The organism is Brevundimonas sp. P7753 (assembly GCF_013386595.1).
GTDB classification, from domain to species: domain Bacteria; phylum Pseudomonadota; class Alphaproteobacteria; order Caulobacterales; family Caulobacteraceae; genus Brevundimonas; species Brevundimonas bullata.
This window is the reverse complement of record NZ_JACARP010000015.1, coordinates 1-55791: the sequence shown is the minus strand read 5'-3', so window position 1 is coordinate 55791 and position 55791 is coordinate 1. Positions and strand designations below refer to the sequence as shown.

Annotated in this window: 56 protein-coding genes, 1 pseudogene and 5 other annotated features; of the genes and pseudogenes, 15 read left to right on the top strand and 42 right to left on the bottom strand. The window is 65.1% G+C overall.

The features are described 5' to 3' along the window. Positions 1 to 360 precede the first annotated feature (360 nt). Positions 361 to 1992 carry an alpha-D-glucose phosphate-specific phosphoglucomutase gene (locus HX774_RS03750; protein WP_178824360.1) on the top strand — a complete coding sequence of 544 codons (1632 nt, stop codon included), beginning with the start codon at positions 361 to 363 and terminating at the stop codon, positions 1990 to 1992. Between the two features lie 142 nt (positions 1993 to 2134). Here the strand turns inward: HX774_RS03750 and HX774_RS03745 are convergent, their stop codons facing one another. From HX774_RS03745 to HX774_RS03695, 11 genes are all read right to left on the bottom strand, one after another. After that, complete coding sequence (locus tag HX774_RS03745; RefSeq protein WP_178824359.1) at positions 2135 to 2350, bottom strand: hypothetical protein; 216 nt, start codon at positions 2348 to 2350, stop codon at positions 2135 to 2137. A 130-nt stretch (positions 2351 to 2480) separates the two neighbouring features. Beyond that, positions 2481 to 3110 (bottom strand): hypothetical protein, encoded by a 630-nt coding sequence (locus HX774_RS03740; RefSeq protein ID WP_178824357.1) that lies wholly within the window; start codon positions 3108 to 3110, stop codon positions 2481 to 2483. Between the two features lie 368 nt (positions 3111 to 3478). After that, positions 3479 to 3532 (bottom strand) — a sequence feature (sul1 is cis-regulatory element that is thought to sense ions involved in sulfur or methionine metabolism; They are found in Alphaproteobacteria). A gap of 186 nt (positions 3533 to 3718) precedes the next feature. Further along, on the bottom strand, positions 3719 to 5194 hold the full coding sequence (locus tag HX774_RS03735) for a SulP family inorganic anion transporter (protein WP_313574078.1): 1476 nt from the start codon (positions 5192 to 5194) through the stop codon (positions 3719 to 3721). Between the two features lie 43 nt (positions 5195 to 5237). Next, positions 5238 to 5295 (bottom strand) — a sequence feature (sul1 is cis-regulatory element that is thought to sense ions involved in sulfur or methionine metabolism; They are found in Alphaproteobacteria). Between the two features lie 166 nt (positions 5296 to 5461). After that, the gene (locus tag HX774_RS03730) at positions 5462 to 5950 is read right to left on the bottom strand and encodes a hypothetical protein (protein WP_178824352.1); all 489 of its coding nucleotides are present in this window, start codon (positions 5948 to 5950) and stop codon (positions 5462 to 5464) included. 26 nt (positions 5951 to 5976) lie between these two features. Further along, positions 5977 to 6324: a glycosyltransferase gene (locus tag HX774_RS03725; protein ID WP_178824350.1), complete on the bottom strand. Its 348-nt coding sequence runs from the start codon at positions 6322 to 6324 to the stop codon at positions 5977 to 5979. Next, a complete protein-coding gene (locus tag HX774_RS03720) occupies positions 6324 to 6716 on the bottom strand; it encodes a hypothetical protein (RefSeq protein ID WP_178824348.1) in 393 nt (130 codons plus the stop codon). The genes HX774_RS03725 and HX774_RS03720 overlap by 1 nt, the downstream gene beginning before the upstream one ends. Positions 6717 to 7067: 351 nt before the next feature. Further along, positions 7068 to 7121, bottom strand: a sequence feature (sul1 is cis-regulatory element that is thought to sense ions involved in sulfur or methionine metabolism; They are found in Alphaproteobacteria). A gap of 204 nt (positions 7122 to 7325) precedes the next feature. Beyond that, positions 7326 to 8015, bottom strand: a complete 690-nt coding sequence (locus HX774_RS03715) for a spermidine synthase (protein WP_178824346.1) — start codon at positions 8013 to 8015, stop codon at positions 7326 to 7328. After that, the gene (locus HX774_RS03710; protein WP_200168127.1) at positions 8012 to 8380 is read right to left on the bottom strand and encodes a TraR/DksA C4-type zinc finger protein; all 369 of its coding nucleotides are present in this window, start codon (positions 8378 to 8380) and stop codon (positions 8012 to 8014) included. Before HX774_RS03710 ends, HX774_RS03715 begins: the two co-directional genes overlap by 4 nt. Further along, positions 8377 to 8931, bottom strand: a complete 555-nt coding sequence (locus HX774_RS03705) for a hypothetical protein (protein WP_178824344.1) — start codon at positions 8929 to 8931, stop codon at positions 8377 to 8379. The genes HX774_RS03710 and HX774_RS03705 overlap by 4 nt, the downstream gene beginning before the upstream one ends. An 88-nt stretch (positions 8932 to 9019) precedes the next feature. After that, a complete protein-coding gene (locus tag HX774_RS03700; RefSeq protein WP_218650255.1) occupies positions 9020 to 9874 on the bottom strand; it encodes a universal stress protein in 855 nt (284 codons plus the stop codon). Between the two features lie 5 nt (positions 9875 to 9879). Then, entirely contained in the window at positions 9880 to 11361 is a 1482-nt protein-coding gene (locus HX774_RS03695; protein ID WP_178824342.1) for a SulP family inorganic anion transporter, read from the bottom strand. Between the two features lie 231 nt (positions 11362 to 11592). Here HX774_RS03695 and HX774_RS03690 point away from each other — a divergent pair, with 231 nt between their 5' ends. Further along, positions 11593 to 11799 carry a cold-shock protein gene (locus HX774_RS03690; RefSeq protein WP_178824341.1) on the top strand — a complete coding sequence of 69 codons (207 nt, stop codon included), beginning with the start codon at positions 11593 to 11595 and terminating at the stop codon, positions 11797 to 11799. Positions 11800 to 11947: 148 nt separating this feature from the next. Next, positions 11948 to 11997, bottom strand: a sequence feature (sul1 is cis-regulatory element that is thought to sense ions involved in sulfur or methionine metabolism; They are found in Alphaproteobacteria). Between the two features lie 264 nt (positions 11998 to 12261). On the opposite strand, the gene HX774_RS03685 is transcribed toward HX774_RS03690, so the two are convergent. Continuing rightward, positions 12262 to 13521 carry a D-alanyl-D-alanine carboxypeptidase gene (locus tag HX774_RS03685; RefSeq protein ID WP_178824339.1) on the bottom strand — a complete coding sequence of 420 codons (1260 nt, stop codon included), beginning with the start codon at positions 13519 to 13521 and terminating at the stop codon, positions 12262 to 12264. 486 nt (positions 13522 to 14007) lie between these two features. After that, positions 14008 to 14057, bottom strand: a sequence feature (sul1 is cis-regulatory element that is thought to sense ions involved in sulfur or methionine metabolism; They are found in Alphaproteobacteria). A gap of 310 nt (positions 14058 to 14367) precedes the next feature. Here HX774_RS03685 and HX774_RS03680 point away from each other — a divergent pair. After that, complete coding sequence (locus tag HX774_RS03680; protein WP_178824337.1) at positions 14368 to 15510, top strand: endo-1,4-beta-xylanase; 1143 nt, start codon at positions 14368 to 14370, stop codon at positions 15508 to 15510. 46 nt (positions 15511 to 15556) lie between these two features. Here the strand turns inward: HX774_RS03680 and HX774_RS03675 are convergent, their stop codons facing one another. The 7 genes from HX774_RS03675 to HX774_RS03650 form a co-directional block, all read right to left on the bottom strand. After that, entirely contained in the window at positions 15557 to 16465 is a 909-nt protein-coding gene (locus HX774_RS03675) for an endonuclease/exonuclease/phosphatase family protein (protein WP_234288790.1), read from the bottom strand. Positions 16466 to 16861: 396 nt separating this feature from the next. Further along, positions 16862 to 17242, bottom strand: a complete 381-nt coding sequence (locus HX774_RS19720; RefSeq protein ID WP_200168129.1) for a DUF6768 family protein — start codon at positions 17240 to 17242, stop codon at positions 16862 to 16864. Further along, the gene (locus tag HX774_RS03665) at positions 17235 to 17783 is read right to left on the bottom strand and encodes an RNA polymerase sigma factor (protein WP_234288791.1); all 549 of its coding nucleotides are present in this window, start codon (positions 17781 to 17783) and stop codon (positions 17235 to 17237) included. The genes HX774_RS19720 and HX774_RS03665 overlap by 8 nt, the downstream gene beginning before the upstream one ends. A 1113-nt stretch (positions 17784 to 18896) precedes the next feature. Beyond that, positions 18897 to 20162 carry a mechanosensitive ion channel family protein gene (locus HX774_RS03660; protein ID WP_178824333.1) on the bottom strand — a complete coding sequence of 422 codons (1266 nt, stop codon included), beginning with the start codon at positions 20160 to 20162 and terminating at the stop codon, positions 18897 to 18899. A gap of 53 nt (positions 20163 to 20215) precedes the next feature. Further along, complete coding sequence (locus HX774_RS19715) at positions 20216 to 20347, bottom strand: putative transporter small subunit (RefSeq protein WP_218650254.1); 132 nt, start codon at positions 20345 to 20347, stop codon at positions 20216 to 20218. 9 nt (positions 20348 to 20356) lie between these two features. Next, positions 20357 to 22072 carry a sodium:solute symporter family protein gene (locus HX774_RS03655; RefSeq protein ID WP_255499990.1) on the bottom strand — a complete coding sequence of 572 codons (1716 nt, stop codon included), beginning with the start codon at positions 22070 to 22072 and terminating at the stop codon, positions 20357 to 20359. A 429-nt stretch (positions 22073 to 22501) separates the two neighbouring features. Then, positions 22502 to 22987 (bottom strand): MarR family winged helix-turn-helix transcriptional regulator, encoded by a 486-nt coding sequence (locus tag HX774_RS03650; RefSeq protein WP_178824331.1) that lies wholly within the window; start codon positions 22985 to 22987, stop codon positions 22502 to 22504. 65 nt (positions 22988 to 23052) lie between these two features. Between HX774_RS03650 and HX774_RS03645 the strand changes: the two genes are divergently transcribed. The 3 genes from HX774_RS03645 to HX774_RS03635 are packed head-to-tail and all read left to right on the top strand — an operon-like array spanning position 23053 to position 27716. Beyond that, positions 23053 to 24828, top strand: coding sequence for an N-acetylglutaminylglutamine amidotransferase (locus tag HX774_RS03645; RefSeq protein ID WP_178824329.1), 1776 nt, complete (start codon positions 23053 to 23055; stop codon positions 24826 to 24828). Beyond that, positions 24818 to 26581: an N-acetylglutaminylglutamine synthetase gene (ngg, locus tag HX774_RS03640; RefSeq protein ID WP_178824326.1), complete on the top strand. Its 1764-nt coding sequence runs from the start codon at positions 24818 to 24820 to the stop codon at positions 26579 to 26581. Before HX774_RS03645 ends, ngg begins: the two co-directional genes overlap by 11 nt. Before the next feature lie 22 nt (positions 26582 to 26603). Continuing rightward, positions 26604 to 27716, top strand: a complete 1113-nt coding sequence (locus tag HX774_RS03635) for an osmoprotectant NAGGN system M42 family peptidase (RefSeq protein ID WP_255499987.1) — start codon at positions 26604 to 26606, stop codon at positions 27714 to 27716. 131 nt (positions 27717 to 27847) lie between these two features. On the opposite strand, the gene HX774_RS03630 is transcribed toward HX774_RS03635, so the two are convergent. From HX774_RS03630 to HX774_RS03605, 6 genes are all read right to left on the bottom strand, one after another. Further along, a complete protein-coding gene (locus HX774_RS03630; protein WP_178824322.1) occupies positions 27848 to 29116 on the bottom strand; it encodes a DUF2254 domain-containing protein in 1269 nt (422 codons plus the stop codon). A gap of 12 nt (positions 29117 to 29128) precedes the next feature. Continuing rightward, complete coding sequence (locus tag HX774_RS03625; RefSeq protein ID WP_178824320.1) at positions 29129 to 30166, bottom strand: mechanosensitive ion channel family protein; 1038 nt, start codon at positions 30164 to 30166, stop codon at positions 29129 to 29131. A 126-nt stretch (positions 30167 to 30292) separates the two neighbouring features. Further along, a complete protein-coding gene (locus tag HX774_RS03620) occupies positions 30293 to 30469 on the bottom strand; it encodes a hypothetical protein (protein ID WP_178824318.1) in 177 nt (58 codons plus the stop codon). A gap of 778 nt (positions 30470 to 31247) precedes the next feature. Then, positions 31248 to 32843 (bottom strand): sensor histidine kinase, encoded by a 1596-nt coding sequence (locus tag HX774_RS03615; RefSeq protein WP_370523334.1) that lies wholly within the window; start codon positions 32841 to 32843, stop codon positions 31248 to 31250. Further along, entirely contained in the window at positions 32840 to 33550 is a 711-nt protein-coding gene (locus HX774_RS03610; RefSeq protein ID WP_178824316.1) for a response regulator transcription factor, read from the bottom strand. The genes HX774_RS03615 and HX774_RS03610 overlap by 4 nt, the downstream gene beginning before the upstream one ends. 2 nt (positions 33551 to 33552) lie before the next feature. After that, positions 33553 to 35040, bottom strand: coding sequence for a DUF4153 domain-containing protein (locus HX774_RS03605; protein ID WP_218650253.1), 1488 nt, complete (start codon positions 35038 to 35040; stop codon positions 33553 to 33555). Between the two features lie 458 nt (positions 35041 to 35498). Here HX774_RS03605 and HX774_RS19710 point away from each other — a divergent pair, with 458 nt between their 5' ends. After that, complete coding sequence (locus HX774_RS19710; RefSeq protein WP_218650252.1) at positions 35499 to 35915, top strand: LysR substrate-binding domain-containing protein; 417 nt, start codon at positions 35499 to 35501, stop codon at positions 35913 to 35915. Positions 35916 to 36163: 248 nt separating this feature from the next. Here HX774_RS19710 and HX774_RS03595 read toward each other — a convergent pair whose 3' ends face one another. Beyond that, positions 36164 to 36796: a HEAT repeat domain-containing protein gene (locus tag HX774_RS03595; protein ID WP_178824311.1), complete on the bottom strand. Its 633-nt coding sequence runs from the start codon at positions 36794 to 36796 to the stop codon at positions 36164 to 36166. A gap of 251 nt (positions 36797 to 37047) precedes the next feature. Between HX774_RS03595 and HX774_RS03590 the strand changes: the two genes are divergently transcribed. The 3 genes and pseudogenes from HX774_RS03590 (at position 37048) to HX774_RS03585 (ending at position 38472) form a co-directional block, all read left to right on the top strand. After that, the gene (locus HX774_RS03590; RefSeq protein ID WP_178824309.1) at positions 37048 to 37500 is read left to right on the top strand and encodes a GNAT family N-acetyltransferase; all 453 of its coding nucleotides are present in this window, start codon (positions 37048 to 37050) and stop codon (positions 37498 to 37500) included. A 58-nt stretch (positions 37501 to 37558) separates the two neighbouring features. Next, positions 37559 to 37648 (top strand): annotated as a pseudogene (locus HX774_RS20355) (IS5/IS1182 family transposase); the annotation flags it as partial. Between the two features lie 389 nt (positions 37649 to 38037). Next, the gene (locus tag HX774_RS03585; protein ID WP_178824307.1) at positions 38038 to 38472 is read left to right on the top strand and encodes a hypothetical protein; all 435 of its coding nucleotides are present in this window, start codon (positions 38038 to 38040) and stop codon (positions 38470 to 38472) included. 66 nt (positions 38473 to 38538) lie between these two features. On the opposite strand, the gene HX774_RS03580 is transcribed toward HX774_RS03585, so the two are convergent. From HX774_RS03580 to HX774_RS19705, 3 genes are all read right to left on the bottom strand, one after another. Then, positions 38539 to 38970, bottom strand: coding sequence for an SMI1/KNR4 family protein (locus tag HX774_RS03580; RefSeq protein ID WP_178824305.1), 432 nt, complete (start codon positions 38968 to 38970; stop codon positions 38539 to 38541). A gap of 52 nt (positions 38971 to 39022) precedes the next feature. Beyond that, on the bottom strand, positions 39023 to 39454 hold the full coding sequence (locus HX774_RS03575) for a hypothetical protein (protein ID WP_178824303.1): 432 nt from the start codon (positions 39452 to 39454) through the stop codon (positions 39023 to 39025). Positions 39455 to 39768: 314 nt separating this feature from the next. After that, positions 39769 to 39942 (bottom strand): hypothetical protein, encoded by a 174-nt coding sequence (locus tag HX774_RS19705; protein ID WP_218650251.1) that lies wholly within the window; start codon positions 39940 to 39942, stop codon positions 39769 to 39771. Between HX774_RS19705 and HX774_RS20350 the strand changes: the two genes are divergently transcribed. Together HX774_RS20350 and HX774_RS03570 are read left to right on the top strand one after the other, a co-directional pair. Next, positions 39918 to 40199, top strand: a complete 282-nt coding sequence (locus HX774_RS20350) for a DUF2256 domain-containing protein (RefSeq protein WP_370523333.1) — start codon at positions 39918 to 39920, stop codon at positions 40197 to 40199. The genes HX774_RS19705 and HX774_RS20350 overlap by 25 nt on opposite strands. Continuing rightward, entirely contained in the window at positions 40088 to 41785 is a 1698-nt protein-coding gene (locus HX774_RS03570) for a cryptochrome/photolyase family protein (protein WP_178824301.1), read from the top strand. The genes HX774_RS20350 and HX774_RS03570 overlap by 112 nt, the downstream gene beginning before the upstream one ends. Here the strand turns inward: HX774_RS03570 and HX774_RS03565 are convergent. The 9 genes from HX774_RS03565 to HX774_RS03525 form a co-directional block, all read right to left on the bottom strand. Next, positions 41776 to 43809 carry an ATP-binding protein gene (locus tag HX774_RS03565; protein ID WP_178824299.1) on the bottom strand — a complete coding sequence of 678 codons (2034 nt, stop codon included), beginning with the start codon at positions 43807 to 43809 and terminating at the stop codon, positions 41776 to 41778. The genes HX774_RS03570 and HX774_RS03565 overlap by 10 nt on opposite strands. Positions 43810 to 43932: 123 nt before the next feature. Continuing rightward, positions 43933 to 44355: a DUF3429 domain-containing protein gene (locus HX774_RS03560; RefSeq protein ID WP_178824297.1), complete on the bottom strand. Its 423-nt coding sequence runs from the start codon at positions 44353 to 44355 to the stop codon at positions 43933 to 43935. Beyond that, entirely contained in the window at positions 44355 to 44759 is a 405-nt protein-coding gene (locus HX774_RS03555) for a thiol-disulfide oxidoreductase DCC family protein (protein ID WP_370523332.1), read from the bottom strand. The genes HX774_RS03560 and HX774_RS03555 overlap by 1 nt, the downstream gene beginning before the upstream one ends. Positions 44760 to 44862: 103 nt before the next feature. Then, positions 44863 to 45366 (bottom strand): heme-binding protein, encoded by a 504-nt coding sequence (locus HX774_RS03550; RefSeq protein WP_178824295.1) that lies wholly within the window; start codon positions 45364 to 45366, stop codon positions 44863 to 44865. A gap of 80 nt (positions 45367 to 45446) precedes the next feature. Further along, on the bottom strand, positions 45447 to 46136 hold the full coding sequence (locus HX774_RS03545; protein WP_178824293.1) for an ABC transporter ATP-binding protein: 690 nt from the start codon (positions 46134 to 46136) through the stop codon (positions 45447 to 45449). After that, a complete protein-coding gene (locus HX774_RS03540) occupies positions 46133 to 47338 on the bottom strand; it encodes an ABC transporter permease (protein ID WP_178824291.1) in 1206 nt (401 codons plus the stop codon). The genes HX774_RS03545 and HX774_RS03540 overlap by 4 nt, the downstream gene beginning before the upstream one ends. 4 nt (positions 47339 to 47342) lie before the next feature. After that, positions 47343 to 48416 carry an efflux RND transporter periplasmic adaptor subunit gene (locus HX774_RS03535; RefSeq protein ID WP_178824289.1) on the bottom strand — a complete coding sequence of 358 codons (1074 nt, stop codon included), beginning with the start codon at positions 48414 to 48416 and terminating at the stop codon, positions 47343 to 47345. 145 nt (positions 48417 to 48561) lie between these two features. Continuing rightward, a complete protein-coding gene (locus HX774_RS03530) occupies positions 48562 to 49344 on the bottom strand; it encodes a hypothetical protein (RefSeq protein WP_178824287.1) in 783 nt (260 codons plus the stop codon). Positions 49345 to 49563: 219 nt separating this feature from the next. Next, positions 49564 to 50946 carry a PAS domain-containing methyl-accepting chemotaxis protein gene (locus tag HX774_RS03525; protein WP_178824285.1) on the bottom strand — a complete coding sequence of 461 codons (1383 nt, stop codon included), beginning with the start codon at positions 50944 to 50946 and terminating at the stop codon, positions 49564 to 49566. A gap of 198 nt (positions 50947 to 51144) precedes the next feature. Here HX774_RS03525 and HX774_RS03520 point away from each other — a divergent pair, with 198 nt between their 5' ends. The 3 genes from HX774_RS03520 to HX774_RS03510 all read left to right on the top strand — a co-directional run bounded on the left by HX774_RS03520 (position 51145) and on the right by HX774_RS03510 (position 53619). Next, positions 51145 to 51915, top strand: a complete 771-nt coding sequence (locus HX774_RS03520) for an EAL domain-containing protein (RefSeq protein ID WP_178824283.1) — start codon at positions 51145 to 51147, stop codon at positions 51913 to 51915. A gap of 3 nt (positions 51916 to 51918) precedes the next feature. After that, positions 51919 to 52377 (top strand): BLUF domain-containing protein, encoded by a 459-nt coding sequence (locus tag HX774_RS03515; protein WP_178824281.1) that lies wholly within the window; start codon positions 51919 to 51921, stop codon positions 52375 to 52377. 273 nt (positions 52378 to 52650) lie between these two features. Continuing rightward, entirely contained in the window at positions 52651 to 53619 is a 969-nt protein-coding gene (locus HX774_RS03510) for a sensor histidine kinase (protein ID WP_255499983.1), read from the top strand. Positions 53620 to 53681: 62 nt separating this feature from the next. Here HX774_RS03510 and HX774_RS03505 read toward each other — a convergent pair whose 3' ends face one another. From HX774_RS03505 to HX774_RS03490, 4 genes are read right to left on the bottom strand one after another with little or no spacing between them, the layout of a single operon-like run. Then, complete coding sequence (locus tag HX774_RS03505; protein ID WP_178824279.1) at positions 53682 to 53861, bottom strand: hypothetical protein; 180 nt, start codon at positions 53859 to 53861, stop codon at positions 53682 to 53684. 2 nt (positions 53862 to 53863) lie between these two features. Next, entirely contained in the window at positions 53864 to 54145 is a 282-nt protein-coding gene (gspM, locus tag HX774_RS03500) for a type II secretion system protein GspM (protein WP_178824277.1), read from the bottom strand. 5 nt (positions 54146 to 54150) lie between these two features. After that, positions 54151 to 55248 (bottom strand): type II secretion system protein GspL, encoded by a 1098-nt coding sequence (gspL, locus tag HX774_RS03495; protein WP_178824275.1) that lies wholly within the window; start codon positions 55246 to 55248, stop codon positions 54151 to 54153. A gap of 60 nt (positions 55249 to 55308) precedes the next feature. After that, positions 55309 to 55764, bottom strand: a complete 456-nt coding sequence (locus HX774_RS03490; protein ID WP_178824273.1) for a GspH/FimT family pseudopilin — start codon at positions 55762 to 55764, stop codon at positions 55309 to 55311. Positions 55765 to 55791 lie beyond the last annotated feature (27 nt).

Below are 55791 nucleotides of genomic sequence, written 5' to 3'. Positions count from 1 at the left end.
GGGGATCGCCCGGCCTGCACAAGCCTGACGTCCTTGCCCAACATCCAGGAATGACCGGCGCGGAAGGCCGGGGAGACCGGTCGATCCGGCGGCGAAGCCGCTCCACCCTGGCCCGCGCGAGGGCGGAGCCCTTAGGCTCCTTCTGCACAAGTCGGGCGAAGTCACCCCATGCCGGAAGGCAAGGGCAGGCGTCGTACAGGGGGGGGGCGGCAGGCCTGTACTTCGTCAGCCTGACGATATAGCGCACGTCGCTTCGACCACCCGCAGGGCTACGGCCCGGACACCGCTCAAATCACCCGGCATCATCAAGACGTGACGCTCGGAAGCGGCCGCCGACGACGCCTATGCTAGAATATCCCCATGAACATCATCATCACGCCCGTCCAACCGTTTGATGACCAACGGCCCGGGACGGCCGGGCTGCGGCGCCCGACCTCGGTGTTCCGCCAAACGGGCTACCTCGAAACCTATCTCCAGGCGATCTTCGAGGCCGACCCTCCCTTGCCTGGCGCTGTTCTCGTAGTGGGTGGCGACGGAAGATTCTTCTGTCGGGAGGCATCTTCGATCGCGGTGCGGATGGCGATCGCCAACGGCTTCGACACTGTTCTCGTTGGCCAGCATGGCTTGATGTCCACACCAGCAGCGTCCGCCATGGTGCGCTCCCAGGACGCCCACGGGGCGATCATCCTGTCCGCCAGTCACAATCCGGGCGGAGCGGATGGCGATTTCGGTGTCAAATACAATACGCGGGGCGGCGGGCCGGCTTCCCCGGCTCTCACAGACGTCATAGCCACGCGCGCCCGAACGCTGGCGGCCTGGAAGATCGCTGAAGAGGCGGAGCTGGATCTGGACACGCTTGGTGAGCGCCGTCTGGGAAAAGGCCGGGTCGTCATCGTGGATCCGGTCAAGGATTACCTCGACCTTCTGGAGCGCCAGTTCGACTTCCCTTCCATCGCCGGCCTTCTCGCCCACCCTGACTTTCGGATGACCTTCGACGCCATGAATGCGGTGACAGGTCCCTATGCCAGGGCCCTCTTCGAGGAAAGGCTGGGCGCGCCTTCTGGGACGGTGTTGAGGGGCGCCCCCCTGCCCGATTTCGGCGGCCGCCACCCCGATCCCCATCCACACCATCTGACGGAACTGTTCGCGGATCTGTTCGGTCCGGATCCTGCGGATTTCGGCGCGGCGTCAGACGGCGACGGAGACCGGAACATGATCCTCGGCCCCGGCCTCATGATCTCGCCCGGCGACAGCCTGGCGGTGCTGGCGGCCAACGTCGGCCATATCCCGGCCTTCAGCCGGAGAGGTTTGGCCGGCGTGGCGCGGTCCATGCCGACTAGCCGGGCGGTTGACCGCGTGTCCCGTCGCCTCGGCTTCGCTCTCCACGAGACTCCGACGGGCTGGAAGTTTTTCACCAATCTTCTGGACGCAGGGCTGATCAACCTCTGTGGCGAGGAGAGCTTCGGCACCGGATCGGATCATGTGCGCGAAAAGGACGGCCTTTGGGCCGTCCTTTTCTGGCTCAGCCTGATGGCGACCCGCAATCTGTCCATATCGGCCATCATGGAGGACCACTGGTCCACCTACGGGCGGGATGTCTTCCAGCGCCACGACTACGAAGGCCTGTCCGCAGACGCAGCAGAAGCGATCATGACAGGGCTGAGAGCCCGGCTCGTCCCGACCATCGGACAGGTTTCTGGTGGCCACACCATCATAGCCGCTGAGGACTTCACCTATGTGGATCCTATCGACGGGTCGGTCGCCTCCGGGCAAGGCCTCCGTTTCACCTTGAATCCGGACTCCCGGATCACCTACCGGCTGTCCGGAACGGGCACCCTGGGGGCTACGCTGCGGATCTATCTGGAATATTACCTCCCGCCGGGCGAAGCTCATGAGGATGCAGCGAGACTGGCCGATCTGACCCGCGCGTCGCGACGGCTCGCCGACCTCGACCGCGCTTGGGGACCGCACGGCCCTTCGGTCGTAACATAAGATCCTCGCCTGGGCCGACGCAGGCCGGTCCTTCGCAGCCATCGCAAGAAGGGAGCGAGCGACGTTCCGCTCGGCGGGAGGTCTCGGCCCTGCCGCCCCCCTTGAACCCGCCCCTTGGCCATCCCCTCAAGCTGTCAGGTCGTCAGGGTTTCGGGGCCAGGCGCCGCCCCTGGTCGTCCAGCCCCAAGCGGCGACGCGCCTGCGTCATACGCTCACGCAAATCGGCCGGCGACAGCTCGGCCAGCATGGGCGCGATCCGACAGGCCTCTTCGGGCGTCGCTGCGGGGCGCACCCGCAGAACATTACCGATCAGCAGGCTCGCCGAGGGCGGGCGGGCATCTCGATCACGATGACCCATGATCGCTCCCTCCCGTCCCCTTTCGCCCGAAGGCCGTCAGGGGCCGGCGGGATCGCCGTGGTCCTGTCCAGTCGTCCATCGCCGTCGTCTCCCTGATTGACGTTGAAAGGTCCCGCGGCGCGCCAGAGCGTCAGGTGCGCCATCGCAAGACGCCGGCGCGAACCGGGTTGATGAAGGCGCCCGCTTGAAGCGACGCCCGCGACAGCGCCATCTTGCACTGGAAATACCAGGCCGAAGGCTGGTCGGGAGAGCCGACAAACAGGAGCGGCTGGCGCGTGCTGGCGTCGGCATCGATCAGGCGCAGAATGCGCGCGTCCTGCTCCAGAAAGGCGCGGCCCAGAAGAGAGAGAACCGGGTACAGAAGCCTCATGGGCCTAGACGAGCTATAGATGACGTTGCGCAAGACCACGTGGCCCGGCGCGGTCGGGGTGACCGTCGTCAGGTTGACGAGACGAAAACCGCCGCTTTGGACGCGCTCGACACGCGTGGACGGCAGACGGAACTCGATCGTCACCTCGCGCTCGGAACCCACCAGACGGTAGGCGGGCGCAGAGGCGAACCGGTCCGCCGCCGTCGCGGTGAATCCAAAGGGCGACGGCGCGTAGTGTTTTGTCTTCACCCGACGCCGGTCCGAGGATCGCCACCACCAGGCTGTATGGATCATCGGCACATGGGCGGGATCCACCAGCCCCAGCACGGCCTGGTCATAGTCGGTTTTCAGCTCGATCTCTGAACAGGCGATCATGGGGAGGGTCGACACCCCGGCCTCGTCGTCAATCAGAGGGGGCGTCGCGGCCTCTGCGCCCCCGCAACGCCGCACCCAGACGAGGCCGAGCCTGACCTGGATTGCCCAGCCCTCCGCCCGATCAAGGGATAGGGCGCCGCGGGCGCCGCGCACCAGGGTCAGCGTCTCGCCGAGAGCGACGACGGTCAGACGTCTGCGAACAGCGCCTTCTCGACTGACAGGGTACCAGGCATGGGCCGGGGGACCGAACCGGCCCGCAGCCCGTAGCGAGAGGCCTCCGGGAGGCCCCGTAAGAGATGATGACATGAATAGGGGCCGCAGGCGGGCTCAGGCATGCGGTTCGTCAACGCACCTATTGCTGCAGCCGCTCAGCTATCGCTTCAAATTTCCCGGGGGATAGGCGCCCAGGCTAGCCACCCATGAAGCATGGGTCCGACGAACCTCGTGGTGATGACCCATAGGCCCCCTGCGCACAAGCGTCCCAAATGACGCAGCCTCGGTTTGGCGGGCAGGCCTTTTCAGACAGCTCCCCAGCGGTCAGGTCGCAGCGCGAAAAGGGCGCCGGAAACCGGCGCCCCAAGTCTATCGCGTCCTGCGCATCAATGGGTTGAGCGGCCGTGGGATCAATGGCTAGCCCCCGCCGGCAGATGTTCTTTCTCGAAGCGTCCGACACGGTCAATCAGGGTTCTGGCCGCCTGGTTCATGCCGTGCACCACCACCTCCGCGCCCTGGCGTCGATAGCGGAACACCACCTTGTCCACGGCCGCTGCGCCCGTGAGATCCCACAGGTGGGCTTCCGTCATGTCGATTTCGACCCGCTTGGGTTGCCCATGGTGCTCGAAGCTGGCGGCGAAAAGATCCGCCGACGCAAAGAAAAGCTGGCCTGTGACGCGGTATCGCAACACCCCTTCCTCGGGCGTTTCGACCTCGGTCACGGCGATGGTCTTGCCGACCTTTCGCATGAAGAAGACAGCGGAGAGCAGCACGCCCAGGATCACGCCCTTGGACAGGTCGTGGGTGGCGACCACGGTCACGGTCGTGGCGATCATGACGATAGAGGACTGGAAGGGCGTGGAGCGCAGCTTCATCACGGACCCCCAGTCGAAGGTGCCGATCGAGACCATGATCATGACCGCCACCAGGGCCGCCATGGGTATCTGGGCGACCCAGTCCCGCAGCACCAGGATCAGGAACAACAGGAAGAGACCGGCCCAGAGCGTGGACAGGCGGCCGCGGCCGCCCGAGGTGACGTTGATGATCGACTGGCCGATCATGGCGCAGCCCGCCATGCCGCCGAACAGCGACGAGGCGATGTTGGCGATGCCCTGGCCGCGCGTTTCGCGGTCCTTATCCGAAGGCGTATCGGTCAGGTCGTCCAGCAGGTTGGCGGTCAGCAGGCTTTCCAGCAGGCCGACGAAGGCCAGGGTCGCGGAAACCGGGGCGATGATGGCGAAGGTCTCCCAGGTCAGGGGGACGCTGGGCAGATGGAACATCGGAAGCGTCGAGGGCATCTGGCCCATGTCGCCGACCGTGCGCACGTCCAAGCCGGTCATCATCACGAAAACACTGATCAGGACAATGGCCACCAGAGGCGAGGGCACGGCCTTGGTCAGGCGAGGGAAGCCGTAGATGATGACCAGGGCGACGGCGACCAGGGCGAAGGTTTGCCAGTTGGCGCCGATCAGTTCGGGCATCTGGGCCAGGAAGATCAGAATGGCCAGCGAGTTGACGAAGCCCGTCATCACGCTGCGACTGACGAACTTGATGTAGCGACCCAGCTTCAGCAGGCCGATGGCGATCTGGAATACGCCGCAGAGCAGGGAGGCGGCGAACAGATACTCCAGTCCATGGTCGCGCACGAGGGTCACCATCAGCAGGGCCATGGCCCCGGTGGCGGCCGAGATCATGGCCGGACGCCCGCCCACAATGGCGATGGTCACGGCGATGATGAAACTGGCGTAGAGACCGACAGCAGGATCGACACCGGCGATGATGGAGAAGGCGATGGCCTCGGGAATCAGGGCCAGGGCCACGACGGTCCCTGCCAGCAGATCGCGACGAGGATTGGCGAGCCACTGCTGACGCGCGGATGCAATGATGGACATTTTGGAGTTCATCTGGCGAAGCCGTCACACGACGGCGCGTTTCCCGGCGGTTCGGCGGCCGGGATAGCCACCCGTTTCCTGCGAACAGGTCCGGGTCCAATGCGAAGGCCGCCTCATGCGGCGTTGTGGCGCAGAACTCAAGGCCGATTACGATAGGCGCCGATGACACCGAGTCATTTTGCGCTCGGATGCGGCGCTGACATCACACCGAAGCCCGGGAAGCCTCTTGGCGCCTCCAGCGAAAATTCGTGCTTCGAAACCTCACCCCAAGCCTGTGGCCGCTAGCCAGAACGGCGCGAACCGCAGGTAATCCGTGGCGACCCGGCCGATACTGTCCCTCGGCCGATCATCCTTCTGAGGCGACAGGGTCAGAATCCACGCCCACCGTCCCCCCGCCCTGACCGGCCGCGGGGAAACATAGAGCCCGCTTGCCATCAGGGCCTTGCGCCGGGCGCCGCGCCGAAACCAAAGTCCTTTTTCCATGACGGCCACGGCGCCGCCGGCTGCAAGCTTCGGCTTGATCCAGGCCAGAGGCTTGAGATCTTGGTGCCACAGAAACACCAGGGCCAGCTCATCCTCGGACGAGCCTCGGACAAAACGAATTCCCCCCTGGTCCACGACAGCGACCGCGCCCTCGCGCGAAACCAGCCCCCCCAGACTTGCGGCACGACGCAGCCAGATGTCGTCAGCGCCTCTACGGCCGCCAACCTCGGCCATGGCCTCTGCGTAGCACTCCAAGGTTTTCTCCACGGTCCCCTCCATACAACAGGCGCGCTCTACGGATCGTCGCTGGCGCGGCCCATGGCGAGGCGGGCTTCCGCAGGATGTGCGAGAAACCAGCTCAACCCCTCTTCCCAGACGCGCATGTTTTCCGCTGCAAGTCGAACGCCTCCTTCGATGACGGTCTCCTGAAACGCGCCGTGGTCCGACACCACGACAGGACGTTTCATCAGGTGGGCCTCGACTGCCGAGCGCCCGAAGCTCTCGTGCTTGAGAGACGGTAAGGCGACCGCGTCGCGGGCTGAATAGACCAGGGGCATGTCTGCATGGTCGCCCGCGAATAGGATCTTTGCGGTCGCGCCGTTCAGGCTCCCCCGCTCCGGAGAGGGAGTGAAGGCGCTCATCAGCGCCGCCTCGGTATTTGAAAAAGAGCGAGCGCCAGCATGATCGGCAGGCCCATCTCGCCTATCTCTTCCACCGCCTTGCTGATGACCAGTGTGTTTTCAGGCAGCGGCCAACCAAGGCCGCGAAGTTGACGCGGCAAGGCGTCTATCTGCTTAAGAAGAACACCAAACCCTAGAAGGACGAGAAGGGTGACGCCCGACGTGACGGCCCGCCCATTCAGGTCGCGCCAGGCGCCGCGCAAGGCGGCGATGGTCAGGACGACCAGAGCCAGGACCGCCACGCCTGCCGCCAGCTTTTCCATCAAGGGCACGTCCGGACGTGCGTAAAGTCGCGTGCTGAAGACGCCGAAGCGGGTGAAGGCGGCATGGGCGTCAAGTTCGCGCAAGGCCATCAGAAGCGAGGCTGTCGCAACAAGTCCGCCAAGAGGCTGGCCGCTGCGCCAGGCCAGCAGAGCCGCCAGGAAGACGACCCCGTAAAGCCAGACCGTCGCCGACTCGATGGGTCCGTTCTCGGCGGTCAGGGCCGGCGCAGCCTCCCCTGCCGTGAATCCCACGACGACTGCGACGCCCAGAGTGAGGGCTACGACAATGAAGGCGGGCGCGCCAATCTTGAAGCGTCGACGAAAAGCTGAATCTGTCCGCGTTTGAGAACGCAGAAGACGGGGGGCGCGGCCGTATCGGCGCGCGTCATCGCGAAGTGACATGGAATGAATAACAAGAGTGCGAAGCCGACGAACGGCGTCGATGGCCCGGGGGATAGGCGCCCAGGGTAGCCACCCCGTCGAACGGGGTCCTTTTGCCCGATCCTTGGTGCCCGCTCAGGCGGGACAGGGCAAGCGAGTGCGGCCTTGCTGCGACTATTTGTCTGTCGCGGCGTCGCCCCTCACAGTCACCGAGCCGATGGGGACGGCCCCAAAAGCGGTCGCCGCCGTCCACTGGGCGCACGCCGTCTCAGACCGCGCTGGGCCGAGGGATCGCCGGCGTTGAAAACCTGACGATGGTCAGGCCTTCGCCCGATAGATGGTGCAGGCCGAGACATCGCCCGTCAGAGGATTGGGAAAGGTCACCGACTGGGCGTCGGCCGTGGCGAACGCCTCGCGCAGCACATTCAGAAACGGACCGGGTTCGGCTTCGTCCGACCACATGGCGAAAACACCGCCCGGGCGAAGCCGAGCCTTCAGCTTGCGCAAGGCCGCGGCGCTGTAGAAGGAGGCATGGGAGGGCGCGAGCCAGCGGGCCGGCGCATGGTCGATATCCAGAAGCACCGCGTCCCACGCGACGCCGGACGAATCGGCGACGAAGGTGAAGAAGTCTGCGTGGATCAGACGGCATCGCGGCTCGTCATGCAGAAGCGTCCCGAGAGGCGTCAGCCCCTCTCGATGCCATTCAATCACCGGCGCGAGCGCATCGACCACTTCAAGACGCGCCACGCGAGCATCCTCCAGCGCCGCCTGGGCCGTATGACCCAGCCCGAGGCCGCCAACCAGAACTTGTAGCGCCCCACCTTCGACCTGCTCCAGCCCCAGGCGCGACAAGGCCCGCTCGCCTTCGACGAACAAGCTCGACATCAGATGCTCATCGCCGAGAAGCACTTCGTGGACGTCGCGCCCTGCCGCCGCGACCCATCGACGGCGCAAGGTAAGCGGCCCCATGGGGGTCGGCCGGTAGTCCAACTCCTCGAATGCGCTCACAGTGGTTCTCCAGCGCAATCCACGCATTGGGCCAACGTAGGGTCGAGCCGCAGGCGCGCCAGGGCAATGGGCTCTCCGCAGGTTCCGCACCAGCCGTACTCGTCGGTGGCGAGCCGCGCCAGGGCTCGAGCGATCATCCGTGAATCATGGAGCCGGCGCCCCTGGGAGGCCAGGGCCATAGCCTGTTGCTGAAGGGCGTCCATGCGCGACAGTCTTCCCACGCTTTGCTGGTCCAGCTCGACGGGTTTGCGGCTCTCGTCGGTCAAGGCGTCAAGCGACTCGAGTTCCGCCAGCCAGACCAGCATCCTCGCCTTCAACTCCGCCTTTTCCTCCTCGGTGAGCGGAAGGGCCACGGTCCCGGTCATGAAAGCGCCTCTGCAATTTCAGGCTTCAGGCCAATGACGAGTTCGCCGTCTGGGCCAGGCGAACAATCGGCGAAAGCCTCAAGCACGTAGCGCGGGCCAGCCGCGCGTTTAACGGGAGGCCATTTCAGTTCGGAATAGAGCCGCCTGCCGAGACGGCGATAGACGGCCCATGCCTCCTCCTTGGGGAGCCCCGCGCGCCGGGCCAGATCCCCGATCTTCACCGCCATCCCCCCCATATGGCGATGCGCATGGAGCAGCAGCATCGCCGGCCCGGAGAGGGCTTCCGGGAGGTCTTCGAGCACTTCGCGATACTCGGCCGCGCAGGGGCGTCCTGTCGCGCGACGGTGGGCGACGAAGGCGGCCGCGTTCCGTGCCAGCAGGGTCTCGATCTCGGCGACTGCGGCCTCGAGGGTTTCGCCTTCGGACGCCGCGACGCGACGCTGGCCACAGAAGGCCGCCGCCTGGGCGCGGCCGCCGCGCCATCCCGACACGATGCGATATCGACCGACAAGAACCTCAGCGACGCGCCGTGTCGGGGCGTCGCCGCTCATCGTCCGCCTCGCCAGGATTCGGGGATCGCCACGTCCCTCACGGCGCCGACACCGAGGAGAGACGGCCAGGATGCGCTCCGGCCCAACGTCACCGGAAAAGCAACACAGGCAGGAGGGCGATACGGATCATGGCCGTCGTGGTGCTCCCTACAAAGAAGCGGCGGATCGGCGAGTGTCCGTAGGCGCCCATGACAAGGAGATCGATTCCGTTGGCGGCCACATAGTCGGTGATGACCGGCTCGGGGTCGCCGTCGATTCTCTTTACCGAATAAACGCCGCCCCAGGCCGACAGTCGTTCTTCCACCCATTGGAGATGGGCGTCGGCGTCGCGAGGCCGTCCAGCCATCACGACATGACAGCCAAGATCTCTCAGACCGGGCTCCGAGACAAGGAACTCAACCGCCTTGCGCGCGCTCGGACCGCCATCGAAAGCCAGGAGGATCCGCTCAATAGGCTTGAAGGCGCGCGGGGCCATCAGGACCGGCAAGGCGCTGGCCCTGATCACCTGCTCGACCGAACCCCCAAGGTGAGCCTTGGCGAAGTCGACATGCTCGCCCCGCTTGCCCAACACCACCAGCCGGAATTCCGCTTCCATCTCGTGAACCGTATCAACCAGACCACCGTGACGCAGGCGCACCTCGACCTCGGCTACGCCGGTATCGTGAACACGGCGCTCCGCTTCGGCCAGGAGCGCCCGCCCCCGATCCATGCGCAAGCGCCCGCGATCAGCATCAAGCTGGGTTAACTGCTCCAGGAGCTGCTCGGAGGCTCCCAGGCCGATGCTGCCCGAGACATCCGTGGGCGGGGCGTCGGGCGCCCGGTCAAGAACGTGGAGCAGATCCACCTCGGCGTTCAATCGGAGGGCCGCCCAGGCGGCATGGTCGCAGACGCTCGCCCCATAGGGCGAGGCGTCGATACAGGCGAGTATCTTGCTCATGAACATTTCCTCTAGTGGCTGAGCAGGCGTTCGAGCGCGCCCGGCTTGTCGTGGATGGCGAACTTGTCGACCATGGTGGCGCTAGCCTCGTTCAGACCGATGATCTCGACGTCCGCGCCTTCACGGCGGAATTTGAGAATGGCCTTGTCCAGCGCGGCGACGGCGGAGACGTCCCAGAAGTGGGCGCGGCTGACGTCGATGCGGACTTTCGGCACGGCCTCCTTGAAATCGAAGGCGCCGACGAAGGCATCCGCCGAGGCGAAGAATATCTGGCCGAGCACGACATAGTCGCGGGTAGAGCCGTCCTCCGACAGGTTCGACCTCACCGCCACGATCCTCGCCACCTTCTGAGCGAAGAAGACCCCCGACAGGAGCACGCCGGTCAGCACGCCCTTCGCCAGGTCGTGGGTCGCGACGGTGACGACGACGGTCGCGACCATCACCACGCTGGAGCTCTTGGGGTGATCGACCAGGCTCTTGATCGACCCCCAGTTGAAGGTACCGATCGCCACCATGAACATGACCGCAACCAGGGCCGCCATCGGGATCTGGGCGACCCAGGGGCCGAGCACCAGGATCATGAACAGAAGAAACAGGCCTGCAAGCAGTGTGGAGAGACGTCCGCGACCGCCGGATTTGATGTTGATGACCGACTGGCCGATCATGGCGCAGCCCGCCATGCCGCCGAAGAAGCCGGCGACGATATTGGCCAGCCCCTGGCCCTTGCACTCCCGGTTCTTGTCGCTCGACGTGTCGGTCAGATCATCGACGATGGTCGCCGTCATCAGGGATTCCAGCAGGCCGACAACCATCAGGGTCGCCGAATAGGGAAAGATGATCGCCAGGGTCTTGAAGTTGAGCGGGATGTCCGGGATCAGGAACATCGGCAGGCTCGTGGGCAGTTGCCCCATGTCGCCTACCGTTCGGACGTCAAGGCCCAGGATCATCGACAGGGCCGTCAGAACAACAATGGCGATCAGCGGCGACGGGATGGCCCGCGTCAACCGCGGCAGCAGATAGATGATGGCCAGGCCGCCCGCCACCATGGCGTAGGTTCGCCAGTCGACCCCGGTGAGTTCAGGCAGTTGAGCCAGGAAGATGAGGATCGCCAAAGCGTTGACGAAGCCAGTGACAACCGACTTTGAGACGAACTTCATCAGGGCGCCGAGGCGGATATAGCCGGCGACAATCTGCAGCACCCCTGTCAGCACAGTGGCTGCGAGAAGATACTGCAGCCCGTGATCCCGCACGAGGCTGACCATGAGAAGCGCCATAGCGCCGGTCGCGGCCGAGATCATGCCAGGCCGGCCGCCAGCAAAGGCGATCACCACGCAGATTGCGAAGGAGGCGTAAAGACCGACGGAGGGATCAACCCCGGCGATGATCGAAAATGCGATGGCTTCCGGGATCAGGGCCAGCGCAACCACGATGCCCGCCAGCGCGTCTCCCTTAATATTACCGAACCAGCTTTGCCGGATAGCTCCAAATGTCATCAAGTCTATCTCCTGCGCCCAAAAAAAAATGGACGCCGCGCCTTCATGACGCGATTCATTTCAGCGCCGCTGCTAAAGCAGACAGCTATTATTTCGCCGATATAAATTACCAGCCGATACATTTTATTACTGTAAGGCTATTTACACGTATCTATCCGATGCTGACTTGAACACGAATACGCTTTCTGTAAATTGCCCCAACATTGAGATTTTTTTAGAAAGTAGCCCCTGATGCCCACCGGCACCCTCAAGTTCATCTCGCCTGATGGGCGCTACGGCATGATCTCTCGAGACGACAAGGCGCCGAAAGTCTTCGTCCATCTTAACGAGGCGCGACAGGCCGGCCTGGACACCCTGCCTCGCGGTCAACGCTTTCGGTTCGACGTGGACGCAGATGCGCAACCACGTCCACGGGCGATTAATCTCGAATGCATCTAGGGATCCCGCCCTACGGCGAGACGAGATGCGGCCGGACGCGCGCGCGCCAAGACACAATCGACGGAATTCCATCGCAGGGACCACATTCGGTGCAACCGGCGCCGCGTTCCGTCTACGCGTTGGGCCAGTCGTTCAGCGGGCGCTGCATTAAATCCTAGGGGATGGGCGCCTAGGGTAGCCACTCGTAACGAGTCCGACGGAAGCCTTCTTCCTGCCCCGTTCTCGAATCAAATTCAAGCCAAAACAAAGATCAGATGCTTACTGTTTTCTCGACGGACAGAAGCTCGTAGTGGAAAGCCAAGGCTTGGAACGCGCGTCGGCGCGCCCTGACCGATGCCGCAGGACGATACACCGGAGAAGAACATCCGGTTTTCATTCAAGGTTTAATCCGGCTTCAGCCTAATACAGAGCATGGCGCACACTCGTCTTGACGATGCTGCAGCACCCTGAGACGACGCCTCCTCAGGGCGCGCCGCCTTGCAAGACAAGACAATTCAGCCCCGCTGAGGTCAGGGTCTCGCACGCCCGACCGGCGGCTTCAGGCTCCAACCCCAGAATGCGGGAGCGATGCCACGGTCCCGATGACTCAACCGATACCCGGCCCTCTTGCACCAGCTGCGGAAACCGCCGACTGACCGTCGCCAGCCAGTTCCGGGCCGCCTCGGGGTCTCGAAACGCACCGACCTGGACCGCCCAGCCGCCCCGTGTGTCAGATTCTATCTGCCGACGCCTCGCATCGGCAAGACCACTGATTTCGTCGCGCGCCTCCACGACCAGGCCAGCCTGGAGCGCCTGCGCCGGGACCGGGCCTGCAGGGACAAGGCTTGAATCCCCCGCCGACTCGAGACCGAAACCCCTGCTCTCGAAAAAGGCCTGGGGTGTTCCGACATGGCCCATGGACTTCGCAGCTTCGGCGTCAAACCCTGTGGCCATCAAGGCGCTGACATGAGCGTTACGGCTGGCCGAGGTACGCCCTCCGAGCACGACCGTGATCAAACGCAAGTCCCCCCGAATAGAGGAGGCAGCCAGATTATAGCCGGAGGCCCGGGTGAATCCCGTCTTGATGCCATCCACGTCAGGATGGGTAGACAGCAGACCATTTGTCGTCCGGATGACCCGCCCTTCGAAGGACCAGCTGTCCTGTCCGAAGTACCGATAATACTGAGGATAATCGCGCCAGACAGCATGACTCAGGAGCGCCAGGTCCAGCGCCGTCGAGACGTGTCGCGGATCGGGAAGACCGTGAGGATTGACGAAGGTGGTCTGAACCATGCCGAGCTCGTGCGCTCGCAGCGTCGATGCCCGGCCGAAGGCCTCGACCGAGCCGGACAGATGTTCCGCGAGAGCCACGGCGACGTCGTTGGCGGAACGCACGGCGAGCGCCTGGATGGCTTCTTCGACTGAAAGACTCCGACCTGCCGCAAGGCCAAGCTTGGAAGGCGGCTGGGACGCGGCCCGAACGGACATGCGCACCTGATCGTCCAGCGACAACCGGCCCTGCTCCAGGGCGTCAAACACCATGTAGAGGGTCATCACCTTGGTGATCGAAGCTGGATACCGGGTCTCCCGGGCGTGGCGGTCAAACAGGATTTCTCCTGTCTTTGCATTCATGACCAGGGCCGCATATCGCTCCGGACCGCCCTGCGCGCATTGGGCCGCCGACGCAACCGTCAGGCTCAACAGGAAGACGAGCATCGCTGCGAGACGCACGGAAAGACTCATAGGCAACCGCCTTTTGGGGCTCTGCGACACCGTGCAGACAGGGATTGAAACATCTCGGCCCGCGCCGGGGCGCGCCGCAAGGACGGCATTCGTCCGCCGCTCATTGAGCGTTCTGGCCCGCGCGACGCCCCACCAGGAACAACCCACCGGTGGCGGAAAGCGCAACGCGGTGGAGAACCGGGCGCCGGCTCCCATATCGAGAAGGACCAGCCTCTCGGCCAGGGTGATCACGGGTCAAAGCCTGAAGGTCAGGCTCACCCCATGCCCCCGGACATCGCGACTGCAGGCGATCAGACCGGGTCGGCGCAAGACCACGCGCCCACGCCGCGGCTGGATTCGAAGCAGGCGCTAAGCGTTCAGGAAGGGCGCACGCCCAACCGAACGCGCGAAGGCGCAATCGATGGATTTCCATCACAAGACCAGATTTGTGCAACTGGCCGCACGTCCCGTCAACGCGCCTTGCCAGTCGATCAGCACAGCTGAATCGAAATCCTGGGGGATGGGCGCCCAGGGTAGCCACTCTAACAGAGTCCTACGGGAAACTGGATTGTGCCCCGGACAGCCCCGACATTCAAGGGCGACGGCGATAGGGGTTGCGCCGATGGAGCGCGTCCGGTCCGAGCGTACACGTTACTGGAACCGATTTCGCCCCGTCAGCCTTCAAGATTGGAAACCCGACGTTCGACGATCGTGCGTCCAATAGACTCCGGTTATGACACGCCCACGCTAGCCTTCTCGGATGATGGCCGGAAGATTAGCTCCCGGCTTGCAGCTTCACAGTCCTGCTGAAGAGGTACTGATATGGCGATCAACGGCCCAGACGCACCCGCATCACGGCGTCGCGCCATGATCAATCGTCGCCACGCCGTCAGCCTCGCGGGCGCAGCCCTGCTATTCCCGGGGACATCAGCCTGCGGTCAGTCCCGCAAGGATTTCCCGTCCAGACGCCCCCCCTTGCAGGAGCTCGCCGGAGCGGCGGGTCTTTTCTTCGGCGCTGCGGCCTTTCGTTCGGAAATTCAGCCTGGATCCCCGGTAAGGCCCCTCTATGAAAGAGAATGCGCTCTGATCGTTCCGGAGATGGAGCTGAACTGGGATCACCTGGTCACAGAAATCGATCATCAGCGGATGGAGGATTACGCGGGTCTCGTCCGCGGGATGGGCAAGTCGCTCCACGGCCATACCCTGCTCTGGCACCTGAGCGTCCCTCGATGGGTGCAGGACGCCTTGGGCGAGAAACCGGACTGGAGGATTGTCGCCAGCCACATCCGGTCGACGATTGAGCGCTACGGGCGCGATATCAAATACTGGGAGGTGGTCAATGAACCTCTGGATCCCGGTTTCAGAGACGACGGCCTTAGAGGGAGCGTCTTTCTGAAGGCGTTCGGGCCGGACTATATCCAGAAGGCGCTGGAAGAGGCCGCCGCCGCCGCGCCGAACGCCAGGCTCCTCATCAACGAATACGGCCTGGACTATGACATCCCAGCCGAACGGGATCGGCGACGGCACATGCTCCGCTTACTGGAAAAGTTGCTGAGCGCCGGCGCGCCGCTTCACGGCCTTGGCGTCCAGGGCCATCTCGACCTGCAGAAGAGCCCTTTTTCCCAACGCGCCCTGGCTGATTTCCTGGCGGAAGTCGCAGGCATGGGTCTTGAGATCGTCATCACGGAGCTCGATGTGCGAGAGCGGGACCTGGTGGAGACGCCCGCCGTTCGCGATCAGCGGGTCGCCGCACACGTCGGCCAGTATCTCGACGCCGCCCTTGATCACCCTGCCGTCAAGGGGGTGATCACCTGGGGCATCACCGATCGACACTCCTGGCTCGATCTCACGGACGAGGACATGGCCCGTTTTCCTCAGGCCTGGCGAGACGGATCCGGCCCCGGCCTCAATCGCGGCCTGCCTTTTGACAGCGATTTGAGACCGAAACCCATGCGTGAGGCTATCGCGGCCGCATTTCGGCGGCGGGCGCGCGCAATCCGAACAGGTTGAATCCTGCGGCTGAATTCGACCTGGGCGCGGTCAACCGCCTCAGTCCTCACCTCCGCAGACGCACCGAAATGGGGCAGTGATCCGAAGGGTGGTCGGCCTCCGGAGCGTCATAGACATATTCTTCAAACGACCCAGGCTCTAGACGCTTAGCGGCTTCCACCCCCACGACGATGAAGTCGATGAACTCACGGTAGCGCGCTTTGCAGGCCGCCGAACGATCGCCGCCGGCGAGGCTCAATGACGCCGCCGCCGGCTCTCCGTCATTGAGCCCGTCGAAGAAGGCATCGCCCCGGCTCGCCATGCGCCGGTTCCAGTCGCCCAGAACGACAAAGGCCTCGCCGGCCTGAGCTCGATCATCGACCCAGGCCTCCAGGACCGGGAGTTGGTCGAACAGCACGGGGCAATCAGGATCCGTCGAGGCGCGGCCTGAATTGCATCCGGACTTCAGGTGGACTGCCAGCAGTCGCAAGGGCCGCCCGTTGGCGACGGTGATGTCGACGCCCCAACGTAGGTTGGGGTTGCCGAGCGCCAGAGCCGAAAGGTCGTCGTTGCGCGACCAGGCCACGCCTTTGCGGATGGCGAAGCCGACGGCCTGGTTCTGGATGTGACGTCCTGGAAGCCCCCGGCATTCCGGCCCCCGTTCGCCTGCCGGACGGGTCGACATGACGACATCGTATTTCTCCGGCTCGAAGACCCGCTCAGCCGCCGTTTGGTTCTCAATCTCCTGGAGAGCGATGACATCCGCTCCCAGGGCATCGGCGTGACGGCGCAGGAGGGCGTAATCCGCCTCCTTACGAGGTCTACATCCCTGGGCGTTCAGCTCGGCCAGATGCTCAAGGTTCCAGGTTGCGACCTTGAGCGCTGCGCCGCCCTGCGGGACAGGGGCCACGCCAGTGCAAGCCGACAAGAGAGCGGACACGACGAAGAGCATGGATGCAGCGGGTTTTACGGTCATGGCTAGATCAACAAGCAAGACAAGGAAGCCTCTCGATAGCTGACAAGGACGCTGCTTTCCAAGCGAAGCCCCGACATCGCGGGGCGCATTGGCGGGCCAGCCGCTGGCGCGCCGTCGCGTGCCCAGCGTAATCGGATTCCAGCGCCGTCGCCGCGACGCTGCTCTTCGGCCTGCTGACCTGCGTCGTGAGCCTTCTGTGTAGGCCTCACGACACAGGTCAGCAGCCCGCTCGAAAACCGCAAATTTAGGGATCAGATCGGCCGATCACGACCGCCCATACACGGTCACTGACCACGCTGGCCGTCCGGTGGGTGCCGGTTAGCCGCCAGGCCAGCCAAAGAGCCCTCCAATACTGCTCGACGTGCACTCCGGGCTTCCTCGCCCGGCTTTGCCGCGTCACTCATCACTGGCGCCGTCTCGCGTGCGAACGAGCATCAACTCGATGCGCTTCAGGGCCTGGAGCATCCGATAGGCGTGCAGCGTCGGCCACATCGCCAGCTTGATCATGAGCGCCATGATGAGGAGGACGCTGGCGGGCAGGCCGAACCTTAGGGCCGACAAGCTGTCCGTCGCGTGAAAGAAGTTCCAGGCTGCCCAGACACCAGCGACGAAGAGCAGAGATTGGGCGATCAACAGGACAATGCTGACCCAGCCCGACCGCCCGCCTATTACAGCGACCAACTGGTCGATATGGCCCGGTTCCTGCTCGATCTGTCGCAGCAGATCACGTTCTTCGGCGCGCAGGGCGGCGTCTATATCCTGGTCAAGGCTACGCATGGCCTTCTCCTTCCAGCACCGCGCGCAGCGCGCGTCGGGCATGCATCAGGCGGGTCTTGACCGTGCCCACCGGAACGTCGAGCGCAGCAGCCGTCTCGGCAACGCTCAATTCCTCGAAATAGAAGAGACCGACCGCCGCACGTTGAGAGGCCGGTAGTGCGCGGATTGCGGCAGTCAGCGGCGGCGCGTCAAATGCTCTTGGCTCGACTGGGTCTGCCAGAGCCTCACTAGCGAGAGCCTGGGCCAAGACGCGATCCTGCTGCCGTCGCCCGATCGCCCGGGCGCATCGGCGGGTCACGATTCGATAGGCCCAGGCGGGAAAGGCGACCTCATCCCTCAATCCAGCGAGTCCCTTCGCGATCTCGATCCAGGCGGATTGAGCGACATCGCGTGCCAGGTCCATGTCCCCCGTCAACCGCCACGCATGCGCGACAAGGCGACGGTCCCATCGCCGAGCAAGACGCTCATAGGCCACCCGATCTCCCGCCTGCGCGGAAACGACCAAGTAGCCATCGAGCGCCCTTGCATCGATCTTTTTCAAGAGGGGCGCGGACTGTATCATCGGCCTATAGGTGACGCGTTGTCAGCCGCCGGTTCAATTCGCTTTGTCGAATTCGGCTCTGCCGATTCTGCGGGCTCTGCCGCGCCTGCCGAAAGCAACCTTCTCAATGCATGAAGGGAGTCGGTGTAGGACTCGCAGCGCTGCTTATCGCTGCCGCGGGACTCTACTTCTGCTGGAAGACCGCGAACCGGCATGGGGCGATGCTCATCGCGAGCAAGGACCGGGTCCGCTACGTACTCCTCTTAGACTTTCAGAAGGTCTGCTCCAAGGCGCGCAGCCGGCGGCACAATCGGACGCTTGCGCACCATGGAGTAGGATCAGCAGCGATGCGCCCGGAATGACTCGAACACGTATCGCCAAACGCTCAATCTCGCCGCCAGCAACGACACCCGCTTGGCAGGGTGAGCATCAAACAATCTGATCGTTAGATGCGCAGCGCCCCAGGCTCGCGTCGCTAGGTTGCTTTCTCGCCCTTCGCTAGTGACAGCGTACGAGGCGCGGTCAGTGAGAAAAACCGATGCCGTTGGCGAACCAGAACGCGGCCGATAGCGAGAACGAAAAAGAAAGAAAAGCAGAACTACGTGTGCAAATTTTGCACACGCCGACCAACAACTTACTGATTATGCACCACAATCATCACCATCCATCATGGGCGCCACGGACAGTCTATGAGCTTGGTTTATAGACATTTTTTTAGCAGGATCAAAAAGTTGGCAGGCAGCGTGTGCACTCGAATTTGCGACGTGTTGCGACGTTTTTTCCGGATTTTCGACACCTCAGTGCACACAGAGCGCACACGAAATGGCGACGTACTCGAAACTCCCGTCAGGAACGTGGCGGGTCCAGGTGAGACGGAAGGGTCGCTATATAAGCGAGACCTTCCTCAAACGCGATGACGCGCGCCGGTGGGCCACCGAAGCCGAAGGTCGGATTGATCGCGGCTAGGTCCCTGCCCCCTCGCGGTCAGCGCGGCTTCGCACGTTCGGCGAACTTATCGACCTACACATCGAGGACATGAAGTCCGTCGGGAAGGCGCCCAGGCGGTCTAAAGCGGTGACGCCGGACGACGGTCGCCCGACTTTCGGAGCAAGCTCAGACCATCTCCCGCTCCTGCCGGCCCTCAGTCAACCCGGCGCCGGCCCGGCCTGACCGGAAGTCGGCGCCGGCCGGTTGCTGGAACAGGCGCAGGCCGAATTCCGGCAGGATCGCCAGCAGATGGTCGAAGATGTCGGCCTGGATCGCCTCGTAGTCCGCCCAGGCCACGGTCGCGGTGAAGGCGTAGATTTCCAGCGGCAAGCCCGCCTCGGTGGGCTGCAACTGGCGCACCAGCAAGGTCATGTCTTGGCGGATACGCGGGTGGCTCTCGAGATAGTTCTGCACATAGGCGCGGAAGGCCCCGATATTGGTGGATCTGCGCATATTGACAGGATCGCGTCCCGCCTGGACCAGTTTGGCGTTCCAGTCGGCCATCTCCTCGGCCTTTTCGGCCAGGTAGTCGTCGATCAGCAGGAAGCGACGCATCCGCTCTCGCTCCGCGGCCTCCAGGAACCGCACGCTGGTCTGGTCGATCAAAAGGAAGCGCTTGATACGCCGCCCGCCGCTTTCCTGCATTCCGCGCCAGTTTCGATAGGATTCATTGATCAGCCGCCACGTCGGAATGGTGGTGATGGTCTTGTCCCAGTTCTGAACCTTGACCGTGTGCAGGGCGATGTCGATGACATCGCCGTCGGCGTTGACCTGGGGCATCTCGATCCAGTCGCCGACGCGCAGCATGTCGTTGGAGTTCAACTGCACCGAGGCGACCAGCGACAGGATGGTGTCCTTGAACACCAGCATCAGCACCGCCGCCAGGGCGCCCAGCCCCGACAACAACAGCAGCGGAGAGCGGTCGATCAGGGCAGCGATCACCAGGATGGTGGCGACCGCATAGATGACGATCTTCAGGACCTGCAGATAGCCCTTGATGCTGCGGCGATGGGCGCCTGGGGATCGAGCGTAGAGGGCGTTGGCCATCTCGAGCGCAGCGCCAATGGCGATGGCCACCGTCACGATCATGAAGGCGCTGGCGACGTTCTGGACCAGAGTGACGACGCCGGGCGGCAAATGCGGCACGCCGCCTATGGCGCGATGGACCACGATGGCGGGGACCACGCGCGAGACGCTGTGGACCACGGGCCGGAGCAGCACATCGAGGTCGTGAACCGCCCGCCCCGCCAAACCCAGCCCCACGCGGGTAAGAACGCGGCGGACGATGAAGTCCGCGACGAAGGCGATGAAGACGAGGAGGCAGAGCCCGATCAGCATTTCTGCGAGTGGGAAGGCCTCCAGGCGATCGCGCATGGCGCTGAAATCAAGCATGGCAGGAACCTGGGCAGTCGTGGTCATGGTCGAGGCGAGAGCTGATAACCGCGTCAGATCAGCGGCACGCCCTTGCGCCGCGCTTCGCGCCATTCCCGGAAGAAGGCGCTGGCGATGAAGTAGAGGACCGCTGCAACAATGACGGGCCAGACTAGGACATAGGCGGTGAGCCAGAAGGCGCTCATGGAAATCTCCTATCGAGAGGCGGAAGACGGGGCGATGTCGAAGTCGCCGGTACGGGCGGCGATCAGATCGAAGTCGAAGGCCGCGCGATTGCGGAACGACAGCAGGACGCAGACGATCGTGCTGACGGCATAGGCGATCAGCGAACTGCTCAGCACGGCGTAGTCGTGCAGGAAGCCGATCGCGAAAGGCGCGACGCCCAGGGCCGCGATCACGCCGACGATCCGGGCTGGCTTCAGTCCGAAGAAGCCGAAGGTCATCAGCCCCGCCACTACGCCAACGCCGACCACGGCCAGGACGTCGAAGGCGTAGCCGGTCAGGCCTTCCATCGGGAACCAGCCGAACCGCACGGGCACGAACAGAATCAGGGCGGACAGGACCGACAGGGTGAAAGCCCGGTTGCTGACCTTGTCCCAATAGAAGCTGGCGATGACCGGGAAGACCAGCGCCCCCCAGATGGCGCCCACCAGGACCAGAAGGTCCAGGATGTTCATGCGCCCGCCGGCGAAATAGAGGGCGGCGGCAGTGGCCAGGACCATCGTGACCCGTCCGATCAGGAGCATGATCCGGGGATTTGCCTTCACGCCCGCGCCGCGTCGGCCATAGACGTCCGCCATCATGATGGACGACAGGGCCGACAGGTCCGAGTCGGCGGTCGAGGCCAGAGACCCGATGATCATGATGAAGAAGACGCTGAGCAGAACCGGGCCCAGATAGGTTCCTGCCAGCTGGGGTATGAGGTTGTTGACGTCCCCGTCCATCGGCGTGATCCCGACATAGAGGGCCACCACGCCCAGCATGCCGACGCCGATGACGGTGGCGCCATAGCCGATGGTGGCGGTGATGAAGGTCGGCTTGATCAGGTCTTCGCGCACCGCAAACAGCCGCTGCGCAATGGTCTGGTTGCCGATCGCATAGGCCAGGACGGCGGCGATGTAGGGCGCGCCCTGGTTGAAGAAGGCGTCCGATGAAAAGAAGGAGCCCTGCTGAGGCGTCACATTGGCCGCGCCCTCTACAAAGACAGCCGGCCCGCCGACGGCGAAGAAGACCGCCGGGATGATGATGACCACAGCGCCCAGCATGGCGCAGACCTGAATGAAGTCCGTCAGCACTGAAGCCCGGAATCCCGACCACAGCGTATAGAGCAGGACGCCGCCGGCGAGCACGGCGATCCCCTGGCTGAAGCTGAAGGGCGAAAGCATGGCGATCAGCGCCCCCCCGGCGATGAAGTTGGACGTCAGGCTGATCACGCTGCCGAGGATGTTCGAGCTGGCCAGCATCAACTGACTGGAGCGTCCGTGCCGGGCGTACATGACCTCGGCCAGGGTATGGGCCTTGGGCGCCACGGCCCGTATCCGCTTGCCGTAGGGGTAGATGAACAGGATCATCAACGCGCCCCACAGTCCATAGTGGATGGGGCCAGACAGGCCGTAGGTGTAGCCGGACGTGGCCGAGGCGTACATCGACGCCGCCCAGATCCAGGTCGCCGTCATCGAGGCCGCCGATATGCCCAGCCCGATGCTGTTGCCGGCCGTCATGTAGTCGTCTGCATTTTCCTTGCGGCGGCTGATGGCCATGGAGACCAGCATGGTCCCGCCGAAGAAGACCGCCAGAAGGGCGACCGTCAGCGGGCCGCCCAATTGGTGAAGTTGAATTACATCCACGCTGGTCAGCGCTCCTGTCTTGTTCTGACGCGCCAGGCGCGCCGCCATGGGCGCACGCCGCATCAGACCGCGCCGCGCCAGGCGCCGACGGACGATCGTTTCACAGGTGCGCAGACGCCCGACCCCAGCCAGGCGCGATGGTGGTGGCATCGCCGATGCGGCGCCTATGCAGCCGCCTCAAGACAGACCGCAGCGGAACCATAGTTTGGGTAAGGCGAAGCTGAGATAAACTTATTGTGCGATGCAGTAAAAACAGGCGCCGCCATCAGATGTCCTGCGGCGACGGCGCGGCCCTCAAAATACGGCAAGGCCTGCCTTTGAGCCCCACGGTCGCGCTATCGACGAGGCCGATCGAGATATTCTGAGATAATCGCTGACCGGAGCTCAAGCACGATTATCGCTTGACTCGAAAACCGCGCCCGAAGCCGAAAACGATCTCAAGCCCAAGACTCGGCGAAATCCCCAGCAAGAAAGGCCGACCGCACCCCGCTCTCAACCCTGGGGGGCTGTTCCGACCATGAAGCCCGCCAAAACATCCAGAGCCTCCGCCAGATCCCTGCGCCGTTCGACGGGCAGTTGGCCGAAGGCGGCGATGAAGCCGTCGCCTAGGAGGTCGGGCGAGTCCGCAAGGGCGGCCTGGCCTGCCTCTGTCGTGCGGACGTGGACCACGCGACGATCCCGCGTCGAGCGATAGCGGACCACCAGCCCCTTCGCCTCCAGCTTGTCCAGAACGCCGACGACCGTCGGCGCCGACATGGCCGCATCTCGCGATATGGCCTGGGTGGTCACCTCCCCGAGAGAACGCACGGATTGCAGCACGATCAGTTGCGGCAAGGTCAGCCCCGACAGCCGAGCGATTTCGCGCGAGCGGACGTCAATCGCCTGGGCGATGCGCCGCATGGACCGCACCAGGGAGGCGGTCGGATCGGCGGGGCGTTCCGGTCGGGGAACCGGGTGCGGGCTGAGGATCGGATCCATCAGGGTTGAATTCCTTAGTGTGCTAACTATTTGTGCACGCTGCATTCACAGTACAAGGACAGCCTATGTGCGGCCTGAGCGGCGAGATCAATCACGACGGGCGTCCCGTAGACGCCGACGCCCTGCAACGCATGACCGAGGCCCTGGCGCCGCGAGGGCCTGACGGCTCCGGGATCGTTCTGCGGGGTTCCGTCGGACTGGGTCATCGCCGCCTCAAGATCATCGATCTGTCTGAAAAGGCCCAGCAGCCCATGGTCGATCCCGAGCTCGGGATCACCCTGGTCTTCAACGGCTGCCTCTACAACTATCCTGAACTCCGACGCGAGTTGCAGGGTCTCGGCTACCGCTTTTTTTCCGAGGGCGACACCGAGGTCATCATCAAGGCTTGGAAGGCCTGGGGCGAGACCTGCGTCGAACGCTTCAAGGGCATGTTCGCCTTCGTCCTGCACGAGCGTGACAGCGGCCGCACGGTCATGGCGCGTGACCGATTCGGCATCAAACCGCTCTATCTGGCCGAGAAGGGCAAGCGCCTGCGCTTCGCCTCGACCCTGCCGGCGCTGCTGGCGGCTGGCGATATCGACACCACGATCGACCCGGTCGGCCTGCACCACTACATGACCTTCCACGCGGTCGTGCCGCCGCCCCACACCCTGCTCAAGGGCGTCAAGAAATTCCCTCCCGCGACGATCCGCGTCATCGAGGCCGACGGCACGTCGCGTGATCGCCTGTATTGGCAAGCCGACATGACCCGTCGCCCCGAGGACGCCGGCATGACAGCCGAGGACTGGCGCGACCAGGTCCTGGCTTCCCTGCGCGAGGCGGTGAAGCGCCGCATGGTGGCCGACGTGCCGGTCGGCGTTCTGTTGTCGGGGGGTGTGGACTCCAGTCTGATCGTCGGCCTCCTGGCCGAACTGGGTCAGAAGGACCTGATGACCTTCTCCGTCGGCTTCGAGGCCGCCAACGGCGAGAAGGGCGACGAGTTCGCCTATTCCGACCTGATCGCCAGACACTACGGAACCAACCATCACCAGATCTTCGTGCCGCACGCCCGGTTGATGGAGGCCCTGCCCGGCGCCATCGGCGCCATGTCGGAGCCCATGGTCAGCTATGACAATGTCGGCTTCTACCTGCTGAGCCAGGAGGTCTCGAAACACATCAAGGTGGTTCAGTCCGGCCAGGGGGCCGACGAGATCTTCGCCGGCTACCACTGGTACCCGCCGATGTTGTCGACGACCGACCCGGTCGAGACCTACGCAAAGGCCTTCTTCGACCGCAGCCACGCTGTCCTGAAAACTCAGTTGAACGGCGCCTATATGGCCGACACCGACGTCAGCCGCGCCCTGGTCGAGGCCCATTTCGCCCAAGGTCGCGCCGACACGCCGGTGGACAAGGCCCTGCGCCTGGACAGCCAGATCATGCTGGCCGACGACCCGGTCAAGCGGGTCGACAACATGACGATGGCCTGGGGCCTGGAGGCGCGTGTGCCCTTCCTCGACCACGAACTGGTCGAGCTGGCAGGCCGTATCCCGCCCGAACACAAGCTCGCTCAAGGCGGCAAGGGCGTGCTGAAGGAGGCCGCGCGCTTGGTGATCCCGCCAGAGGTCATCGACCGCAAGAAGGGCTACTTCCCCGTGCCCGCCCTGAAATACATCCAGGGCCCCTATCTCGAAATGGTGCGCGAAGCCCTGACCAATCAGGCCGCCCGTGACCGTGGTCTGTTCGACCAGACCTATCTAGACGCCCTGTTCGCCGACCCCACCAGCCGCCTGACGCCGCTGCGCGGTTCGGAACTGTGGCAGGTCGTGGTCCTCGAAATGTGGATGCAGAACCATGGCCTCTGATCCCCGTCCAGCCCGCTCCCAGGCCCACAGGCTGAAACGGCTTCGCCACGAGAGCCTCAAGCCCTTGATCCAGGGTCAGGACGGCGAGGCCATGGCGGCGGACGCGATCGTCGATTGCGGCTGGGGACGGCTGCTATTCGCCCAGACCTTCGAGACGGCCGCGCCCCTGATCGACGCCCTGCGCGCCGAGGCCCCGGACCGGCGCGACATCGCCTTCTATGTCCGCAACCCCCACGTCCTGCTGGCCCAGGCCCCCCAAGAAGTCTTCCTGGACCCGTCGCACACCTATCGGCTGGACCTCGCTGTCTACCGACCCAGCCGACGCCAGCCGCGCGGCTTTTCCATCCGCCGCCTGGGTTCTGAACAGGACGCCGAGGCGATCAACCGGATCTACGCCGCCCGCCGGATGGTCCAGACGCCCCCAGGCTTTCTCTGGTCTCGTCGGGACGACCGAAGCCTGACCTACTTCGTCGCCGAGGACGCCGTCACCGGCGATGTGATCGGGACCGTGACGGGCGTGAACCACGCCCGCGCCGTAAACGACCCGGAAGGCGGATCTTCGCTGTGGTGCCTGGCGGTCGCGCCCCAGGCCAGTCAGCCCGGCATAGGCGAAGCCCTGGTCCGGCGTCTGGCCGAACACTTCCGAACGCAGGGGCTGGCCTACATGGACCTGTCGGTCATGCACGACAACGTGCAGGCCATCGCCCTCTACGAAAAACTGGGTTTTCGCCGCGTCTCCTTCTTCGGGATCAAGCGCAAGAACCCCATAAACGAAGCCCTTTTCACCGGCCCTCCGGACGATGAAAACCTGAACCCCTATGCCCGCCTGATCGTGGATGAAGCGCGTCGGCGCGGCATCGCCACCGAGGTCATCGACGCGGACGGCGGCCTGTTCCGCCTGACCTGGGGCGGTCGCACCGTGCGCTGCCGTGAAAGCCTGTCCGAGCTGACCTCGGCCGTGGCCCTGAGCATCTGCGACGATAAACGGCTGACCCGTCGCATCGTGGCCGCAGCCGGGGTTCGCACCCCCGCTTCCATCCCGCCCGACAGCCCTTCCGCCATCGACGCGGCGCTGGCCGACTATGGCCGGGTGGTGGTCAAACCGGCGCGCGGCGAGCAGGGACAGGGCGTCGCCGTCGGCCTGAAGACCATGAGCGAGGTTCAGACGGCCCTCATCGGCGCGCGGCGGATCTGCAGCGACGTCCTGATCGAAGAACAGGTCCAGGGCGAGGATCTGCGCCTGGTGATCATCGACTTCCAGCTGGCCGCCGCCGCGGTGCGCCGTCCGCCCCGTGTGATCGGCGACGGGCAGACGAGCATTCGCCGACTGATCGAACTCCAGAGCCGTCGCCGCAGCGCCGCCACCGGCGGCGAGTCCCGCATTCCCATCGACGCCGAAACCGAGCGCACGCTGGCCGAAGCCGGGTTCGCCCTCGACGACGTAGCCCCGGAGGGCGTCGAGGTCATGGTGCGCAAGGCCGCCAACCTTCATCTGGGCGGCACCATTCACGATGTGACCGACATCGTGCACCCGGTCCTTGTGGACGCGGCGATTGCGGCGGCTCGCGCCATCGACATCCCGGTCACCGGGATCGACCTGATGGTCAAGGCGCCCGACCAGCCCGACTACGCCTTCATCGAAGCCAATGAGCGCCCGGGCCTGGCCAACCATGAACCCCAGCCCACGGCTGAACGTTTCATCGACCTGCTGTTCCCCGCCTCCGCGTCCGGCTCATCGCGCAGCACCGTCTAGACGCGCACCAGAAGGAGACAACTTGCCCGATCCCGTTATCGACCACGCCTACCTCAAGGCCCGCCTTGCCGACCTGCTGAACACGCCCAGCCCCACGGGCTACACCGATGAAGCCGTCCGCCTGCTGTGCCGAGAGTTGGAACGGCTCGGCCTTGACTATGAAATGACTCGTCGCGGCGCGATCCGCGCCCGTCTGCCGGGCCGGGACGCCACGCCGGCGCGAGCCGTCGTCGCCCACGTCGACACCCTGGGGGCCCAGGTCAAGCAGGTGAAAGCCAACGGTCGGCTGGAGGTGGTGCCCATCGGTCACTGGTCCTCGCGCTTCGCCGAAGGCGCCCGCTGCACCATCTTCTCCGAAGGCGGCGCCTGGCGGGGCACGATCCTGCCGCTCAAGGCTTCGGGTCACACCTTCAACACCGAGATCGACAGCCAGCCGGTCAACTGGCGCAATGTGGAGCTGCGCATCGACGCCGTCACGCACGACCGCGACGGCACGCTGAAGCTCGGCGTCGATATCGGCGACATCGTCGCCATCGACCCGCAGCCCGAGTTCCTCGACACAGGCTACATCGTCTCGCGCCATCTGGACGACAAGGCGGGCGTGGCTGTCCTTCTGGCGGCGCTGGAATGCCTGGTTCGCGAAGAGCGCATGCCGACTGTCGATACGTGGTGGCTGTTCACGATCGCCGAAGAAGTCGGCCTGGGCGCCTCTTCGGTCCTGGTTCCGGACGTGGCCGCCATGGTCACGGTCGACAACGGCACGACGGCGCCGGGCCAGAATTCCTCGGAGTTCGGCGTCACCATCGCCATGGCCGATCAGACTGGTCCCTTCGACTGGCACCTGTCGCGCAAGCTGGCCCAACTGGCCCGCGATCACGGCATTGCGCATCAGAAGGACGTGTTCCGCTACTACCGCTCTGACTCGGCCTCCGCCCTGGAGTCGGGCGCCGACATTCGCACCGCCCTGCTCGCCTTCGGCATCGACGCCAGCCACGGGTACGAAAGGATTCACGAAAGCGCCCTGAGCGATCTGGCCCATCTGCTGATCGCCTATGTGGAGAGCGACGTGGAGATCAGCCGCGACGCCCGCCCGATGAGCAGCGTCAAGGGCTTCACGCACCAACCCCTGTCCTGAGCGTAAAGGCCGGCCGGTACAAATACATGGACTTCTTCCGGGTCGGCGTGATCGCGATCCCGATCTTCTTTCCCTTCTAGCGCCTGACCGCCGCGAAGTGAGCGGCTTGCCGATGCGGAGCTTCAAGGCGACTATGCTGCTGTGGCCAGGAAGTCGGCGTAGGCGGTCGCCAGTACGGCCTTGTCGTTTTCGTTGACAAACAGGGCCTGCCCCTGCTCATCGGCGATACGCGCCTGGCGCCGCAGAACGTTCAGACGATGCAGGTCGGTCTCGACCGCGGCGACGGCGGTCAGGACGGTCATCAGGTGGATGAGAACCGTCGGCGAGGTCCCGGCGTTCTGTCTGATCATGTCGAACATCACGCCGGCCAGGGCGGCGTAGTCCAGCGTCGGCACATAGAGCCGGACCACGCCGTCCTGCTCATAAACCCCGTTGTGAAGATGGCGCGGCGCCAGCCAGGCCAGCGCCGCGCCCAGACGATTGAGCACGCTGATCGCCGTCCTCGGGTCGTTGACGCCCGGCGAGAGCGCTCTCACGGCCACCTCGACCAACTGGGCGACAGGAAAGGTGAAGTCAGCCGGAGATCCGCCCCTGCGGCTCAGCGCCACCCTGCCCCAGATCGCCGCTTCGGCCTCCTCTAATTCGTGCGAAACAAGGGCGAAAGGCGCATGGGGGAAGACGAACTCGCCCGGCCGCTTTAACAAGCGAACGACACACCCATGGGTTTCCGCCCAATCCGCCAAGGCGCCCGTGTCGGTTTGCTGGAGATAGCCCGCCTGACGAAGGCAGACCTTGGGCGCGCTGCCCCAGTCGACAGGATCCGGATATTCACGGCACGGTTCGTCCAGCGTCAACCGCTCCATGTCCCGCACCATGTCGTCGTGAACCAGGTCGATGACGGTGTCGACATTGATGCGGTTGGCCACGTGATGGATGAAATAGATCAGCAGGGCGACGCAGGCCCCCGCCAACACCAGTCCGATCGTGACGCCCAGCGCCGGGACGAAGGCGGTGTCCTCCCCGCCTCGCACGGAGCGCAGCACCACGAGAGCATAGGCGAAGGCGCCGAGAAAGACGCCCAAGGTCATCTGGTTTCCCCGGTCGCGCATGAAGTTGCGCAACAACCGAGGCCCCATCTGGCTCGAAGCCAGCGTCAGCGCGGCGATGGTGATCGAGAACAGGGTCCCGGCCACGCCGATGGTCGAGGACGCGATCGCGCCCAGCAGCGTGCGGGCGCCGGTATCGCCGCCGCCGTAGGTCCAGGTTTCGGGTATCCAGCCGGGCAGTCGCCCCAGCAACTGGATATCAACCACCAGGACGCCAAGCCCCGCGAGCGCCACGACGATCAAGGCGGGCAGGGCCCAGAAGGCGTCCGTCACATCCTGAATGAAACGAAGCAAGCGCGCCTTCATCTAGTCATCGGGCCTTTCGATCGGGTCGGGCTGAGACGTCAATAGATCAGCCGCCGCATCGTTGACGGCCGGCGCCGCGTCAACCGTCGGTGCGGAAGACTTCGCCTGCGGTGCAGAAAGATGGTCGCCCAGCCCCAAGGCCGAGAGCGCATCATCGCCTTCTCGGCCAAGCAGACTGCGGATCCTGAGGTCGGTCTGCGGGAAGGGAATCTCGATGCCCGCGGCGTCCAGGGCGTCAGCGATCGCCCAGGTGTAGGCCGCATGCATCGCTGCGGGTCTCTTGACCGCCTCAGGGCTGGGCCAGACCAGAAGCTCGAAGTTCAGGCTGCTGTCGCCGAACCCGACCAGCCAGACCTGGCTCTTTCTCTGGTCGGTCTCAGGCATGGTGAAGGGCGAGGCGTTGGCGGCGGCCAGCACCGCCTCGCGCACCTCTGCCCGGGACGCGCCGTAGGCGACGGAAAAGGGAATGTGGATGCGACGGGTGTCGCCCTTCAACGTCCAATTGGTGACCGGCCCCTGGATCAGATGCGAGTTGGGGATGATGACGTTGACGTTGTCATTGGTGCGGATACGCGTGGCCCGGGGGCCGATCTCGGCGATCGCGCCGCGCGTCCCGCTTTCAAGTTCGACATAATCTCCCACCGACACCATCCGATCGAAGATCAGGAAGATGCCGGATACAAACTCTTTCACGACGCCTTGAAGACCCAGCCCCACGCCGATGCCGATGGCCCCGGCGAACACCGCGAGAGAAGACAGGTTCAAACCTGCCGACGACAGCCCCACGATCACCCCAAATACGATCACGGCGTAGCCTGTGAGTTTCTCCAGCAAATACAGAGCCTGCGCGCCCCTTTGCGCTTTAAGCCGCAGCCTGCGGAGGCCGCGCGTGATGAACCAGGACACGACGATCGCGGCGGCGATGATGATGACCGCCGAAACCAGCCCGCCCAGCGTCAGCACGCTTCCGCCGATATCCACAATCCTGGCGTCGTCGAGCTTGCCCAGATCGCCGATCACATCACTCGCCGCCGTCATGCGGGTCAGCCCCCTCGCGCCGCAGCCCCGATACGAAGGCCGCGCGCTCCAACGTCTTCATGATCAGCCCTCAGCGGCCCAGCGAGCTGGAAGACTCCATCGCCAGACCCGCCGGGGATCAGCGGTTCACCAAATGAATGGTTCCGCTAGGGGAGGCTCGGGCGCCCCCGCTTCCTTCGCGCCCGCGTCAGGTCGCGACCTATCTGAAGAGACTCGCCTGACCACGCCCGCAATCGTGCCGGCCTGGGCGATGACCGAGAAAAGCACCACGATATAGGTCGCCACCACCAGCAGGTCCTTCATCGGTCTGGCCGGAAAACTTCAGCTTCGAGGGCGCCAGAAAACGTAGGCGGATCACTAACCCGAGGACTCTAGCTCCGCGTGGATGAAAACTCAGGGGCACGTCACCTGCGTTCAGCTTGGATTTCATCATGCAGTTTCTGCGCAACATTCTGCCAGCAACCGTCTTGTGGGTAGGCGTGAACTACCTCTTTGACAGAATGGTCGGAATGCCACGCTAACGCTATCCCGATCTGCGTCAGCCCGCACGGAGCCACTCACCAGGACCGCTGTTGCCACCGATCCTGCATCGACTATCCGATGACCTTCAAGGGGACCTATTATTCCTTCAAGGCCGAGGATCACTATGTTCGCGGAGCGACGACGGCGGGTGTCGCCCGGGTAGGACGACACGTCCCCCAGCTTGAAGTCCGCGTCTGGTTCTTCCGTCCGATAGCCGCGCCGACGTGGATGATCCTGAGAACTATCTGTCCTTGGTTGGTGGGCAGCTTGATGGGACGGAACGTCCGCATTTCGGCCGGAAGCCAAGTCGCAGATCGACCCATTGCGGACATTCCTCAAACTGATAGCTCGGTGGCAAGTTCAAGATCTGAAGGGGATTCAGCCCAAATGTTCAGGGTGACCAAGGATCGGTTCAGGGTTTCCAAAAAGCTGGCGGAAACATCAGCCCAACTCGCGTCTTTGAAGACGAATTCCTTTCGCAGGTCACTTTGCCCATCGCGGGAAACGATGGTGATTCCACTCGCGCAGACTATGGCCCGGTGCGACCTTAGATTTGTGTCTAGTCGTCTGATCGGGGCAGCAGCAGTTCAAACGTCGCTCCGCCTCGCGTTTTCACCAATGCTAGGTTGGCCCGGTTCGCGCGCAGAAGCGCCTGGGCGATCGACAGGCCGAGGCCTGCGCCCCCTTCGCTGCGGCGCGTCGTGAAGAACGGCTCGAAAATACGTTTGGCGTCGCCTTCAGCCACGCCCGGACCGTTGTCGGACACCGTCAGTCGAAATTGATCGTCATCGGCCTGGGCGGCGATCTCCACGTCCGTCGCGCCCAGCTGTCGGCTGTTCTCCAACAGGATGGTCAGGGCCATCTCCAGACTGGCCTCCGGCACAGCGACCAAGGGCAGACCGTCAGGCAGATCGACCCTGATCTTCAGGCCAGCGCTCAGAGCGTCCGCGATCCGGGCCACCACCGGCCGCAGGTCGACCGCCGCGCCCGCTTCCGGGCGCGCCATGTCGGCCCGCGCCAGGTCCAGCAACCGCGTCACCAGATCGGCCAGCCGTCGTGCGTCAGCGTCGATGTTGCCTAGGAATCGGCGACGCTGATCCGGCTCCATGTCGTCGCCGTGGTCTTGAAGCAGTTCCACGGCGCCCTGAATTCCGGCCAGGGGCGTCTTGAACTCATGGCTGACGGCGGCGGCGAAGTCGCGCAGGTAGCGCGAGCGGCGTTCCACGGCCTCGGCCATCTGGCCAAAGTCTTCGTACAGATCACGGATCTCGACCGCTGCCGTGGGCGGCGGCGGCGGCACGACGCCTCCGCCATGCGTCACGTCGCGCGCGGCGCGGCGCAGGACCTCGATCGGACGGGCTATGCCGCGCGAGACCATCACCGCCAGCCCGCTGAGCAGGCTCAGAACCGCGACAATCCCGAACAGGATCTTGCCCCGGTCCTGATAAATCCCCTTGAACAGAGCGCGCGGCGAACGCGAGGTCAGGATGACGCCCTCGACCTTTCCGTTCACCACTACCGGTCGGGCATGATGGATACGCAGGCCTGAAGCCCGACTGAGCCATTCCATCGAATAGCGAGGCTGATAGGCGGCGTTGCGGCGCAGCACGGTCGCAGGCGCACCCGCCAGCGCGCGCTCGACTTCGGCCAGATCACGCCAGCTTCCGCCCTGACCCAGGCCGCGCACGACCATGCCGTTGCGGTCCAACAGGACGATGGAGGCCAGGGTAGTGCGGCTGGTCTCCTCCATCACCGGGTCAAGACGGTCGGCCACGACGGCTGCCGCTGGATCGGCTGGTACCGTTGATACGTGGGCAGGCGGGCGTGGCGGTAGAACCGTATTGGAGCGCAGGTCTATGCGCGCTGGTTCGGGATGGTAGTAGCCCGGCGCACGGCGCTGGGCTTCGGTGGGCATGGCAATGCGCGCGCCCGGCCAGATCGCCTCGGCCGCCGCCGAAAGCGCCGCCGTCTGGGCGATCAGTTCCGCTTCGGTCTGACGGACCAAGGTGTTCTCATAGACCCGCAGGAAGATGGCGCTGACGCCCGGCAGGATGGCTGCAAAAAACAGCACCGACAGAAGGATGGTGCGCAACCGCAGAGCCGGCCAGTGCGCCCGCACGAAGCCTCTCAGTCCCTGGACCGCGCCTGCGATCACGCCTCGCCGCCGCGACAGGGGCCCATCTGGTAGCCGACGCCTGCTCGGGTCTCGATCACGTCCGCCCCGCCGATGGACGCGAACTTGGCGCGCAGGTTGCGCACATGGCTGTCGATGGTCCGGTCGGTCAGGGCGAAGCCCGGCCCGTGGATGCGGTCTATGATGGCGTCGCGGGTGAAGACCTTCTGCGGGGCGGAGGCCAGGGCGCGGACAATGCCGAACTCGGTGATGGTCAGCGGCACGTCAGCGTCGTTCCAGCGCGCCCGCCAGCCGTCCGTGTCCAGCGACAGCCTGCCGACCCGCACCGCGCCTGGCGGCGGGGGCGGCGGCGACATGTTCACGCGCCGCAGAATGGCCGCGACGCGAGCCACCACTTCGCGCGGGCTGAACGGCTTGACCACATAGTCGTCGGCGCCCAGTTCGATGCCCAGAATCCGGTCGATCTCGTCGTCACGCGACGACAGGAACAGGACGGGCAGATCTCCCTGTGCGCGGATGCGACGGCAAACCTCGATCCCGTCCATGCGCGGCATGTTGATATCCAGGATGACGAGGTCGGGTTGCTGCTCGGCGATGGCGGCCAGGGCCGCCTCGCCGTCACCAGCCTCGCGCGTCGCCAGTCCGGCCTTGTCGAGGGCGAACGTCAGGAGGTCGCGGATATGCGGGTCGTCGTCGACGACCAGGACGGTGCGCTTCATGATCGCCATGTTCAGGTTCCGGCTTGAGAGGTCAACGGGGGAGCGGAGGACGGCGACGGCGGAGGCGCTGAAACCGGCGTTGGCGGAGAGATCAGACGCCCGTCGCAATCGCGTTGACCGGACAGCGGCGCCGTCAGGGGGCGGGCGACGATCAACTGCTCAACCCGATCCAGCCGCCGCGTGTCGCGCCAGCGCCAGCCGCGCCATTTCGATTGATGCGCCTGCATCGCCGCCATCTGCCGATCGCGCACCGACGCGATACGGTCCTTCAGCACCGGGTCCTCCATTCGCTGTTCCAGCTCGACGAGCGACACGAGGGCTGCGCCGTTCAGACTGTCGAGGTAGCAGAGGTCCAGTCGTGACCCCTGGCCGTCGACCTCACGCGCATGCCGTACGTTCCAGTGCGCCGCGATCGCCCCCAGATCGACCACGCTGACCACCGCTAGCACAGACAGGGCCGCACCGACGTTGGCGTTGATCAACCAGCTTGCGCTCTTGTTCCTGAGCATGCGCCAGCAGATCAACCCCAGACCGACGCCGACCAGGACCATCCAGATCATGGCGGCGATTCGGAACCGGGTCAGGGAATAGGCCTCAATATAGTCCGCCGTCCGCAACAGGCTGGAGGCGACAAGAAACAGGTTCTGCCCGACCCACAGAACGACCAGCCGTCGAACCAGAGGCCGCGCCGCTGTCTCCGACCCCGGCCGCAGGAAGATCAGGACGAACAGGCCCGCCAGTAGGGCCGTGACGATCAGCGGATAGGCGCCGCGATGCGCGTACTCGGCAAGGGTCACGCCCTCCGGCAGCGGCACGCCGCTCCACAGAAAGGCCAGGTCCAGGCCGTTTTGCATCGCGAACAGCAGGTTGAACACGATCAGCGACAGGGTGACTGAAGCTGCCGTAACGCCTGGGACATTCCGTCCCTCCAGCGATGGCAGGGCGATCAAGCGACGCCGCCAGCGCGGCCGCAGAATTCCAGCGACGGCGATCAGAACAACGCCCCAGAAAATCACCCTCGCCACCGTGCTTTCCGACAGGGGCGGCAACCGCAGCCGCGCCGCCAGATCGCCGATCACCGGATTGGCGCTGGCGAACAGGGCCAGGAACACCGCGCCGCCCAGGACCGGCAGGATCAGCAGGCGCACGGTGCCCGGTAGATTGACCGCCTGCCGTCGCTGATTGGTCCGGTTCAGACGGATCAGGTCGATCCACGGCCCAGCCACCGCCACGACCACCTGAACGATCAACCGCTGCGCCCAACGCCAGGCGTCCTCGCCCCCGCGCACCCGCGCCGACTGCACGGCGATCATCAAGGCGAGCCCGAACAGGACCCAGGCCAGAAGGCTGGGCCGGTCGATCATGACCGCCACCAGCCCCGCCGCGCCTGCGGCCGCCAACAGACCTCGCCGGTCGCGAACCCATCCCTTTCGGAACAGGGCCGCCGCCGCCAGCCACAGCAGGGCGAACAGGCCCAGAGTCGCGCCGGGCCGCTGCATGAAAAACAACCCATCGGCCGCGCCGACCAGCAACAGCCCTATCCCGACCTTCAGCCAGAAAGATGATCGAATAGATGATTTGAACACGGCCGGACGGCGCCTCCTTGTGAGGCGGAGGTTGTGGCCGACGCCCATCAAGCGGTGATGGCTTCGCCTTGGAGTTCTGGTCCAGGCGGATGCAGAACCGGTGCAGACGCAGACTCACAAGCGAGCAAGTAGGTCCGCTTCCAACCTTAGCTGATGATCTGAACCTCCGGTTTCGGCGGCGAAGCTCGGCGTTAAAGGTCGTCGCTCAGCGCACTCTCGCGCAGTTTGTCGTAGGCGCGCCGCCCTGGATGATCCTGAGAACTATTCAGCTACCGTCGGATGGGCTGCGTAGGTCGGAAACGCGCCATGAGGAGTCACGCAGACCACGGCGTAAACGCGACATTCCGCGAGCAAACGACGTTTCAGCGAAGGTGTTCACCGACGACTATGCCTGTCTGGTCGATCGTTCCACCCTCCCCTCAGACTCCAGAATGATGGACCTGAAAACCTACCTTGCCCGCCCGCATGCGCTCGTGGCGGTTCATGGCGAGGCGTCCACCGAGATCGATGAAGCCTTCCACGCGGCAGGACACGCCCGGCGCGTCGCCCTGGTCATCCCGCACTGGAGCGTCGCTCCCAAGCTGATCGCCGGAACGGATCTGGTTCTGACGGTAGCGCGCAACAGCCTGAAATCGGTGTCACGAGACAGACGACTGGCCGTCCTTCCCCCGCCGATCCCGCTCCCTTCCATAGGCTTCAGCCAGATTTCCCACCGGCGGCGCCAGAGCGATCCTGCGCTTCGCTGGCTAAGGGAGATGATCGTCAGAAGCGGGCCGCAAGTCGGGTAAAGCCCGGCCGAGGTCGCCGCCGCAACGAGCCCCCGAGCTCTCGAACCAAGCGACTTCATCACGCAGAGTGTCGTCCAGGAGCTGGCCTGAAGGCCCGTCCGATCAGAAAAGGTAAGGCATCCGGTTTCGTGCCTGGCGCGCCTGTGCGCCGCTCTGGGTTGCAAGCCGTGCGATCTGCTGGACTGTGAACTGGAGCCCGATCTCGTCCCACCAGAAGCCGGCGAGACGCTCTAGCCGCCCAAGCCGCGTCAGCCTGTCGTATGGGGATCAATCAAGCGCGTCGCGAGCGCGTGCACCTGCCGCACGCCAGGCGGCGTCAGGTCCCATTGCCTGGTCTCTCGGGCGACAAGCTCAGGGTGCTTCTTGCTGATGTCGCGCAGGGCGTTTCCGACCGATCGCCTCACATAGTCGCTCCCATCGCACCTAAGAGGCGCCAGAAGGTCGATGGCGACCTGCGGATCATCCCGGAAGAATGGCCGGCCGGTCCATATTCGCAAGCCCTCCGTCACGGCGCGGCGGACATTGGCGCTTGGAGACCCCAGCCATTCGCGGATAACGGGCAGGGCCGCTTCATACCCCGTCTCGGCGCAAAACCGATCAAAGGCCTTGGCCAAAATTTCCTGGACCCGCCAGTCGCTGTCGCCGCTGACCCGGTCCCTGAGCAGAGCGAGCGCGCCGGCATCGGCAGCCGCCAGACCGCCGATGATGAAGGTGGCGACGCACCGGGCCTGATGAGCGTCCGACTCCAGGAGCGCCAGGGCCAGGTCTCTGGAACGGACGAGGTCCTCGCTATCGAGAACCTCCTGAGCCGCCGTTTCGAGATCCTTGAACCCGTTGGCCGTCCGGGCAGCGCGCTCTTCAATGGCCTGTAGTCTGTCCATATCCATCCTCGCCAACGCTCCGTCTCACGCCATACGCATCGCAGATGCAGTCAAACCTGACGCTGGATCCGCTCCTCCCCCAAGCCTTGGACGGACGATCGCCCACATCCACTGCAGGCGCGCGTGCGCCGTCCTTTTGACCGACCAGCTGGACTGATTAAAGGGCGAGGACTGTATGATCAGGTTCTGATTCTCCATACTCGGTTAGCTGAGATGACGACCCGTTTTTATAACAAATCTGCGTTGCGATCATGAATACGACGACAGTAACCATTCGACCTTTCGATGCGTCGCTAGACACCGAAAAACTGTCTCACATCTGGCTTTCCGCCTCGATAATCGCCCATTCGTTCATCGGCGAAGAGCGACTTATTGAGCAGCAACGCCTGATAGAAAGCAAATATCTCCCGAACGCCGAGACATGGGTCGCCTGTCGAGAAGGGCGCCCTGTCGGCTTCATTAGCCTGATCGACAGCTTCATCGGCGGCCTTTTCATCGACCCAGCCGAACAGGGGCGCGGAACGGGCCGTCAACTGATTGAATTCGCCCAGAAGCAAAGGCCCGAGCTAACTCTGGAAGTCTACCTGGCGAACCGCGGGGCCATGGCCTTCTACCAAGCGCTGGGCTTCACCGAGTTGTCGCGACGATCCCACGACGATGAAGGCGCGCCCTTCCCCAACGCCAGACTGGCGATCATCGCCTAGGCTCAGGCCTCATTGGTCCGAGGGGACGATTTGATTCAGGCTCCTGAGGAGCCTGGACATGAGTGACCTGTCTTGGCTGACGGACGAGCAGATGGCCTGGCTGGCGCCCTATTTCGCGAAGAGCCACAGCAAGCTCCCGGTCGCGGACGCTGCGGAGGATGCAAGAGCTAGGTTTCCGGTTTCGTTCTCGCATTTTCGGTAGTTTCTGGAAACTTTCTGGGAACCACTTCCCGCACCAAGCCTAAGGTCCGCTTCCGACCCGTTGCGGACCTTCCAATGGTCTGGTTTTTGGAGCGCTCAAGGAGAAACGTCACCATGCCGAGCCTGTCTATCGACACGAACTTCTACGTGACATCCGACGCCGAAGGCGGTTTTCGACATGGCGAGATCTTCCACATCGAACGGGGCGGCCAGCAGGGGAGTTGTCCACTGGCGTCTACGGTTTCTACGGTCAGACTTGATCGATGCAGAGGGTGAGGGGCCGCTATTGGTGGGAAGCGGACTCGCGCCTTGTTGATCCGATGCTAGATTGCCGAAATGGAAAAACTCGACCTGCCGGCTGACCTTCGCCGCCTTGAACGCTTCATCGGGTTTACCATTCCCCGGGAAGGCAAGTTCTACGTTTGCGATCACGATGAGATTGTGAGGCTGGACATCGGAGAGTCGATTTCAGCCGATCCATCCGACCAACACCCCTACAAGTTCGTCGAGAATAACAGCGACTTCCTTGGGTTGGTGTTCGAAGGCGAAGTGAAAAATCAGCCCATCCTTAGGGTGGGGTCGACCGTCATTTCCTATGAGTTCGACCCAACCAATGACTTTGTAGTTGTGACCTACGAGGCTGGCGAAAGTCTCGGGACGGTTGAGTTTCCGACGTTCTCTGGTGACTGGTTCGCAGCATCGCTATCCGACGACGGCAAGCATCTTGTGCTCGCGGAGCCCTATTCAGTCGCTCTCTATAGGGTTGCCTGAGGCCGCCGACGAATGTCCGCAATGGGTCGTGAAGCGAAGTTCGCTTAAGGCTGGAAAGCGGACGTTCTAACTGGTAAAGTGGGAGAGCAGATACTGCCCGAAACCGGCAGCAGCGACCGCACTATTGCCGTTCGTTTCTAGCAAAAAGACAGGGCCGTCCTCGCCCTGTTGCAGACAATAGTAGCTGCCGTCGCCGCTATCGCCGACGATGATCATGTTGTGGGGAATTGAGCCCCTCTCACGTTCTTCAATCGTAATCCAGACCGCGTCAGGGACTGGTCCGTCGAAGGGCTCTTCAATGATGCCGTAGACTTCCGCCGAGCCGAAGCTTCCTGCGCCCAGGCGTTCGACAAATCGCCGGTAAGAAGGAGGTAGCGAACCGCCGAGAGCGAGCTCTGCCTGGACGATCAGCTTCTCGGGGCGCGGCCCAGCAAAAAACGCTCGGTCAGGATGCTTGGCGACAATAGCCAAGGCTGAATCGATGGTCGCTAAGGTCATTGGGGCACCTTAGTTGCGGCCCAGCGAGTCTGCTATGGGTGGAAGGCTGAAGTCAGCTTTGCGGTGTCTGGAAGGGTGTCATCTGATCCCGCAGCCGCGCCCAGCGGCCTGCTCGGAAGGCAGTCAGAGCCAGTTGCTCCGTGTCGCCGTCGTGAACCCCGGTAATCGTCAGCCCCAACGTCTCAAGAACGATGAAGCCGAACACCTGTTGGGCCTGCCCGTCGTCTCTGACCAAGCGTTCGAAGTCGGCCTTTGACGAGAGGGGCCGTGCCCCGTCCACAACGGGGTCGGCTTCGGGCGCTACGCCAATATCTGCCAGCCCAGCATCATCGAAAGTCAGCTGAATATCGGGATAGGCGAAGACCGTTTCACCCGAACGATTCTGCGCCGTCGAAAGAGGCTTTCCCCACTGCTGCTGCACCTCATCGAGAGATGCACCAAAGGTGAGCCCGGCGACGCCTACGTTCGGTTGAATGTCCAGCATGGATCGAGCTTCGCAGCGTGTTCGAACGTCCGCAATGGTCGGTTTGCGACGAAGGCTCCCGGTCCGTAACCGGACACTCACGCGTGGCGACCATCCATGCCGGAAGCGGACTCTCGGATTGGCCGAGATGAGTCAGACCCGGTCCTTCGACTGAGGGAGTTTTCGTGCCTTGGTGAGCCCTAGCGAAAGCGCGCCCCGAGCGATTCGAACTTCTATATCGACATGTTGAATCTATCCGCGATCGACAGACGCTTGAGTCGCCCCGACCGCTGTGAACACCGTCTGCATGGAGCTCACGGTCAGGCTGCACGGCGTCAGCTCAGGTCGCTCTTCACCCAGACTTCCGTCGCCATGGATTGAATCCAGGCCGCCCCCAGCTCACCCGCTTCCAACCCCCATCCGGGGTCCAGCACCAGTGTCCAGCCGGGTCCCTCGACGGCCTCCGCCGACAGCGGTCCACAGAATGGAGGCGGATAGACCTGATCCAACCAGGGTTTCAGGCGTATTGACGCCTGAACGAAGGACAGCGCCTCTTGCGGCGCGAAGGGTGACGAGGATGCGGCGAGTTCAGAAAAAGGACCTGCCTTCCAAGACCTGTCCCGTCTGCGTTCGGCCGTTCGCGTGGCGCAAGAAATGGCAAAGAGACTGGCCGAACGTGATCTACTGCAGCGCACGTTGCGCCTCCCAAAGAACGGCCGCCAGAAATGCGGGAGCGCCCGCCCGACCTTCGTCGAGGCCGTCGTGACGCTGAAGGATGGCGCGGGCGTCCTGCGGCTGGTGCTCGGCGATCAACTGTCCGACAGCCTGGCGGGCCTGACCGATCTCGACGCGACGCGTGACGTCGTCCTGATGGCCGAGGTGCGGGACGAGGCGACCTATGTGCGCCATCACAAACAGAAGATCGCGCTGACCTTCGCCGCCATGCGCGCCCACGCGGACCGGCTGACGGCGCGCGGCGCAGCCGTTCGCTATGTCCGCATCGACGCCCCGGACAACACGCAGTCCATCATCGGCGAACTGCACCGCGCCCTGGCTGACGACGCCTATGCCCGCGTCGTGATCACCGAGCCCGGCGAGGTCAGGCTGGCCCAAGCCTTCGCGGCCTTCGCCGCGACCGCCGGCCTGCCCGTCGATATCCGCGAGGACCGGCGCTTCATCTGTTCTCATGCCCGTTTTCGCCGCTGGGCCGCCGACAAGCGCGAGCTGAGGATGGAGTATTTCTATCGCGAGATGCGCCGCGAAACGGGCCTGCTGATGGAGGGCGCCGATCCTGAAGGCGGTCGCTGGAACTTCGACGCCGAGAACCGCAAGAAACTGACCAAGGGACTGCGCCCGCCCCTTCGGCTGCGCACCGCCCCCTCGGCCACGACGAAGGGCGCGATCGCCGACGTTGCGCGCCTGTTTCCCGATCATTTCGGCGATCTGGACGATTTCGGCTGGCCGACCACCGTGGAGGAGGCCGAGGCCGCGCTGGAAACCTTCCTGACGCGCATCCTGCCCGCCTTCGGCGACTGGCAGGACGCCATGGCCCACGGCGAGCCCTGGATGTGGCACGGCCTGGTCTCGACGGCGATCAACATGGGCCTGCTGGACCCTCTGGACGTCTGCCGGCGGGCCGAGGCCGTCTATCGCGCCGGCGCCGCGCCCCTGAACGCGGTCGAAGGCTTCATCCGTCAGATCCTGGGGTGGCGAGAATTCGTGCGCGGCGTCTATTGGCTGAAGACGCCCGAGTACGGGCGCATGAACTTTCTGGACGCGGACCGCACTCTGCCCTGGTTCTTCTGGTCAGGCGAGACGGACATGGCCTGCGTCGCCGACGTGGTGTCGGCCACCCGCGCCAACGCCTATGCCCACCATATCCAGCGCCTGATGGTCACAGGCAATCTGGCCATGATGCTGGGCGTTCATCCTGACGCGGTCGATGACTGGTACATGACGGTCTATGCCGACGCCTATGAGTGGGTGGAGATGCCGAACACGCGGGGCATGGCCACCTTCGCGGACGGCGGGATCGTCGGGTCCAAGCCCTATGCCGCCTCCGGCGCCTATATTCAGCGCATGAGCGACTATTGCGGCGCTTGTCGCTATGACGTGAAGGCCAAGAGCGGCGATGGCGCCTGTCCGTTCAACCGTCTCTACTGGGGCTTCCTGGAACGCAATCGCCCGCGTCTTCGCCACAACGCCCGCCTGGCCATGCTCTATCGCACGCTGGACGGCTTTGGAGAGGCGAAACGCGCCGCCTTGCTGGCGGAGGCGGAGGCCACTCGGCTGGCCCTCGGCGCCGTGCCGCTCAGCGACGCGGACGAAGGTCGCGGCCGATCTCAGCCTTGAGCCGACAGGGTGTTCGCCGCGCCGCCAGCCGCGCTGATCCGGGCCAGCGCCTGATAGAGGGCTGAGGCCGTGATCGGCTTGGGCAGGTGAAGGTCCGCGCCCGCCATGAGCGCGCGAACGACATGATCCTGCAAGGTATTGGCGGTCAGCATGATGATCGGGGTCCGGCCCCGACCTTGCGCCGCCTCCAGATCCCGAATAGCCCGCGTCGCCGCCAGGCCGTCCATACGCGGCATCATCATGTCCATGAGGATGGCGTCGAAAGGCGTGGTCCGACAGGCTTCCACCGCCTGGACCCCGTCCTCGACCGCGGTCGTCGTGATGCCGGCGGCCGAAAGGATGAGCTCGGCCACCCGGCGATTGGTTTCACTGTCGTCGGCGACCAGAATGTGAGCGAAGGCCTGACTGCCTTGATCGGTCGTAACCGGCGTTTCCTTCTCGAGGGCGGGCCTGCCCTCGGCCAGCTTGATGTCGAACCAGAAGCTCGCTCCGGCGCCGGGCGCGCCCCGACAATCTATGGAACCGCCCATGGCTTCCACCAACTCGCGGCAGATCGACAGGCCCAGGCCCGTACCGCCGTATCGGCGATTGATGGCGCCGTCCGCCTGCTGGAAGCGTTCGAACAGGCTCTGGCGTTGCTCTTCCGAGAAGCCGATGCCCGTGTCCTGAACTTCAAAATGGAAGACGCCGCCCTCGCCCCGCGTGACACTGAGCGACACCGACCCCGCAGAGGTGAATTTGATGGCGTTGTTCACCAGGTTGATGATCACCTGCCGCAGCCGCAGGGGATCGCCGACGACAAATCCGATCCCCTCGTCGCAACGCAGCACGAGGTCGAGCCCCTTCTCGGAGGCCTTTAGCGCGCAGAGCTGGCAAGCCCGTTCAACCTCGGCGGACAGATCGAAGACGTCCTGGGCGATCTCGATCTCGCCGGACTCGATCCGCGCCAGATCCAGGATGTCCCCGATCAGGCTTCGCAGTTGATCGGCGGATGTCTGGATGATCCCCGCCAACTCCCTCTGATGATCGGACAGCGGCGTGTCCGCCAGCAGCTCGACCACCCCGATGACGCCGTTCAGGGGCGTGCGCAATTCATGACTCATATTGGCCAGGAAGGCGCTCTTGGCGACGCTGGCGGCCTCGGCCTCGGTCTTGGAGCGGATCAAGGCCGCCTTCTGCGCCTCTCGTTCAGAGATGTTGCGGATCGCCGCGCTGGTGCGCTTGACGCCGCTCTCATGCCAGACCGCCAGGGAGACCTCGACATTGATGATCGAGCCGTCCTTGCACCGGGCCGTGGCCTCGGCGCGGGCGCCGTCCAGCACGGCGCCGACGCCCTGAAAGCCCTGGCCCAGAGCGAGGGCCTGGATGGTCTGACAGGTCAGGCCGATGAGCTCTCCCGTCTGGCCCAGGGCCTCCGCCGCCGAATAGCCGAACAGCCGCTCGGCGCCCGGGGACCAGTAGATGTAGCGATTATCCTCATCCGCCATGATGACCGCGTCCGCAGCCGCCTCGAGCGCACGCTCCAGCGCCCGGTATCTTTGACGCCCGGCCAGACGCTCGGCGGCGATCCGGCTCAGGTCCTGCAACAGACTCGCGATCTCGGCGTCATAGCCTCGCGGTTCGGGCGCAATCAGACAGAGGCTGCCCACCGCCCGACCGTTCACCACCAGCGGCGCTCCGGCGTAGAAGCGGATCGCGGGCGGTCCCAGGACCAGAGGATTGTCGTGGAACCGCGCGTCGAGGCGCGCGTCCGGCACCCACAGAACCTCATCAGGCTGAAGAATGGCGTGACCACACAGCGCGACGGAGCGGTCCGTCTGCATCAGATCCACGCCGCTTCGCGCCACAAAACGCTGATGGTCCTCATCCAGCAGGGAGATGAAGGCAGAAGGCGCGCCTGAATGGCGACGTACAAGGTCCAGGATGCCGCAGAGCACGGCATCCTCCTGATACCCGTCGCGGCCCAGGGAGCGGACCATCGCCAGTCGCTCGACCTCGTCATGCGGCTTTTCAGGGATCAACATGCATACCTCACAGGCCTGACCTTGCCGCCCTCGGCATTGCTCGCGGGTTAATCTGTACGTGGGCTACGGAAACCTACGTATTGAGCGGCATTCGCCTCTATTCGGCGCGCGCCGACGCTCGCGTCATCTCACGACCGACGCCGCGATAAGGCAGACGCAGACCGCCAAGGTCAGCCGCAGACGAAGTCGGCCATACCAGGCGGGCAGGTCACCCAGTCTGACGCATCTCAGATCATAGGACAGCAGGAGCAAGAAACCAGCGGCCAGCCCGACCAGGCCCATAGTCGTCGGGACGAACGCCATGGCCCAGCCCCACAGCGCCGGCAGGACGCTGACCCCATAGGGCGTGGCGCGAGTTTCGTTTCGCCACGTCGCGACGCCCCAGTGGACGCCGCCCATGAAGGACAGAATGATCGCGCCATAGAGCCGAAGCGCGCCTGAGACCTGCTCCAGATCGCCCAGACCGAACGCCAGAGCCCCCGTAAGGCCGACAAACGGCAGGACCCCGGCCCCACCCAGGACCATCGCCGGGCGCGGCGCCTGCATCACAGCCCGCCGCCCCCACGTTCTAGGCGGCGAACGACCGTCTGCAGGCCAGGACGAAGGCGCAGGAAGCCTCTGTAGGCCGTCTCCAGAATTCCGGCCACGGGTCGGGTCGCCGCCAGTCGGCCTAGCCAGCTCAGAGCCGGAAGCTCGCGCCAGACGGCGGCGAAGGCGGCGGCTCCGCTGACGGTCCGCCCGTCCGCCCCGCGCATATGGAACCGGCGCAGCAGGGCGTCGCGGTCCATGTCGCCGACATCGTGTTGCGTCACGTCGAGAAACGACAGGCGGCGGTGACGGTCCAGCCGCCGCATGACCCTGATCTCCCGAGTGCAGAGCGGGCATCCGCCGTCATAGTAGACGATCATGCCGGCGCCCGGCGCCTCTGTCCGATCATGAAGACGCGTCACGGTCTCGAAACTCCACAGGGTGCTTCGTCAGTTACGCGCCAGCCCGCCCTCTGGATCAGCCGGCCCGGCAGGGGCGACGACCGTTCGCCCTCCAGTCCGAGCGTCAGTTCGCCGGCAGATGCTGGCGGATGGCGGCCATGGCGCAGCCCTCGTCGCCGGCCGCGCCGCCCGCGCCCGCCACGCCCAGGGCGCCGATGACCTGACCGTCGACGATCAGGGGCACGCCGCCGCCCAGCAGCAGCAGTTCGTCGAGGGTGTTGAGGTTCTGAGACGTCGGGTCATTGCGCGCCCTTTCGGCCATGACGCTGGTCGCGGTCTTGGTCGACAGCGCCGTATAGGCCTTGCGTTGCGCCGCCAGGGTGTTGTGCGGACCGACGACGTCGTCGCGCTGCAAGGCGACCAGGTTACCGCTACGGTCGACCACCGCCGCCACCGCCGACCGGCCCTGGGCGTGACAGGTGGTCAGGACACCGTCCAGCAGGCGGTTGGCCAGGTCCAGAGACACGTCCTGACGAACCAGAACGCCGTGGGCCGCCGCCGGGGCGTCCTGCAACGGAGCCGCGCTGATGAAGGCGGCCGCCGCCAGAAGGGAAAGTGAAAAGGTCATTGTCTGGTCCTTTGAATCAGAGCGGCGGGCATGCCCCGCCATCAGGGTCAGGAATGAGGCAGGTCGGCGCGAATCTCGTGTCAGACCACGTCATTGGAGATCAGCAGCCCATCGCTGAGCATCAGGCGGCGGGTGCAGCGGGCGGCGACGCCCTCGTCATGGGTGCAGATCAGGAAGGTCGCCCCCTCCTCCCGGTTCACCTCGCGCATCAGGTCCAGCACGCGGTCGGCCGAGTCGCGATCCAGGTTGCCCGTGGGCTCGTCGGCGATGATCAGGTCCGGCTGGTTCATCAGGGCGCGGGCGATGGCGACGCGCTGCTTCTGGCCGCCCGACAGGCGCGTGGCCGGATAGTCGATGCGATCCTCAAGCCCCACCCGCGCCAGAAGGCCCCGCGCGCGGTCGCGCATCTGGCGCGAAATGCCCCCGGCGGGCGCGGCGGCGGGAAAGGCGACGTTCTCCATCGCGGTGAAGTCGGGCAGCAGATGATGAAACTGGAAGACGAAGCCCAGCCGCTCGTTGCGAAACCGCGCCCGGCGGGCCTCGGACAGGCCGTCCACGGCTTCGCCGCTGATCGACAGGGAGCCCGCCGACTGGCGCAGCAACAGGCCGATGATCGACAGTAGGGTCGACTTGCCCGACCCCGACGCCCCCAGAAGGGCGACCAGCTCGCCCCGGTCCAGATCCAGATCGACGCCTTTCAGCACCCGGGTCTCTTCCTCCCCGTTGCGGAAGACCTTTTCGATCCCCCGCGCCTGCAACACGCGCGTCATTGCTGAATCGCCTCCAGCGGATCGACCTGGGAGGCCGAACGGGCGGGTAGGATCGAGGCGATCACCGCCCCAAGAGTGGTCAGCACCAGGGCCGCGACATAGCCTCCCTGCTCCGGCGCGATGGGCAGGGCCGAGGTTCCGTCAGGCTTGACGATCCATTGCAGCCAGAGACACAGGCCGTAGCCGCTGGCGCAGCCGATCAGGGCGCCGACCAGCCCGATGATCAGGCCTTGCAGCAGGAAGACCCACAGGATGAAGCCGCCCGGCACGCCGAAGGCGCGCATGATGCCGACCTCGCCGCGCCGTCGATAGGCGGACAGGACCAGAGCGCTGGCCACGCCGATGATGATGGAGATCAGCGAAAATATCTGGATCAGGGTTCCGGTCTGCCCCTGCGCCGTCAGCGCGTCCTCCAGGCTCAGGTTCTTTTCCTGCCAGGGCGTGGCGCGCAGGCCCGTCGCATCGGCCAGAAAACGCGCGACCGCGCGGGCGTCGTCCGGGTTCTTCAGCTTGACCTCGATATTGGTTACGCCTTCGGGCAGGACGAACAAGGGCCGCGCCGTCTGCAGCGACATGAAGGCCACCCGTTCATCCAGGCTCTGCAGGCCGGTGCGGAAGACGCCCTTCACCGTCAGTTGACGCTCCACGCCGCGGTCGGTCCGCAGCAGGATGGACTGCCCTGCGCTCAAGCCTAGATCCTCGGCCATTCGCACCCCGATCAACAGGCCGTCCGCGCCCAGATCGCCGTCGCCGCTGATGATCTTCGGCGTGATCTGGGAGATGGCGTCGATCCCCTGCGGGTCCACGCCCAGGATCGACACCGGCGACACCGCCTCGCTCTTCACCAGGAAGGCGCTGCCGGAAATCTGCGGGCTGATGGCCGAGACGGCGGGGTTGGCCCGCAGCAGTTGCACGATCATCGGCCAGTCGCGGATCTGCTTGCGCTGGAAGGTGGACACCAGGGCGACCGATTCCACCGGCAAGTCCGGTCCCGCCAGAACCCGCGCCACGCGGGTCGGCGGCTCCAGACTGACATGGGCGCTGTCGCCCGTGACCTGATCGGTCAGCCGCACGGCCAGGCCGGCGATCAGGGCGGTGATGAAGACGAAGACCGTCACCCCCAGCGCCACCCCCGCGATCAGGAGCAAGGTCTGGCTGGGGTTGGACAGCAGATACCGCTGCGCGACCTTGAGGGCGAACACGGCCTTACCCGTCCGTCTTGTGCGCCACAGGTCGGACGCGAGCGCCGACGCGGGCCGAGGCGGGGTCCAGAATCACGCGGTCGCCCGCCGCCAGACCGCGCTCGATCAGGGCGTTGACCGTGGGCCAGCGCGCAACGACGACGGCGCGTTCGCGCACGATGTCGTCGGCGTCGACCACATAGACCTTGGGCGCTGCGGTGGCGTCGGCCACGGCGCTGCGCGGCAGTACGACGGCGCCGGGTCGCTGACCGACGACGATGGTCACGTCGACTGAACGTCCGGGCGACAGGGACGGGCCCGTCTCGGGCGCCAGCTTCACCAGCCGACCGCCCGTGGCCGCGTCGACCTGCGGCGAGACCTCGGTCACGCGGGCGGTGAATATCGTGGAGGTCCCGGACAGGGACGCGCGGGCGGTCATGCCGGGACGGATGGCGTCGGCATAGGCCTCCTCGACCTCGGCGCGGATTTCGACGCCGGTCGCCGATCCCAGTTCGAACAGGGTCTCGCCCGCGGCCACCACCTGGCCGTTGTCGATGGGCCGCACCAGCACCACCCCGCTCATCGGGGCGCGGATGGTGAACTCCCGCGCGCGTTCTGCGGAGGCGCGCACGGCGGCGGCGGCGGCGGCGACATTGGCCTCGGCGGCCTGCAGCGCGGTTCGCGCGGCGTCCAGAGCGGCCGGCGCGGCGAAACCCCGCTCGTTCAGCGTTCGGGTGCGCTCGTATTTCAGGCGGGCGTCGGCGGCCTCGGCGCGGGCGGCGCGTTCACGCGCCAGATCGGCCTCGGTCTGGGCCTGCTCGACAGAGGCGAGGATGACGGCCAGGGGCGCGGCGGCCGCGACGCGGTCGCCGTCGTCATGCATCAGGCGCACCACCTGCCCCGGATTGGGCGACGCCACCTGGACCAGATCCATAGGCCGCGCCCGTCCCACCACCGACAGCGCCAGCTCGACCGTTTGAGGCTTGACCATCGCCACCTCGACCGCGGGCGGACGACGCCAAAGGATCACCGCCGTCACGGCGAGTCCGACCAGGACGGCCACGGCGAGGACGATCAGCTGTTTTCGATTGGGCCGCATGAAGGATCTCTGACGGTCGCGATCCGCGACAAAACGATCCTGCGGCGGTCGCCATGGATCGGCAAGCCTGTGGACGCCGCGCGACAGGCGGCTTTGCGCCCGGGAGGAAAGCCCCGGAGCCGTTTCTCGGCCCCGGGGCCTGGCCTCAGAAGGCGAACCTGGCCCGCAGGGTCACGGGCACATAGGTGCGGTCGCCGACGCCGTTGATCGACGCCAGCCCCAGACCGCCGATGGCGCTGTCGTCGTCGCTCAGGCTGGAGATATAGCGGATTCCCGTCTCGGCCTGCACCGAGACCTGCTCATTGAAGGCATAGGACAGGCCGACATCCACGCCCGCCGTGAAGCTGGTGGAGCTGTCATAGAAGGGGGCGTCCGCGATGGTGATGGCGGCGTCCGGGATCTCGAACGTGGCGTTGATCTTGTCGGTGAAGACCGCGCCCAGACGCCCGGCGACGTAGGGCTTGAACGCACCCGCGCCGAAGTACTGGCGATAGCCGGCTTCCAGGGCATAGGCCTTGTACTCGCCGAAGGTCCCGTACACCGGCAGGGTCGTGTCCAGCGCAGGTACGAAGGCGCCGCCCACCTGCACGCGGCCCTCGTCCGCCTGCATGTAACGCACCGACCCAAAGACCTCGGCGTTATTGCTCATGCCATAGGCGAACTCGGCGCCCAGGTTCATGCCCTCGCCATAGATGTCGTCGAAGCTGCGCGACTGGATGCGCAGTTCGGCGTTGACCCCGGCCAGGTCGGGATTGAGCGGACCGAGATCCGGCACCGCCGCCGTCGCCCCGCCATGCACGTCGCCGCCGGCCGGGAACTCGGCCCCGGCTTCCAGGCTGACCGTCCAGCGACCCGGGGCGGTTTGAGCCTGGGTCGCGCCGGCAGCCGAAAGCGCGACGACGGTGGAAAGCAAAATCGTCCTGAACATTCTTCATCCCTCTTTCATGAAGCCGAAGACGCCGCGCCCGGCGCCCGCATTTAAGCGAGGCTCCGGTTACACGCCCTCAACGAGCCAACGTGACATCTCGCTGGCACATAAAACGAGCTGACCTTGTCAGACAGCGCCCGGTTTACGCGGCATGGCCGAAAGTGGATCAGGCCGCTGGCGAATTTCCGGCATAAGGGTCTCGCCGCCCGGCGCGTGTCCCTAGACCGCGACCGCCAGGGGCTGATCCGTCGTGATCCTGAAGCGCGCGATCAGATCGGTCAGTTCGGCGCAGTCGGCGCGCAGGCTCAGGCTGCCCGATCTCAGCTGCTCGACCATGCCGGCGTTCTGGCGCGTCACCTGGTTCATGTCGGCGATGGCGCTGTCGACCTCGACAAGGCGATGGGCCTGGTCGGTGGTCGATCCCCGAACCTCGGTCATCAGGTCGCTGACTTCCCTGATGCCCGAGTTGATGGCGGTCAGGGCCTCGCCCGACTGCCGCACCAGGGCCACGCCGTCGTCGACCTTGGCGGTGCTGGAGGAGATCAACAGCTTGATTTCCCGCGCTGAGTCCGCCGAGCGCTGGGCCAGGGCGCGCACCTCCGCCGCCACGACGGCGAAGCCGCGGCCGGCCTCCCCGGCGCGCGCGGCCTCCACCCCGGCGTTGAGGGCGAGCAGATTGGTCTGAAAGGCGATCTCGTCCATGACGCCGATAATCTCGCCGATGTGGCGCGACGCCCGTTCGATCTCTTCCATCGCGCCCACGGCCCGGCCCAGAACGGCGATGCCGCTTTCCGCCAGGGCGCGCGTCTGCACCACCACCTCGTCGGCGGCGCGTGCATTGTCAGTCGTCTGGCGCACGGTCGCGGCGACCTGTTCCAGCGCGACGGTCGTCTGCTTCAGGCTCTCGTCCTGGCGCTCGGTGCGTCGCATCAGGTCTTCGGCCGAGCCGCTGATGTCGATGGCCCCGGACTGCATCGCGCCTGCGCTGTGTCGGATCACGCCCATGGCGGAATCCAGCGACGTGATCGCCTTGTTGAAGTTCGTGCGCAGCAGGCGGTAGTTTTCGGGGAAGGGCGTCGTGATCAGATAGGTCAGATCACCCGCCGCCAGCGCCTCCAGCGCGCCCCCGGCGCCCGACACCGCCGCCGCCTGATTTTGCGCCGCCAGACGATCGCTCTCGGCGCGTCGCGCCCTCTCCTCTTCGGCGGCGGTCACGTCGGTCGCGAACTTGACGACCTTGTAGGGCGCGCCCTGCTCGTCGAGGATCGGATTGTAGGTGGCCTCGATGACGACGCGCCGGCCGCCCTTGCCGAACCGGGTGAACTTGTCGGCGATGAATTCGCCGTTGTTCAGGCGCGCCCAGAAGGCGGCGTAGGCCGTCGAGCGCGCCTCGTCCTGGTCGAGAAACATCCGATGGTGACGGCCACGCACCTCGTCGAGGGCGTAGCCCAGCACGTTCAGAAAGTTCTGATTGGCGGTCAGGACATGACCCTGAAGGTCGAACTCGATGACCGCCTGGGAGCGTTGCAAGGCCGACATCATCGCGCGCATCTCGCGCAGTTCCGTTTCAGCCAGCCGTCGGTCGCGCGCACGTGCAAACATGGTCGTCTCGAAACTACAGCCCGCAGGGCGGACATGGGGCGCGGCTTCTAGGAGCGGGTTCGTTAAGAAAACGTGCTGGTTTCGCCTGGCGTTTAGGTCTGGGTCCTGTCCATTTTTTCAGCGCACAGCCGCCGACTGCAAGATTTCGTAAAGAGGCGCAGCACTACGCAGATATCCAATCAGCAGGGAGCGTGAGCGATGGCGACGGGATGCGAGGGCTGCCGCGACGGCGCCGGGTTCGATCTGCCCTTCTCGATGGCCTTCCAGCCCATCGTCGACGTGGCGTCCCAGACGATCTTCGCCCACGAGGCCCTGGTGCGCGGCGTCGGCGGCGAAGGCGCCTATTCGGTCCTGAGCCAGGTCGCGGACGACAACCGCTATGCTTTCGACCAGCAGTGCCGGGTCAAGGCCATCGAACTGGCCACCGCCCTGGACCTGCCGCGAGACGGCACGCGGCTGTCGATCAACTTCATGCCCAATGCGGTCTATGAACCGCGGGCCTGCATTCGCCTGACGCTGGCGACGGCCATGCGCACCGGCTTTCCGCTCGACCGGATCATCTTCGAGTTCACCGAGGACGAGAAGCTGGACGCCAACCACCTGCTGAACATCCTGCGCACCTACCGCGCCATGGGCTTCAAGACGGCGATCGACGATTTCGGCGCCGGTTATGCGGGTCTGGGCCTGCTGTCGAAATTCCAGCCCGACATCGTCAAACTGGACATGGAGCTGATCCGCGACATAGACCGCGATCAGGCCAAGCAGAAGATCGTCAAATCCATGCTGGGCCTGATGTCCGACCTAGGCATTCAGACCATCTGCGAAGGCGTCGAAACCCAAGACGAACTCGAGACCCTGGAAGACCTCGGCGCGACCCTGATCCAGGGCTACGTCCTGGCCCGCCCCGCCTTCGAAAGTCTGGTCGGCGCCGACGCCCTCGCCCCCATGCAGGCGCGCCGCGTCGCCTGACGCATGGTGCGACAACTGATCTACACCAGCAGGGTCGCGCCCGGCCTGCAGGACGAAGAGGCCTTGCTGCGATCCATCCTCGCTGTGTCGGTCCGAAACAACGCCGCTGTGGGCGTGACCGGCATGCTGCTGCGCCATCGCGACCACTTCTTCCAGGCGCTGGAAGGGTCCGCACCTGCTGTCGAAGTCATCTATCGCCGGGTGCGCCGAGACCCGCGCCATCGGGATTTAAGGCTGCTCCAGGATGCGCCGCGCGCTTCCAGAAGCTTCGCCGGCTGGGCCATGTGCGGCTATAATCTGGGGCCGGCGGACAATGAGATCCTGGATATTCTCAACCTGCGGCGCGACCTCGACCCGCGACAGATCAGCGGATCAAGCGCCCTGTCCCTGCTAAGGACCGTGCACGCGATTCAGAAGCGCGTCCTGTCGGCGACCAGCGCGCCCGTCGTCATCGACGCCTGAGACCGAGCCTGCGTCCGCATTTCATTCGAAAGCAGGGGTCTCAGATCGCCCCATGGACCACATCCTCATTCAATAGCGGGTATTACGCTTGCTCATGCTAGGGTGATCCCAGGACGTCTCGGCGCGCCTGAACACCCGAGGCTTGATTTCCAATTTTGGACGTCGCGACGGGATCGGAAAGGGAGGCCCATGGCTCCCGCATCTCACAATACAGAAGTCGGCGCCGCCCTGGCCCTGGCGGTCATCTCGGTATCGCGCGCGCCACTGTTGCTCATGGACGAACAGTTCAACGTCGTCGCCGCAAGCGAGTCCTTTCTTCAGGAGTTCGGGCTTCGCAACGACGCCGTTCGCGGGCGCTCGATCTTCGCCCTCGGCGCAGGCGAATGGAATCTCCCCCGGCTGCGCTCCCTATTGAGCGCCGTCGGCTCTGGCGACGCTGAGGTCGCCGACTATCAACTGGAGATGCCCATTGAGGGCGCAGCCTCGCGCAGCCTGCGCCTCAACGCCGAGCGTCTGGCGTTTGCCGACGCCATGCCCGCGCGGTTGTTGCTGACGGTCGTGGACGTCACCGCATCCAACGCGACCCAAAGAAAGATGGACGAACTGGTCCGGCAGAAGGAGGTCCTACTGCAGGAGGTTCAGCACCGCGTCGCCAACAGCCTTCAGATCATCGCCAGCGTGCTGCTTCAGTCCGCCCGAAAAGTCGACTCGGTCGAGAGCCGCGCTCATCTGACCGAGGCCCACAACCGCGTCTTGTCGGTGGCCGAAGTCCAGCGACAACTGTCCTTGACCCAGGTGGGGGATGTGGCCCTCAAACCCTACCTGACGCAGCTGTGTCGCAGCATCGGCGCGTCAATGATCGCCGACCATGACCAGCTGCGGATCGAGGTGAGCGGCGACGGCAGCGTCGTGGACGCCGAGGTCTCGGTCAGCATCGGCCTGATCCTCACCGAACTGGTGATCAACGCCTTGAAAGATGCGTTCCCGAAGGGCCGCAAGGGCCTCGTGACCGTTGACTACCAGTCGCGACCCGAGGGCTGGGACCTGACGATCTCGGATGACGGCGTCGGCATGCCGAAGAATCCGGGCTCGGCGGAGCCCGGCCTGGGCACCGCCATCGTGAAGGCTTTGGCCAGTCAACTGGCGGCGGAGATCGACGTGGAGAACCTCGCGCCAGGCACGAGAATTTCCGTCGTGAATCGCAAGTCTGGAGTTGAACCGGCGCTGTTGCAGGCCGTCTAGGCGCGCCCTAGGCGGCTCGCGACCTCAGCGTCGACACCGCAGCATGAAGCCCGGAGCACAATCTAGCCGCCCAGGTTTCCTCGGGCATCCAGGGTCGCGTCGGCGTTTTCGATGACCGTCAGATCGGTGGCTTCAACGTCGTAGTCCCGCTTGAGGGTCGCTATCCAACCGAACAGCGCCGCCGAGGTCACGCCCGGCGCGTCGAAGGCCAGACCGCCCTCGCCGTCCGCCGACAGGGCCACGGTCAGGCCCGCCCCTCGGCCGCGGCGCGCGCTGGCGGTTCGAAGTCGGCGGGCATCATGGCGGCGGGTTGGGCGCGCACGCGGCGGGCGAGACCGGCGTTCAACCGCGTCATCTCCGCCGTGGCTTCGACCCTCCGTTCGCCGGCCGACGCACGCCAGGCCCAGGCAGGACGCACCACCAGCAGCCAGCAAGCCAATATGGCGATCAGCAGCGCCATCGCCGCCAGCATCCCACGCTCCCGCGCCGAGCGGCCGCTCCACCACAGACCTGTCGACTGGATCATCCGATTCATCCGGCGCCTCCCACGCGAACTTCGCTGACGACCTTGCCCTGGTCGTCGACGGTGCTGTCATCGGTCAGAGACATGCCCTTGGCCGCCATGGCTTGCTGCAAGGCGTCGAGGTCCTGATAGGCGGCGTAGGTCACGGTGGCGCGAACCCCGGCTTCATCGACGGTCAGACTGTCCAGTTCCGCCCCCTCGACGCTTTCGACGGCGACGAACAGGGCGGCCGCAGCGGCGGCGGCTCCGCCCGGCGGCGCAGCCGACAGCCGACGGGTCGCCTCGGCGACCGCGTCTGCCCCAGGCGCGATGTCAGGGAAGGCGCGCCGCGCCGCGACCTCGGCCCGGCTCTCGGTGTCGCGCGCACGCCATTCGTCATGACCGGCGGCGGCCAGGGTCAGGATCAGCGGCGAGACGATCAGGGCCGCCGCCAGCGCCGCGGCCCTTTTCCAGCCGCGCCGGTCGGCCTCGACCCGGCGCCCGCCCCCGGCCAGCAGGTTGATCGGCGGGTTCAGAGCGGCCGCAGCCAGCAGGCGTTCGATCTCGTCCGTCCGCTCGATCCTCTTCACCGCCCGCCCGGCGGCGACGGCCTCTGCCAGATCGTGCTGGACGCTCAGCGCCAGTTCGCGCCCGCGCAGAGCCAGGTCGGCGCCGAAGAGGGCGGCGGTCAGCACGCCCTCATCCTCCGGCTCCGGCAGGATCAAGCTGTCGGGGATCATGACGTCGGCGCGAAGACCGAAGCTGGCCAGATAGTCGCTCCACGTCTGTACCAGCGACCGCCCCGCCACGGCGACCAACCGCCGCCCCGACGTCGGGACCGTCCCCAGGACGGCGGTCAGCCGGTCGGAGGGCGCCGCGAGGTCGTCACGCAGCAGATGCAGCGCCGTCGCCGCCATCTGCGCCGGACTGCCCGACGGCAACTCCAGCCAGCGCACCAGCACGTCGGCGCCGGGGACCACGGCGACATTGCGCATCGGCTCGGGCGCATACCCGGAGCCCAGCTCCAGAACGCCGCGCGTCAGCACGACGCCTTGCGCGTCCAGCGTAAGGCATGACGCCGGCAGAGCCGCCGAGGGCGGGATCAGGATCAGTCGGATGCGGCTCATTCGTCCAAAGTCCAGCGTTGGATCACGGTTTGCGTGCCGGCCATCGCCACAAGGGTCCGCTCAGCCATGGACGCGCACCTCGCCCGCCGCATCGACGACGACGGTCACGACGCGGCTTTTGCGCGACAGGGCCAGGGTGGCGGGCTCGGCGGCGCCGGTCGGATCGAAGACGACGCGCAGAGGCTCGCCCTGAGGCTGGCCTTCAGGCCGCGCGGCGGTGTCCTCGGCCCAGAGCTCATCGTCGAAGGGACCGTCCGTCAGGGGCGACCACTGGACGCCGTCGAAACTGGAAAAGGCGTAGCCCTCGGCCGTCGCCTCGACCGCCACGGCGCGGTTGGTCAGCAAGGCCTCCTCGCGCGCGCGAACGAGCCGCGCGGCGAAACGCTCGGCCTCGTCGCCGACCGGCGGGCGCGGGTCGGGCACGGCCAGGACGACGGCTCCGGCGGCCAGGCCGATGATGGCGACCACCATCAGAAGCTCGACCAGGGTGAAGCCGGAACGCGGGCGATGAACCATGCCTGCCCCCTTCCCCCTCGAGGGGGG

What these genes read in the sequence shown, in the direction of transcription:
- HX774_RS03520 (WP_178824283.1), top strand. Translation starts at nt 51,145, where the DNA reads ATGGCGACGGGATGCGAGGGCTGCCGCGACGGCGCCGGGTTCGATCTG.
- HX774_RS03525 (WP_178824285.1), bottom strand. Translation starts at nt 50,946, where the DNA reads ATGTTTGCACGTGCGCGCGACCGACGGCTGGCTGAAACGGAACTGCGC.
- HX774_RS03710 (WP_200168127.1), bottom strand. Translation starts at nt 8,380, where the DNA reads ATGACCGGGACCGTGGCCCTTCCGCTCACCGAGGAGGAAAAGGCGGAG.
- HX774_RS03510 (WP_255499983.1), top strand. Translation starts at nt 52,651, where the DNA reads ATGGACGAACAGTTCAACGTCGTCGCCGCAAGCGAGTCCTTTCTTCAG.
- HX774_RS03585 (WP_178824307.1), top strand. Translation starts at nt 38,038, where the DNA reads ATGGAAAAACTCGACCTGCCGGCTGACCTTCGCCGCCTTGAACGCTTC.
- HX774_RS03620 (WP_178824318.1), bottom strand. Translation starts at nt 30,469, where the DNA reads ATGAAGGACCTGCTGGTGGTGGCGACCTATATCGTGGTGCTTTTCTCG.
- HX774_RS03680 (WP_178824337.1), top strand. Translation starts at nt 14,368, where the DNA reads ATGATCAATCGTCGCCACGCCGTCAGCCTCGCGGGCGCAGCCCTGCTA.
- HX774_RS03625 (WP_178824320.1), bottom strand. Translation starts at nt 30,166, where the DNA reads ATGACGGCGGCGAGTGATGTGATCGGCGATCTGGGCAAGCTCGACGAC.
- HX774_RS03660 (WP_178824333.1), bottom strand. Translation starts at nt 20,162, where the DNA reads ATGCTTGATTTCAGCGCCATGCGCGATCGCCTGGAGGCCTTCCCACTC.
- HX774_RS03605 (WP_218650253.1), bottom strand. Translation starts at nt 35,040, where the DNA reads ATGCAGCGGCCCGGCGCGACTCTGGGCCTGTTCGCCCTGCTGTGGCTG.
- HX774_RS03590 (WP_178824309.1), top strand. Translation starts at nt 37,048, where the DNA reads ATGAATACGACGACAGTAACCATTCGACCTTTCGATGCGTCGCTAGAC.
- HX774_RS03565 (WP_178824299.1), bottom strand. Translation starts at nt 43,809, where the DNA reads ATGTTGATCCCTGAAAAGCCGCATGACGAGGTCGAGCGACTGGCGATG.
- HX774_RS03690 (WP_178824341.1), top strand. Translation starts at nt 11,593, where the DNA reads ATGCCCACCGGCACCCTCAAGTTCATCTCGCCTGATGGGCGCTACGGC.
- HX774_RS19715 (WP_218650254.1), bottom strand. Translation starts at nt 20,347, where the DNA reads ATGAGCGCCTTCTGGCTCACCGCCTATGTCCTAGTCTGGCCCGTCATT.
- ngg (WP_178824326.1), top strand. Translation starts at nt 24,818, where the DNA reads ATGGCCTCTGATCCCCGTCCAGCCCGCTCCCAGGCCCACAGGCTGAAA.
- gspM (WP_178824277.1), bottom strand. Translation starts at nt 54,145, where the DNA reads ATGATCCAGTCGACAGGTCTGTGGTGGAGCGGCCGCTCGGCGCGGGAG.
- gspL (WP_178824275.1), bottom strand. Translation starts at nt 55,248, where the DNA reads ATGAGCCGCATCCGACTGATCCTGATCCCGCCCTCGGCGGCTCTGCCG.
- HX774_RS03535 (WP_178824289.1), bottom strand. Translation starts at nt 48,416, where the DNA reads ATGCGGCCCAATCGAAAACAGCTGATCGTCCTCGCCGTGGCCGTCCTG.
- HX774_RS03595 (WP_178824311.1), bottom strand. Translation starts at nt 36,796, where the DNA reads ATGGACAGACTACAGGCCATTGAAGAGCGCGCTGCCCGGACGGCCAAC.
- HX774_RS03675 (WP_234288790.1), bottom strand. Translation starts at nt 16,465, where the DNA reads ATGACCGTAAAACCCGCTGCATCCATGCTCTTCGTCGTGTCCGCTCTC.
- HX774_RS03720 (WP_178824348.1), bottom strand. Translation starts at nt 6,716, where the DNA reads ATGGCCTTGCGCGAACTTGACGCCCATGCCGCCTTCACCCGCTTCGGC.
- HX774_RS03580 (WP_178824305.1), bottom strand. Translation starts at nt 38,970, where the DNA reads ATGACCTTAGCGACCATCGATTCAGCCTTGGCTATTGTCGCCAAGCAT.
- HX774_RS03545 (WP_178824293.1), bottom strand. Translation starts at nt 46,136, where the DNA reads ATGACGCGCGTGTTGCAGGCGCGGGGGATCGAAAAGGTCTTCCGCAAC.
- HX774_RS03695 (WP_178824342.1), bottom strand. Translation starts at nt 11,361, where the DNA reads ATGACATTTGGAGCTATCCGGCAAAGCTGGTTCGGTAATATTAAGGGA.
- HX774_RS03745 (WP_178824359.1), bottom strand. Translation starts at nt 2,350, where the DNA reads ATGGGTCATCGTGATCGAGATGCCCGCCCGCCCTCGGCGAGCCTGCTG.
- HX774_RS03725 (WP_178824350.1), bottom strand. Translation starts at nt 6,324, where the DNA reads ATGAGCGCCTTCACTCCCTCTCCGGAGCGGGGGAGCCTGAACGGCGCG.
- HX774_RS19720 (WP_200168129.1), bottom strand. Translation starts at nt 17,242, where the DNA reads ATGCGTAGCCTTGACCAGGATATAGACGCCGCCCTGCGCGCCGAAGAA.
- HX774_RS03560 (WP_178824297.1), bottom strand. Translation starts at nt 44,355, where the DNA reads ATGCAGGCGCCGCGCCCGGCGATGGTCCTGGGTGGGGCCGGGGTCCTG.
- HX774_RS03490 (WP_178824273.1), bottom strand. Translation starts at nt 55,764, where the DNA reads ATGGTTCATCGCCCGCGTTCCGGCTTCACCCTGGTCGAGCTTCTGATG.
- HX774_RS03655 (WP_255499990.1), bottom strand. Translation starts at nt 22,072, where the DNA reads ATGCGGCGTGCGCCCATGGCGGCGCGCCTGGCGCGTCAGAACAAGACA.
- HX774_RS03575 (WP_178824303.1), bottom strand. Translation starts at nt 39,454, where the DNA reads ATGCTGGACATTCAACCGAACGTAGGCGTCGCCGGGCTCACCTTTGGT.
- HX774_RS03550 (WP_178824295.1), bottom strand. Translation starts at nt 45,366, where the DNA reads ATGACCTTTTCACTTTCCCTTCTGGCGGCGGCCGCCTTCATCAGCGCG.
- HX774_RS20350 (WP_370523333.1), top strand. Translation starts at nt 39,918, where the DNA reads ATGGAGGCGGATAGACCTGATCCAACCAGGGTTTCAGGCGTATTGACG.
- HX774_RS03645 (WP_178824329.1), top strand. Translation starts at nt 23,053, where the DNA reads ATGTGCGGCCTGAGCGGCGAGATCAATCACGACGGGCGTCCCGTAGAC.
- HX774_RS03530 (WP_178824287.1), bottom strand. Translation starts at nt 49,344, where the DNA reads ATGTTCAGGACGATTTTGCTTTCCACCGTCGTCGCGCTTTCGGCTGCC.
- HX774_RS03750 (WP_178824360.1), top strand. Translation starts at nt 361, where the DNA reads ATGAACATCATCATCACGCCCGTCCAACCGTTTGATGACCAACGGCCC.
- HX774_RS03650 (WP_178824331.1), bottom strand. Translation starts at nt 22,987, where the DNA reads ATGGATCCGATCCTCAGCCCGCACCCGGTTCCCCGACCGGAACGCCCC.
- HX774_RS03515 (WP_178824281.1), top strand. Translation starts at nt 51,919, where the DNA reads ATGGTGCGACAACTGATCTACACCAGCAGGGTCGCGCCCGGCCTGCAG.
- HX774_RS03570 (WP_178824301.1), top strand. Translation starts at nt 40,088, where the DNA reads ATGGCAAAGAGACTGGCCGAACGTGATCTACTGCAGCGCACGTTGCGC.
- HX774_RS03610 (WP_178824316.1), bottom strand. Translation starts at nt 33,550, where the DNA reads ATGGCGATCATGAAGCGCACCGTCCTGGTCGTCGACGACGACCCGCAT.
- HX774_RS03685 (WP_178824339.1), bottom strand. Translation starts at nt 13,521, where the DNA reads ATGAGTCTTTCCGTGCGTCTCGCAGCGATGCTCGTCTTCCTGTTGAGC.
- HX774_RS03705 (WP_178824344.1), bottom strand. Translation starts at nt 8,931, where the DNA reads ATGAGCGGCGACGCCCCGACACGGCGCGTCGCTGAGGTTCTTGTCGGT.
- HX774_RS03700 (WP_218650255.1), bottom strand. Translation starts at nt 9,874, where the DNA reads ATGTTCATGAGCAAGATACTCGCCTGTATCGACGCCTCGCCCTATGGG.